The organism is Enterobacter sp. WPR_3_1, assembly GCF_003635055.1.
Taxonomy (GTDB): Bacteria; Pseudomonadota; Gammaproteobacteria; order Enterobacterales; family Enterobacteriaceae; genus Enterobacter; species Enterobacter ludwigii.
Genome location: NZ_RBXU01000013.1, coordinates 115343 through 171863, shown reverse-complemented (window position 1 = coordinate 171863; position 56521 = coordinate 115343). Strand labels below are relative to the sequence as shown.

The window sequence follows — 56521 nt, the reverse complement described above, 5'->3', positions numbered from 1 at the left end:
AAGGGCGCATCATTTGATGTGCCTTTTTTGTTTGTCCAGGCCTGATTTGTGCGAGTTTATGCGAGTTGTGGGCTGACAATCGCACCGTTTTCTTGTCACAATACGCCTTTACGCGCGACGGGCAGGATTTTCCGTTAGCGTCAGGTAACCAGTCACCTACAGCGGAGTGTTGTTACACCATGATGGACAGCTTACGCACGGCTGCTAACAGTCTCGTGCTCAAGATTATTTTCGGTATCATTATCGTGTCGTTCATATTGACCGGCGTGAGCAGTTACCTTATCGGCGGTGGCGCGAACTATGCCGCAAAAGTGAATGGCCAGGAGATCAGCCGTGGTCAGTTCGAGAATGCTTTTGCCGGTGAACGTAACCGTATGCAGCAACAGCTGGGCGACCAATTCTCTGAACTCGCGGCAAACGAAGGGTATATGAAATCCCTGCGCCAACAGACCCTGAACCGTCTGATCGACGAAGCGCTGCTGGATCAATACGCGAAAAAACTGGGCCTGGGCATCAGCGATGAGCAGGTTAAAAAAGCCATCTTATCGACTCAGGCATTCCAGTCTAACGGCAAATTCGACAATGCGCGTTACAACGGCATCATTAATCAGATGGGCATGACTGCCGATCAATACGCTCAGGCTCTGCGTAATCAACTGACAACCCAACAGCTCATCAATGCCGTCGTTGGCACTGATTTCATGCTCAAAGGTGAGACGGAAGAGCTGGCAGCCCTGGTTGCACAGCAGCGCGTGGTACGTGAAGCGACCATCGATGTGAATGCTCTGGCGGCGAAGCAGCAGGTTAGCGACGCGGACATTAACGCCTATTACGAGCAGAACAAGAGTAACTTCGTTGCTCCAGAACAGTTCCGTGTGAGCTACATCAAGCTGGATGCTGCCGCGCTGCAGGAAACAGCCTCTGACGCGGAAATTCAGTCTTATTACGATCAGCATCAGGATCAGTTCACTCAGCCGCAGCGTAACCGCTACAGCGTGATCCAGACCAAAACTGAGGCAGACGCCAAAGCCGTGCTGGATGAGCTGAATAAGGGCGCTGATTTCGCCTCCCTCGCGAAAGCAAAATCCACCGATATTATCTCTGCTAAAAACGGCGGTGATATGGGCTGGCTGGAAGAGAGCACCACGCCTGACGAACTGAAAAATGCCGGTCTGAAAGATAAAGGCCAGCTTTCGGGTGTCATTAAATCTTCCGTTGGTTTCCTGGTGGCGCGTCTGGATGACATCGAGGCCGCGAAAACCAAGCCGCTGGCTGACGTTCGCGATGATATCGCAGCGAAAGTGAAGCAGGAAAAAGCGCTGGATGCATACTACGCGCTGCAACAGAAAGTCAGTGATGCTGCCAGCAACGACAACGAATCTCTGGCGGGTGCTGAGCAGGCTGCAGGGGTGAAAGCGGTTGAGACCGGCTGGTTCGGTCGTAACAACCTGCCGGAAGAGCTGAATTTCAAACCGGTTGCTGATGCCATCTTCAACGGTGGTCTGGTTGGCGAGAATGGCACGCCGGGCAGCAACTCTGACATCATTACCGTAGACGGCGATCGTGCGTTTGTTCTTCGCGTCAGCGAGCACAAACCAGAAGCGATTAAACCGCTGGCAGAAGTGAAAGATCAGGTGGTTGCTCAGGTTAAGCACAACAAAGCGGAACAGCAGGCAAAACTGGATGCTGAGAAGATTCTGGTTGACCTGAAAGCGGGTAAACAGGATGCACTGAAAGCGGCAGGTCTGAGCTTCGGTGAGCCAAAAACGCTGAGCCGTACCGGTCAGGATCCTGTCAGTCAGGCAGCGTTCGGTCTGAGCCTGCCTGCGAAGGACAAACCAAGCTTCGGTACCACTACCGATATGCAGGGTAACGTCGTTCTGCTCGCGCTGGACGATGTGAAAGCAGGCACGATGCCTGAAGAGCAGAAGAAAGCGATGGTGCAGGGTATTACCCAGAACAATGCCCAGATTGCTTTCGAAGCGATGATGAGCAACCTGCGCACAGAAGCCAAAATCAAGCTCGGTGACGTGATGACTCAGCAGCAATAATTACGTATTTGCTCGCATATTTTCGTAACGCTCTGCAATAACTAAAGGCCGCTTTCGCGGCCTTTTCCATTTCTGCAATCTGCCGTTTGTGCCGGGTTATAACGCTGGATATTGTGGCCTGGCTGTCAACAAACAAGGAGATAACAGCATGAAATGTGGAATCAAGGCTCTGTTCATTACTCTGGCGATTGCCACCACCGGGATGAGCGCAGGTGCGCTGGCGACGACACCTGCGGCGAAAACACCGGCGGTGCAAACCAGGTCTGACGCAGCGGCACCCGCAGCTGGCCAGACGAAAGCCACGGATGCCGGAAAAAGCGCGGATGATGACGGTACGCGAGTCAGTATCAATTCGGCATCGGCAGAGGATCTCGCCCGGGTGATGAATGGCGTAGGGCTAAAAAAAGCGCAGGCGATAGTCAGCTATCGCGAAGAGTACGGTCCTTTCAAAACGGTTGACGATCTTAAGCAAGTGCCCGGTATGGGCGGGGCGCTGGTTGAGCGCAACCTCTCACACCTGACGTTGTAATCACATAATTACTTGCACGGCGGCAAAATTTTGCCAGGATAAAGAGGTCATACCAGTCATGACCTCTTATCCTATAACAACAGTAAAGGCTATTGCGCTATGCAGACAAAAATCAAAGTACGCGGCTACCACATCGATGTTTACCAGCACGTCAACAACGCCCGTTATCTTGAGTTTCTTGAAGAAGCGCGCTGGGACGGTCTGGAAAGCAGCGAAAGCTTTCAGTGGATGACCGCGCACAACATCGCGTTCGTGGTCGTCAACATCAATATCAACTACCGTCGTCCGGCCGTGCTGGGAGATGTGCTGACCATCACCAGCCAGCTTCAACAGTTAAACGGCAAGAGCGGCGTGTTAACCCAGGCGGTGACGCTGGATCCTGAAGGCCAGGCCGTTGCCGACGCGCTGATCACCTTTGTCTGTATTGATCTGAAAACCCAGAAAGCGTTGCCGCTGGAAGGGGAGTTGCGGGAAAAACTGCAGTTGATGATCGTCTAGACGCGTTGTGTTCATGACCCGTGCTGTCGATATTCTGTTCGCCAGCACGGTCAAAGAGGCTTATTTGAGCCCGGTTTTTTTCTTCATCGCCGACATCACGCCCGCTTTGTCGGCCAGATAGTGATTCAGCCCGTTTGCGCGCAGATTACAGGCCGCACACTGGCCACAACCATCACCTTTAATGCCGTTGTAGCAGGTAAGGGTTTCGCTGCGAACCATGTCCAGTTTGCCCCAGTAGTCTGCCAGCGCCCAGGTTTCCGCTTTATCAAGCCACATCAGTGGCGTTTCAAAGCGCGTCTCTTTTGCCATCCCCAGATTCACGGCGTGGTTGAGAGCCTTCACGAACTCGTCACGGCAGTCAGGGTACCCGGAGAAGTCGGTTTCACACACGCCCGTGATCACCGCTTCGGCTTTCACCTGGTAGGCGTAGATCGCCGTCAGCGTCAGGAAGAGAATGTTGCGGCCTGGCACAAAGGTGTTCGGAATGCCGCTGGCATCAGGTTCATAGTCAGGAACGGGAATACTGTCGCGGGTGAGGCTACTGACGGCCAGTTCATTTAACAGCGTAACGTCCAGCACCTTATGCGCGCGCGCGCCCAGTTTCAGCGCCAGTTCACGGGCGACGTCGATTTCAGCGCGATGTCGCTGACCATAATCGAAAGTGACACAGTGAACTTCATCGTACTGATGAAGCGCCTGAACCAGGCAGGTAGTGGAATCTTGTCCTCCGCTGAACACGACGACGGCACGTTTCATAAATCATCTCGACAGTTACGGTAAAAACATCATGTTACCGTCTGACTACGGCGACGACCAGCTTCTTCACGATTTGGGGGCCGGGAGCCAGGCTTCGGTGAAATCGAACCAGCCGCGGGTGTTAAGCCGTATGCCATTGACTCCCGGGGGCGCGCTGATTTGGTACTGGTAGTTAAACAACGGTGTCAGCACCGCGCTCTCCATGAGTTGGGTGAAAATAGCTTTCAGCCCGCGATGCCGGGCATGCTCGTCAGCCTGGGTCTGAACGGCATCCAGTGTCGCCTGCAGATGGGCATATTGCGGTGCGCTCAGCAGGTGCGGCCATAGCGCATCGCAGCGAAGCCACTGCTCAAGGGTGTATTCCGGTGCTTCGCCAATCAGCCTGTCTCCCATCATGAGGTCCGCGTCGGCAAGATGCTGACATCCGTCCCACGTTTTGGCATCGTGAAAGATGACCGTTAACGCGCAGCCCTGGCGGGAAAGATACGCTTTTAGCTGACTCGCCATGGTATGTAACTCAACGGGCAGATGGTAAATCAGGGTCAGCGTCTCAGGCAAAGGGACATCCGTGAGATCCGGCCACTCAGGAATACGCCAGCCCGGCAGCAACTCCTGCGTTGGGGTGATAAGCCCCTCATCCAGAGGAAGAGTATGCAGAAGCGTTGAGAGGTGAATGATGTTGATAAGGCGTCTTGCCTGCATTTCGCTAAGACGCGGGCTGCGCTTCAGCGTGAGGTAGCAAAACCCCAGGCTGATGCTGTTACTCACCAGCCGCAAACGGGTCAGTTCGTCAGGCTCCCCGATGGCGATTTGTACCGGATGCCGGCAGCTGGTTCCAAGCCCCTGATCAAATAGCTGAGGGGTGATCCAGAACTCGATGGCCTTCAGTAGCGGGTGGCTAAGGTGATACTGCTCATGGCTTTCCAGACGAACCAGGTCCGGCTTATACGCGGTGAGCCTGAAAGGTCCGCTGCCTGTCATCGGTTGTGCCGGGTGCGCCACACGGCTGCAATAGGTTGCTAGCCGATGCGCCAGCCAGTAGTCGGGCTTGTGTAAAATAAACGTCAGACACTGCGGATGGGTAACTTCAATGCGCAGCACGCTCTGAAAAAGCCTGTGCATGGCCGGGAGCGTCAACATCGCATTCAGACTCTCCTGTAACTGGGCCGTTTCGACTTTATCACCGTTATGCCAGTGAAGCGTGGAGCGAATATAAAAATGCCAGCGCAGCCCGTCCTCCGACACGTCCCAGTGATGGGCAAGATCGCCTGTCGGTTCGCTGCTGTTACCGTGAAAACGCGTCAGCCCGGAAAAAACCTGTCCTGCCAGATGCTGTTCCGCCCGACCGGGCAAAAAGCCGGGATGCAGTGGATCCAGCGAGCGGTAATAGGGAATGCGCAGCGTCGGCGTATCGTTTTGCCACTGGCCGCCTAAAAACGGATGAAGCAGTGACCGCAGCTCCTCCGGTGCCAGCTGGGCCAGCTCAAGCGCGTTATGCTGCTGCCCACTCTTCAGTGCCTCTTCCATCATCGCATTGCGCAGTGACTCCGGGGTGACGTGGAAAGTCAGCTCCCCACGCTTACCGCGGCCAGACTGCGCTCGCCAGCTAAGCCAGCCCGCCTCCTGCGCCTGACGGAGTAATGTACGGACATGCCGTTCGCTGCAAAAGCAGCGGGCGGCCAGCTCGCTGATGGTGGCCTGCTGCGTCGCGCCAGCGGAAGGCTGCCACAAACGGTGGTACTGGTTGAGTCGGTTAAGCTGGCGCATGAGAAACCCTGAACAATAATTATCATCTATTCACTATTACTTCCGTATATCTCACGCAATACTGATGCACAAGTTAACCGCATCACATTTCAGGAGTAATCATGGCTCGTCTCGCTGCGTTTGATATGGACGGTACGTTGTTAATGCCGGATCACCGTCTGGGTGAGAAAACCCTGAGTACCCTGAAGCGCCTGCACGAACGTGATGTCACCCTGACGTTTGCCACCGGCCGTCATGTGCTGGAGATGCGCCATTTAATGGGGGCATTTTCCCTGGATGCTTTTCTTATTACCGGCAACGGGACACGCATTCACTCTGTCGAAGGCGATGTTCTCCACCGTCAGGATCTCAACCCGGAAGTGGCAGATATCGTATTGCACAGCACCTGGGACACCCGGGCCAGCGTTCATGTCTTTAACGATAACGGCTGGTTTACCGGGCATGACATTCCGGCATTGCTGCACGCCCATGTCTACAGTGGTTTCCGCTATCAGCTTATCGATCTGCGCCGTATTCCGGCTCACGCGGTGACGAAGATCTGTTTCTGCGGCGATCATGACGATCTTTGTCGCTTACGCATTCAGCTGAATGACGCGTTAGGCGACCGGGCGCACCTGACCTTTTCAGCGGTGGACTGTCTCGAGGTTTTGCCGGTTGGGTGTAATAAAGGATCGGCGCTGGCGGTACTGAGCGATCACCTGGGCTTAACGATGCAGGAATGTATGGCGTTTGGCGACGCCATGAACGACCGCGAAATGCTGGGCAGCGTTGGTCGCGGTCTGATCATGGGAAATGCGATGCCGCAGTTGAAGGCAGAGCTTCCCCATCTACCGGTTATCGGGCACTGCGGTAACGAAGCAGTGTCTCATTTTTTGACGCATTGGCTGGACAACAACAACCTCCCATATTCCCCCGAATAGTGAGACCCTTCCAGCAAGCCAGACCCCGGTCTGGCTTTTTTTTATTTCACCAGTTGCATAATCTGCGCTTTCCACGGCTCAATATCGCCGATGTTTGCCTGAACCCACTGCGCATTGTAATAGGTCTCAAGATAGCGCTCGCCGCTGTCGCAGAGCAGGGTGACGATAGAGCCGGTGCGCCCCTCTTCACGCATGCGAGCCGCAAGCTGCAGGGCTCCCCACATGTTGGTGCCGGTAGATGCACCGACTTTACGACCAATTTGTGTCTCCAGCCAGTGCGCGGTTGCCACGCTGGCGGCATCCGGCACGCGGAGCATTTCATCCACCACGTCCGGAATGAATGAAGGCTCCACGCGCGGGCGGCCAATTCCTTCAATCTTACTGCCCACCGGGCTGCGCAGATCGGCATTGCGGCTTTGCCAGTAGTCCAGGAACACCGAGTTCTGCGGATCCACCACCATCAGCTGCGTATCATAGCCCTGACAGCGGATGTAACGTCCCAGAGTGGCTGAGGTGCCGCCAGTACCGGCGCTCATCACGATGTACGACGGAACAGGGTGAGGTTCGTGGGTCATCTGGCGGAAAATACTGTCGGCAATGTTGTTATTGCCGCGCCAGTCTGTGGCTCGCTCCGCAAAGGTGAACTGGTCCATATAGTGGCCATTCAGCTCACGGGCCAGCATTTCAGACGCGGCGTAAATTTCGCAGGCGCTTTCCACAAAGTGGCAGCGTCCACCGTAAAATTCAATCTGCTCAATTTTTCGTTTCGCGGTGCAGGAGGGCATCACGGCGATAAACGGCAGGCCCAGCAGGCGGGCAAAGTAGGCTTCGGATACAGCGGTTGAACCGGAGGAGGATTCAATAATCGTGGTTCCCTCCTTAATCCAGCCGTTACACAAACCGTATAAAAAGAGCGAACGCGCCAGGCGATGCTTCAGGCTACCGGTGGGATGGGTGCTTTCATCTTTCAGGTACAGCTGGATGCCAGCAAAGCCCGGCAGAGCCAGGCGAATGAGATGGGTGTCCGCCGAGCGCTGATAGTCGGCATTGATTTCGCTGATGGCATGTTTAACCCAGGCGCTATTCATCGTATTTATCCGTTTGTCATTTTGTGCCCAGCATAGCGAAAAGCACAGAAAAAATTGTTGCTATATGGCCTTTAAAATAGAATGAAGGGAGAAAATTTTTCTCTGTGAGGTGGGTATGCTAGATAAAATAGACCGTAAGCTGCTTTCTTTACTGCAAAGTGATTGTACCCTCTCTTTGCAGGCACTGGCAGATGCCGTTAATCTGACCACCACGCCGTGCTGGAAGCGTCTCAAGAAGCTTGAAGATGACGGCATCCTTCTGGGGCGAGTCGCGCTTTTAGATCCCGAAAAACTGGGGCTTGGGTTGACGGCATTTGTCCTGATAAAAACCCAACATCACAGCAGCGAGTGGTATAGCCGCTTCGTAACACAGGTCTCCGAGATGCCGGAGGTGCTCGGTTTCTGGCGCATGGCGGGAGAGTATGACTATCTGATGCGCGTCCAGGTGGCAGACATGAAGCGTTATGATGATTTTTACAAGCGGCTGGTGAACAGCGTACCGGGCTTGTCGGACGTCACCTCGAGCTTCGCCATGGAACAGATTAAATACACCACAGCACTACCCATTGATTAATTGAATAACTTCCCGGCGTAGCCGGATCCATACCTTCAGGAACAAACCGCGTGCGATTATTTGCCCAATTAAGCTGGTACTTTCGTCGGGAGTGGCAACGCTACCTCGGCGCTGTGGCCCTGCTTATTATCATTGCCATCCTGCAGTTAATTCCACCGAAAGTGGTGGGATACGTTGTGGATGGCGTTACAGAACAGCATTACACCACCGCACGGGTGTTGATGTGGGTCGGCACGCTGGTGCTGACGGCCATCATTGTCTATCTGCTGCGCTACGTCTGGCGGGTACTGCTGTTTGGCGCGTCCTATCAGCTGGCCGTCGAACTGCGTGAAGATTTTTATCGTCAGCTGAGCCGCCAGCATCCCGAGTTCTACCTGCGCCATCGCACCGGGGATCTTATCGCTCGCGCCACCAATGACGTTGACCGCGTCGTGTTTGCCGCCGGGGAAGGGGTGTTAACGCTGGTGGACTCTCTGGTGATGGGCTGTGCGGTTCTGATTGTGATGTCCACCCAGATAAGCTGGCAGCTCACGCTGCTGGCGTTGCTACCTATGCCGCTGATGGCGCTGGCGATCAACCGCTATGGCGAACAGCTTCATGAGCGCTTCAAGCTGGCGCAGGCGGCGTTTTCCTCGCTGAATGACCGTACGCAGGAGAGCATGACCAGCATCCGCATGATCAAAGCGTTTGGCCTGGAAGATCGACAATCCGCGCTGTTTGCAGCCGATGCCGCCGACACGGGGGCGAAGAACATGCGCGTTGCGCGTATCGATGCGCGGTTTGACCCGACAATCTATGTCGCGATTGGCATGGCAAACCTACTGGCCATTGGTGGCGGGAGCTGGATGGTGGTGCAGGGCTCGCTAACCCTCGGGCAATTGACCAGCTTTGCCATGTACCTGGGGCTGATGATATGGCCGATGCTGGCACTGGCCTGGATGTTTAACATCGTAGAGCGCGGCAGCGCCGCCTACAGCCGTATTCGCGCGATGCTTGCCGAAGCGCCAGTGGTGAATGACGGTAGCGAATTGGTACCGGAAGGGCGCGGCGTGATGAATGTCGACGTCCGTAAGTTTGTGTATCCGCAAACGGAACATACGGTACTGGAGAACGTCAGCTTTACGCTCAAACCGGGTCAGATGCTCGGTATCTGCGGTCCGACAGGCGCCGGGAAAAGTACCGTACTCTCCCTGATTCAACGTCACTTTGACGTCACGCAGGGCGATATTCGCTTCCATGATATTCCGTTGACGAACCTGCTGCTCGATGACTGGCGCGGTCGTCTGGCGGTGGTCAGCCAGACGCCGTTTCTCTTTTCTGACACCGTGGCGAATAATATTGCCCTCGGACGCCCGGCGGCGACTCAGGAAGAGATTGAGCACGTCGCGCGCCTGGCCAGCGTCCATGACGATATTCTGCGTCTGCCACAGGGCTATGAAACGGAAGTGGGTGAGCGTGGCGTTATGCTTTCCGGCGGGCAAAAACAGCGTCTCTCGATTGCCCGCGCGCTGCTGCTGAATGCCGAAATCCTGATCCTTGATGATGCGCTCTCCGCCGTCGATGGCCGCACCGAGCACCAGATCCTGCATAACCTGCGACAGTGGGGGGATGGAAGGACGGTGATCATCAGTGCACACCGGTTGTCGGCGCTGACGGAAGCCAATGAAATTCTGGTATTACAGCACGGGCACATTGCCCAGCGCGGACAGCATGAACAGCTTGCGGAGCAACCGGGCTGGTATCGCGATATGTATCGTTATCAGCAGCTTGAAGCGGCGCTGGACGACGCCCCGGAACAGGATGAGGAGAACGCTAATGCGTAAGACCGTGACGCAGTGGCCGACGCTAAAACGCCTGCTGGCCTATGGTTCTCCGTGGCGAAAACCGCTTTCGCTTGCCGTACTGTTGCTGTGGATTGCCGCGATTGCAGAAGTGAGCGGTCCGCTGCTCATCAGCTACTTTATCGACAATATGGTGGCGAAAAGCTATTTGCCGCTGGGGCTCGTCGCGGGGTTAGGTGTGGCCTACGTTGGGCTACAGCTGACTGCGGCGTCACTGCATTACGCCCAGTCTCTGCTCTTTAACCGGGCGGCCGTGGGCGTGGTGCAGAAGTTACGTACGGATGTGATGGATGCGGCACTGCGCCAGCCGTTGAGCGAGTTTGATACCCAGCCGGTTGGGCAGGTGATATCCCGGGTGACCAACGATACCGAGGTGATCCGCGATCTGTATGTCACCGTCGTGGCAACCGTGCTGCGCAGCGCGGCGCTGATTGGCGCCATGCTGGTGGCGATGTTCAGCCTCAACTGGCGTATGGCTCTGGTGGCGATCACCATCTTCCCGGCCGTATTGATTGTAATGGTCATCTATCAACGCTACAGCACGCCGATTGTGCGTCGGGTGCGCGCCTATCTGGCCGATATCAACGATGGCTTCAACGAAGTGATCAACGGCATGAGCGTCATTCAGCAGTTCCGCCAGCAGGCTCGCTTTGGTGAACGCATGGGGGAAGCCAGCCGGTCGCACTATATGGCGCGTATGCAGACGCTGCGACTGGACGGTTTCCTGCTACGTCCGCTGCTGAGCCTCTTCTCGGCGCTGGTTCTCTGTGGCCTGCTGATGCTTTTCGGGATGAGCGCGAACGGAACAATTGAAGTTGGGGTTCTGTACGCTTTTATCAGCTATCTGGGACGCCTTAATGAACCGTTGATAGAACTCACCACCCAGCAGTCTATGTTGCAACAGGCCGTGGTGGCGGGGGAGCGCGTGTTCGAACTGATGGACCGGCCACGTCAGACCTACGGCGATGATGAGCGTCCTTTGCAAAGCGGAGAGATTACGTTTGATAAGGTCTCGTTTGCTTACCGTGAAGACCGTCTGGTGTTGCAGGACATCTCTCTTGATGTGCCGTCGCGCGGCTTTGTGGCGCTGGTGGGGCACACCGGCAGCGGCAAAAGTACCCTCGCCAGCCTGTTGATGGGCTATTACCCGGTCAGTCAGGGTGAAATCCGCATTGATGGTCGTCCGCTCGCATCACTGAGCCACAATGTGTTGCGCAAAGGCGTTGCAATGGTGCAGCAAGACCCGGTAGTCATGGCCGATACCTTTTACGCCAACGTCACCCTGGGGCGGGATTATACCCAGCAACAGGTGTGGGATGTGCTGGAAACCGTGCAGCTGGCAGAGCTGGCGCGCGGTTTTAGCGATGGGATCAATACCCGGCTCGGTGAGCAGGGGAATAACCTCTCGGTAGGACAAAAGCAGCTTCTGGCCCTGGCGCGGGTGCTGATTGAAACGCCGCAGGTGCTGATACTCGACGAAGCGACCGCCAGCATTGACTCTGGTACTGAGCAGGCTATCCAGCTGGCGCTGGCCGCGGTGCGTGATCACACGACGCTGGTGGTTATCGCACACCGTCTTTCAACGATTGTCGACGCAGACACCATCCTGGTGCTGCATCGCGGTCAGGCCGTCGAACGCGGTACGCACCGGGAGCTGCTCGAAGCAAAAGGGCGCTACTGGCAGATGTATCAGCTGCAGCTGGCCGGTGAAGAGCTGGCCGCCAGCGTGCGTGAGGACGAATCCCTCAGCGCCTGATGCACCAAAACAAGGCAGCGCGCTAACAGTCATTACTGTTGGTGCAAAACTGAAACGCACCGTGCACTGTCATGGTGCGTTTTTTTTCACCGGTTCGTTAAACATGCTCGTGTAATGCTCATTGCAGCGCGTTTCCCTCAGGTTTTCATTTCTGGCACACCCCTTGCAATGTCTTCTGCGTATTAGCGGCGGCCATTACCGAATTCTGACTGGAGGGGATCTATGAAGCTGGTTACGGTTGTAATCAAACCATTCAAACTCGAAGACGTGCGTGAAGCATTGTCTTCCATGGGTATTCAGGGACTGACTGTCACCGAAGTGAAAGGCTTTGGTCGTCAGAAGGGTCATGCCGAGCTTTACCGCGGGGCAGAATACAGCGTTAACTTCCTGCCAAAAGTAAAAATTGATGTCGCGATTGCTGATGACCAGCTTGATGAAGTTATTGATGTCATTAGCAAAGCGGCCTACACCGGCAAAATTGGCGACGGCAAAATTTTCGTTGCCGAATTGCAGCGCGTCATTCGCATCCGTACCGGCGAATCTGACGAAGCGGCACTGTAAGTAACTCCTGGCACACAGTGATAGGGATCGAGAAAATGAAGATAGCAACAATCAAAACGGGTCTGGGTTCGCTGGCACTGCTGCCGGGCCTGGCACTGGCTGCCCCTGCGGTGGCAGACAAAGCCGATAACGCCTTTATGATGATCAGCACCGCGCTGGTGCTGTTCATGTCCATTCCGGGCATTGCGCTGTTCTACGGAGGCCTGATCCGTGGCAAAAACGTTCTCTCCATGCTGACGCAGGTTGCCGTCACGTTCGCGCTGGTTTGCGTGTTGTGGGTGGTCTACGGTTACTCTCTGGCCTTCGGCACGGGCAATGCGTTCTTCGGAAACTTTGACTGGGTCATGCTGAAAAACATCGAACTGACCGCGCTGATGGGCAGTTTCTATCAATATATTCACGTTGCCTTCCAGGGCTCGTTCGCCTGTATCACCGTCGGGCTGATCGTCGGTGCGCTGGCTGAGCGTATTCGCTTCTCCGCCGTACTGATCTTCGTGGTGGTCTGGCTGACGCTCTCCTATGTGCCGATTGCACACATGGTCTGGGGTGGCGGTCTGCTGGCGAGCCATGGCGCGCTGGACTTCGCAGGCGGTACCGTTGTACACATCAACGCCGCGGTGGCGGGCCTGGTAGGGGCATACCTGATTGGCAAACGCGTGGGCTTCGGTAAAGAAGCGTTCAAACCGCACAACCTGCCGATGGTCTTTACCGGTACAGCGATCCTTTACTTTGGCTGGTTCGGCTTCAACGCCGGTTCAGCAAGCGCAGCAAACGAAATCGCCGCGCTGGCCTTCGTGAACACGGTTGTGGCAACGGCGGGTGCGATCCTCTCATGGGTGTTTGGTGAGTGGGCGGTACGCGGTAAGCCTTCACTGCTGGGTGCCTGTTCAGGTGCAATTGCCGGTCTGGTTGGTATCACGCCAGCTTGTGGCTACGTCGGTGTTGGCGGCGCGCTGCTTGTCGGGCTGGTCGCCGGTCTGGCGGGTCTGTGGGGTGTGACGGCGCTGAAACGTGTTCTGCGCGTCGATGACCCGTGCGATGTCTTCGGTGTACACGGCGTCTGCGGCATCGTCGGTTGTATCATGACCGGTATCTTCGCGGCGAAATCGCTGGGTGGCGTGGGGTACGCAGAAGGCGTCACGATGGTTCACCAGGTGCTGGTGCAGTTGGAAAGTATTGCCATCACCGTCGTGTGGTCTGCCGTTGTGGCCTTCATCGGCTATAAGCTGGCGGATATGACCGTCGGTCTGCGTGTTCCGGAAGAGCAGGAACGCGAAGGTCTGGACGTCAACAGCCACGGCGAGAATGCGTACAACGCCTGATAAGCAAAACGGCAACCCAGGGTTGCCGTTTTCGTTTTGTTCCCTCTCCCGTCGGGAGAGGGCCGCAGTACAGCATCACCCGCGGTTACGCATTACCCCTTCCTGCACCGTCGACGCGACCAGCACGCCATCCTGAGTGTAAAACTCACCGCGCACAAAGCCGCGCGCGCTTGACGCCGAGGTACTCTCCACGCTGTAGAGCAGCCACTCGTTCATGTCGAACGGACGATGGAACCACATGGAGTGATCGATGGTGGCCACCTGCATCCCTTTTTCAAGGAAGCCCACGCCGTGCGGCTGCAGCGCCACCGGCAGGAAGTTGAAATCTGAGGCATAACCCAGCAGATACTGATGAACGCGGAAATCCGCGGGTACGGTACCGTTAGCGCGGATCCAGACCTGGCGCTTCGGCTCGGCCGTGTGGCCTTTCATCGGGTTATGGAATTCGACAGGGCGGATCTCAAGTGGTTTATCGCAGAGAAACTTCTCCTTTACCTGCGGTGGAAGCAGATGCGCCAGCGCACGGGCGATATCGGTCTCGGATTTGAGATCGTCTGGCGACGGCGCGGGTGGCATCGTTTTCTGATGCTCATAACCCGGTTCCGGCGCCTGGAACGAGGCGGTCATGTAAAAGATAGGCTTGCCATTCTGAACCGCCGCGACACGACGCGCGCTAAAGCTGTTGCCATCCCGCAATACCTCAACGTCATACACGATGGGTTTTGCGCTATCACCAGGGCGTAAGAAGTAGCTGTGAAATGAGTGCACCAGACGGTCTGCAGGGACGGTCTCCTTTGCTGCGTAGAGCGCTTGTCCTACGACTTGCCCGCCGAAGACCTGGCGTAAGCCGAGATCTTCGCTCTGTCCGCGAAAGAGTCCTTCCTCAATTTTTTCCAGATTCAGTAATGTCAGCAGATTGTTCAGTGCCTGACTCATAGTTGTCCTCAATAAACGCCGTAGCGAAAGATAGGCAGAGTATAACGCAGAAATGAAAGTGGTCCGATGGGTAGAATAATCTGAATATCTGGACGATTTTAGGCATAAATCAGTGATCTGTGCCAAACTTACCTGTGTTATGTGATTGAAACGACATCGGATGGGATCGATCCCGCTGGTGCATTGATGATAAGGAGACTTCAATGAAACTCGTGCCCATGCTAAGTGGTGTAGCAATTGCGGTGGCGTTGTCCGCCTGTGCAGGAAAGAGCGCCCAGGTGCCGGTGCCAGCAGCAGATCCAAACGGGATTAATACACTCTCACAGCAGTCCATTCAGCAGCCTAACGTTTCCGGTACTATCTGGATTAAACAGAAAGTCGCGTTACCACCAGATGCGGTATTAACGGTAACCCTGTCTGATGCTTCCCTGGCAGACGCGCCGTCTAAAGTATTGGCCCAGCGTGCCGTGCGTACGGAAGGTAAGCAGGCACCGTTTAGCTTCGTGTTGCCGTATAACCCATCAGACGTGCAGCCTAATGCCCGTATCCTCCTGAGCGCAGCAGTAACGATCAACGATAAACTGGTGTTTATCACCGATACGGTGCAGGAAGCGATTAACCACGGCGGGACAAAAGTTGACCTGAACCTGGTTCCGGTACAGCAAACCGAAGTGCCGGTTGCGCCACAGACTAACCAACCGTCTCTGCCAACCCCTCCGACCCAGATGTAACGCTTTAAACCCTCTCCTTCGGGAGAGGGTTTAATACACCCAGCGGTACTTTTGCAAATCAATCTGTCCTGACCCCGACACCTGCACCCCTTCTGACAGTAACGCCTGACGCTGGCGCTGCAGATCCGGCCCGGTCAACGAGATCGCCCCATGACGATTTACCACCCGATGCCAGGGCAGGGTGCTTCCTTCGGGCAACCTTTTCAGTACGCCACCGACCTGCCGCGCCGCACGCGGAGAACCGGCCAGACGCGCTACGTCGCCATAGGTGGTAACATAACCTTCCGGCACAGAGGCCACAATTTGCCATACGCGTTGTGGAAAGGAGTCATGGTCGTCCATACGTCTACCTGTGGGGAATGTCTGGACAGTCATGTTAAACGAAGATAAACCCAATTGCTGCGCCAGTTTGCGCAAGAAACCAGCATCCAGTTGCGGGTCGCTTGCAATTGGCGGTAAGCACAGGGATAATGCGCCAGCGCGTTGGTTATCAACGCTCTCAATGGGGGCTCTGTTGGTTCTCCCGCAACGCTACTCTGTTCACCAGGTCAGGTCCGGAAGGAAGCAGCCAGGGCAGACGACGTGTGTGCCGGGATGTAGCTGGCAGGGCCCCCACCCATTTCTGCTCTCACCAGCACTCTCCCTGTTTCTCTTCGCTTCGAATAGCCTTTAATCCACAGCGTTATTAGGACTTTACTGACGCATGTAATATATATTTCATTGCATTGAAATATTACTGTCATAAACCTGTAATAATAGACTGTCATTTTAATATCGGATGTCTTTTTTCTGTCATAACTTAAAAATATATATCTGGATAACATTGGTAAGTTCGTGTATTAAATAAAGTACTTATTCCGAAGGGAAGTGACAAACATGGCTACTGCGGTGTTAAACGTTAAGATTGATCAAGCGCTAAAAGAAAGACTTCGCCACTATGCTGAAGTTAATAACGAGAATTTAAGCGTGACGACAGAGAAACTGCTGCTGCTGGCATTCGAAGCGGTAGAAGAGGCGGGAGTATCGGAAGAGGATATTGATAACCAGCATACGGAAGAAGAGAGTGTTTCTCCATTTACTCCTAAAGAAATCAAGGCTCTACGTAAAATTCTTAAGAAGAGAAAATGAAACAACAACTGTCAACTGCCAGTGACTACAACGAGGCCTGCGATCTGTTGCGTTCAGGCTACGTGAAGCATGTACGTCTTGGCTGGAATGTAGGAAGTGATGAGTTCTTTCGTATTGCGTCTGACTGGTGTGATACCGGCGCAAAAATAAAGAAAGACGGTGAAAATTTCGTTATTTCACTGAAAGGTTTTCCTATTCCTCCTCAGCACTAAATCTTGAATGGTGAAAACTGCTGACTGTATCTGTGACAGTCAGCAGTTTTTATTTTATGATCCACTTCAAATTTTTTATATCAAACCAGACTTCTTTTTATTGATGGCACGTTTTTATTCAGGGCGAGCCACAAGGGTTTAATTCTCAGTAATGCCTGTTCAAGCTCAGCCGGATCGAGTGAAAAGGGCATACGTAAATACCGATCAAACGCACCCGATAAACCAAACCGCGTGCCGGTCCCCAGGTTGATTCCCAGTATCTCTGCGCGTGCAGCAAGCTGTGTTGCCAGCATCCCCGGCAGTTCAATCCAGTAGGAAAGCCCGCCTTCCGCTTCATGGAATGTCCATTCAGGGAAGTGCTCGCGCAACAGCGCGCCGCATTGGTCTCGTCGTTCCGCCAGCATCTTCCGGCGAGCAGGCAAAAACGTTTCGCTGTTATTGATAAGCCACAGCGTCGCCAGCTGTTCGAGCATGGGCGATCCTAAATCCAGGGTATCCCGCGTCTGGGCAAGCGTAGCGATGGTGCGCGAGGAGGCACGGATCCAGCCAAGACGAAGGCCGCCCCAGAAACTTTTTCCGGCAGAGCCTAACGTTATCACGGTGGCCTGAGGGTTAAATGACGCCAGCGGCGGCGGTGGGGGCGAGTCAAACCACAGATCCACCATCGTTTCATCTACTACCAGCGTCGTGCGGGTTTGCGCGGCAATCTCGGTGATTGCCTGACGGGTGGGAATATCCATGCATCGCCCGGTCGGGTTATGAAAATCGGGCATCAGGTAGGCCAGGCGCGGCGCTGTCTGGGCAAGCGTTGCGGCAAACCCATGGGTATCCCAGCCCGTTTCCGGCAGCGACACACCCACTGGACGGCACTGCGCTCCCTGAATGGCGGCGATCGCCAGCGGGTAAGTGGGATGATCGACCACGACGCGATCCCCCGGACCGGTCATCATCCGCAGGACCAGCGCAAAACCGCTGACCGCGCCATTGACCACCATCACCTCGTCTGTCCGGGTCGGAAGCCCCCGCGCAGTATAGCGTGCGGCGATGGCTTCCCGCAGCGCCGGCAACCCAAGCTGATCGTAACCCGTAAGCGAGAGATGTTGCGTAATGGCCGTTAGCGCATGGGTATAGGCCTGGTGGATCTCAGGCCCGGCATTGAGCGCCGCGGTGGAGAGATCCAGCGCGGCACTGGCTGCTGAAAGGGTTGGCACGGCGCGTGTGTCGGGCAGGATCACGCGTGAACCGCTGCCGTGACGGCTTTCAAGATAACCTTCCTCACGCAGATGGGCGAGTGCGCTGCTGATGGTGGTCCGGCTCACATCCAGCGCAGTGGCCAGCTCCCGCTCGCCGGGTAGACGGGTGTTAAGCGCCAGTCGGCCATCAAGAATTAACAGGCGTAACGCATCCGCCAGCTGACGCCAGAGCGGGGTCCGGGACGAGGTTTGTTGCCAATGGCCTAACAGGCGTACCAATGACTGGCTTCCGAAGCGGCGAGATGACATGTGCAGTCCACTATTTGAAAACTGGACATTAATCATAATGCCATTTTCGCTCAAGATGAAAGCCTGGTTCACTGGAGAAGATAAAAAAATGGTACGTCGTCTGCTACAACTGTATGTCGGTTTAGGGCTGTATGGGCTTTCAACCACGATGTTTATTCGATCGGATCTGGGGCTCGATCCGTGGGACGTCTTCCACCTGGGCGTGGCGATCCAGCTGGGGTTGAGCATTGGGATGGTGATTATTTTAACCGGTGCGGCGGTACTGCTGCTGTGGATCCCGCTGCGTCAGATGCCTGGTCTGGGAACCCTCAGTAACGTGATTATTATTGGCCTGGCGGCTGATGCCTCCATGGCCCTGATCCCCGAGGTGACCTCGCTGCCCCTGCGTATCGCGCTGCTGGTGGCCGGAATTGTCGTGAACGCGATAGCCACCGGTATGTATATCGGTGCCGGTTTCGGGGCGGGCCCGCGCGACGGTCTCATGACCGGGATCCATGCCCGTATGGGATGGTCCATCCGCAGTGTACGTACCTCGATTGAAGTGTCCGTGCTGCTGATTGGGTGCATGCTGGGCGGAACGTTCGGGATAGGCACCGTCGCGTATGCGCTGACCATTGGCCCGCTTATCCAGATCTGCTTGCCTCTGTTCCGTTATAAGCCGCGCGTTGAGAAGGCCCCCCAGCCGGAGCGGGTTGTTTAATTCTGCGAAGCGCTCACATGTTTTCATGGCGTCGCTGTGTCAGAATGGTGGCCTTCGAATAACGCGATGCCAGAATGCATGAAAGCAATCACTCTTTATGATGTTGCCCTCCTTGCGGGGGTTTCTTATCAGACCGTTTCCCGTGTGATTAACGACGCGGAGCATGTCTCTGCCCGCACGCGGGAAAAGGTGCAGCAGGCGATGGCGGAACTGCACTACGTCCCCAATCTCAGGGCACAACAGCTGGCGGGTAAACGTACCCGTACGCTTGGCCTTATTACTACCGATCTGGCGCTGCACGCCCCTTCGCAAATTGTTTCGGCGGTAAAATCCCGGGCGGTTGAGCAGGGGGCGAGCGTGCTTATCTCAATGGTGGAACATCCACAGCAGTGCCACTCTGCCCTTCAGGCGTTGCTGGCGCAGCGTGTGGAAGCTCTGCTGGTGAATGTGCCGCTGGAGGATCCTCATGCTGAAGCGCTAAAAGCCCTCGCATCGCCCATTCCTGTGCTGTTTCTGGATGTCTCGCCCTCGGCTCAGGTAAACAGTCTTGTGTTTAATGCAGAGCAGGGTGCTCGTCTCGGGATTGAGCATCTGCTTTCGCTGGGGCATGAGCGTATAGCGCTGCTGAGCGGACCGGAGAGCTCTGTCTCCGCCCGGGCACGTCTCGCAGGCTGGAACACCACGCTGGCACAGGCCGGGCTTGAGGCTGTCGCGGTGGCGCACGGCGACTGGAGTGCGGCAAGCGGCTATGAGAAAGGACATTTGCTGTTATCTGCCGCGCAACTCCCGGATGCGATAGTGGTCGCGAACGACCAAATGGCGCTGGGGGTGATGCGCGCCTGTGCGGAAAAAGGGACCGCGATCCCGGGCCAGATGTCGGTTGTCGGGTTCGACGATACGGCAGACAGCGCCTGGTTTTCTCCCCCCCTGACCACCATTCGCCAGGCTTTTCGCGAGGCCGGCGAGCGAAGCGTGGAGTGGCTGCTGGCGCCAGTTGAGGGTGACGCATGCTGGCAGGTTCAGCTTCCGGTGACGCTGGTGACCCGCCATTCTACCGCTCGCCACGATCCGCAGCAGATCGAACGCGAGGATCTGGCACAGCAGCTCAGGAGCCTGGCGTTAGCGGCTGAGCAACTTGCTCGCCGGTAAGACTTTTGTGATCTGACTCGCTACCCCGCGATCCGACGCTTTACCGCACCCGGTAGCCAGGGCATGTTAGCTAAAATTGTGAGCGCTTCGCAAAGAGGTTAATATGTCCAACACTCCATCGCTGACCCTCAGCGCACTTCTGGCTCGTCGGGATTGGGAAAATCCCGGAGTCACCCAGTGGAACCGCCTGGCAGCACATGCTCCCTTGCACAGCTGGCGTGACGAACACTCTGCCAGAGAAGACGGGGGAACCGTCAGCCGACGCCTCCTTAACGGGGAGTGGCGTTTTAGCTTCTTTCCTGCGCCAGAGCAGGTTCCTTCGGTATGGGTCAGTGAAGATTGCGCCGATGCCGTGCTGATGCCCGTGCCCTCTAACTGGCAGATGCAGGGGTTCGACATGCCCATCTACACCAACGTGACCTATCCGATCCCCGTAAACCCACCGTTTGTGCCGCAAGAAAACCCAACCGGTTGTTACTCGCTCACATTTGAGATGGATGATGCCTGGCTACTGAACGGCCAAACCCGCATTATCTTCGATGGCGTGAACTCGGCGTTTCATCTGTGGTGTAACGGTCAGTGGATCGGTTATTCACAGGACAGCCGACTGCCCGCCGAATTCGATCTCTCAGCGGTGCTGCGCCCTGGCCAGAACCGCATTGCGGTCATGGTGTTGCGCTGGTGCGACGGGAGCTATCTGGAAGATCAGGACATGTGGCGCATGAGCGGGATTTTCCGCGATGTGTCGCTGCTGCATAAGCCAGAGACGCACATTGCCGATTATCAGGTTGTGACTGACCTGAATGCGGAGCGGGATCGCGCGGTGCTGAAGGTGGATCTCGCGCTCGCAGGCGCACAGTATGCGGAGTGTGAGGTGGCGTTTACCCTGTGGCGCAACGGCGAAAAATGCGCCAGTGCCACCGGGCGGCCTGGCACAGCTGTTGTCGATGAGCGCGGCGGCTGGGCCGAGCGGCTAACGGTGACGCTCCCCGTTGAGGCGCCCGCCTTGTGGAGTGCGGAAACGCCGGAACTTTATCGCCTGACGATGACCCTTCTGAACGCGCAGGGTGAGGTGCTGGAAACGGAGGCCTGCGATGTGGGGTTCCGCCGCATAGAGATCAGCAATGGCCTGCTGAAGCTCAACGGTAAACCCCTGCTGATCCGTGGCGTTAACCGGCATGAGCATCACCCGGAAAACGGCCAGGTGATGGATGAAGCGACGATGCGCCGCGATATCGAACTCATGAAGCAGCATAACTTTAACGCCGTGCGCTGCTCGCACTATCCGAACCATCCGCTGTGGTACACGCTTTGCGACCGCTACGGTTTGTATGTCGTCGACGAAGCCAATATTGAAACCCATGGCATGGTGCCGATGAGTCGCCTTGCTGACGATCCGCGCTGGCTGCCTGCCATGAGCGAACGCGTCACCCGCATGGTGCAGCGCGACCGCAATCATCCTTCGATTATCATCTGGTCGCTGGGGAATGAGTCCGGCCATGGCGCGAACCATGACGCACTGTATCGCTGGCTGAAAACCACCGATCCGACGCGTCCGGTGCAGTACGAAGGCGGTGGGGCGAATACGGCAGCGACCGATATCGTGTGCCCGATGTATGCCCGGGTCGATCAGGATCAGCCCTTCCCGGCGGTACCGAAATGGTCTGTTAAAAAATGGATCGGCATGCCGGATGAAACGCGTCCGCTTATTCTCTGTGAATACGCCCACGCGATGGGGAACAGCTTCGGTGGTTTTGCCAAATACTGGCAGGCGTTTCGCCGCCATCCTCGTCTGCAGGGGGGATTTGTCTGGGACTGGGTTGACCAGGCGCTGACCAGAAAAGACGACAATGGCACACCGTTCTGGGCCTACGGGGGAGACTTTGGCGACACGCCCAATGACCGCCAGTTCTGCCTTAACGGGCTGGTTTTTCCCGATCGCACACCGCATCCGGCGCTGTATGAAGCCCAGCGCGCTCAGCAGTTTTTCACCTTTACGCGGATAAGTACGTCTCCGCTGGTGCTTGAAGTCCACAGCGATTACCTGTTCCGTCATACCGATAACGAGGTGCTGCGCTGGACCCTTGTCCGCGACGGCAACGTGCTGGCCAGAGGGGACGTGACGCTCTCCATTGCTCCCCAGGGCACACAGCGTCTGGACATCGACCTGCCAGCGCTGGCGCCTGAAGCGGGTGACGTCTGGCTGAACGTTGAAGTGCACCAGCCGCGGGCGACGCCGTGGTCACCGGCAAACCATCGCTGCGCGTGGGAGCAGTGGCCGGTTCCGACTCCCCTGTATATCGCCCCGCCAGCACCAGAAGGTGTACCGCCGGTGTTAACGCAAACTGGCGACGTGCTTGAGCTGGTGCATCAGCAGCAACGCTGGCAGTTCAACCGCGCGTCAGGACACCTGACGCAATGGTGGCGCAACGGCGTTGAAACGCTGCTCTCACCGCTGACGGATAACGTTAGCCGCGCACCGCTGGACAATGATATTGGCGTGAGCGAGGCCACGCGAATCGATCCGAATGCGTGGGTGGAGCGCTGGAAAGCGGCAGGCATGTACGAGCTCACCCCGCGATTACTGCACTGTGAAGGAGAGCAGCATGCAGCCGAGGCGGTGGTGAAAACCCTGCATGTCTGGGAGTATCGCGGTAAAGCGCTCTTCCTGAGCCGTAAAGTCTGGCGGGTGGACGATCGGGGCGTTCTGCATGGCGATATTCAGGTCGATATTGCGTCTGATATCCCGGAACTGGCACGCGTAGGCCTGAGTGTTCACCTTGCCGCAACGCCGGAAACGGTTCAATGGCTGGGGCTTGGGCCACATGAAAATTACCCGGACAGAACGCTGGCGGCTCAGCAGGGGCGCTGGACATTACCGCTGGAAGCCATGCACACGCCTTACATCTTCCCGACAGAAAATGGTCTGCGCTGTGATACCCGTGAACTGCTGCTGGGCGCGCATCGGCTGAATGGCCTGTTCCATTTCTCCGTCAGCCGCTATAGCCAGCAGCAGTTGCATGAGACAACTCACCATCATCTGTTGCGCGAGGAGCCGGGGTGTTGGCTTAACCTGGACGCGTTCCATATGGGCGTGGGCGGTGATGACTCGTGGAGCCCCAGCGTCTCGCCGGAATTTATTCTGCAGAAACGCCAGCTTCGCTATACCTTCAGCTGGCAGCAGAACCCTGACTGAGCAAAGAGGCGGCCACAGCATTGGCCGCCTCGCTTACGCCAGGATACCGCTCAGGCCGTGCAGGCTCATGTAAATCCCGACCACAGTAATCAGGGCAGCGGAGATCCACGGTGCTTTTCGTGAAAACTCGCTGAAACCCGGCCAGCGTTTTGTCGCATGCTTAAGGCTCAGGGCGGCAATTGCACCGGAAGCGACCAGCGTTAACGCCAGACCAATACTGAAGCTGAATACCAGCGTTGCGCCGAGGGCAAAATGCTTCAGCTGCAGGCAGATGAGCAGGACCGTGATTGAGGCCGGGCAGGGGATAAGCCCTCCGGTCAGGCCAAACAGTGCAATTTGTCCGGTGGTAACGTTCTGGCCGTTGAAGCGACGGTTAATATCCTGCGCATGCGCGCGCTGGTGGGCATCCTGCCACTCTTCTTCAACCAGTGGATGCCCATGGTCGTGATGATCATGATGGTGGTCATGGTCATGGTCATGGTCATGGTCGTGATGATCATGATGATGGTCATGGTGATCGTGATGATGATGGTGATCGTGTGGCCGACTCTCCTTCCAGGTTCGCCAGGCCATCCACAGGGCGATCAGCACGATCAGTATCCCCGAGACCAGCTGGAACCAGGGCTCAGACGTATGTGCATCCCAGCCCCGGCCAAACCATAATCCTGCCATGGCAATGATCCAGACCACCGCCGTATGGGAAAGCGTTGCCGCCAGACCAAGCAACACCGCCTGTTTCAGCGTACCGCGAATAGCCACAATAAACGCGGCCATCATCGTTTTGGAGTGGCCCGGCTCCAGGCCATGCAGCGCGCCGAGGAGGATAGCGCTGGGTACAAACAGCCAGGCATTGCCCTGCTGAAGGAGTGAAGCAAAATCGTTCATGGAAAATTCCGGAGTGGAAAGCGTGTTCAGATACTACTCCCCCCCAGTAGTCCAATACTACCCCCCAGTAGAAAAATACTCAGGGGGAGTAGAGCATGATATGCTTTAAAAGCCATACGATAAGGGAGACAGAGATGTCACACACGGTTCGCGACAAGAAGATGTTATTGACTCGCCTGAAGAAAATTCAGGGGCAAAGCGCTGCCCTGGAAAAAATGCTCAATAGCGACCACGAATGCGCCGACGTGTTACAACAGCTGGCGGCAATCCGCGGCGCGGTAAACGGCATGATGATGCAGGTGATCGAAGGTCATCTTACCGATCATGTGGTGAAAGAGCCTGAAGAAGCTCAGCGCGAAGCCGATCTTGGCGTCGTGTTACAGGTGATCAAATCCTATCTTAAGTAGGATGTGTTTTGAGGTTATCTTCCGCCCAAAGAATAAAGTCCGCTTTCGGCAACGCCTTGCTGTAGTACCAACCCTGCCCATACTGCACGCCGTGACGACGTAGCCAGGCGAGTTGCCCTTCGGTCTCCACGCCTTCCGCCACCATCGCCAGCTTCAGCGATTTTGCCATTTCAATAATGTGTGGTGTCACGTTTTTATATTCCAGTGCATCCACAAACGCTTTATCAATTTTTAGCGTGTCGACATCCAAATCCTGCAGGTAGCTCAGGCTGGAATAGCCCGTACCGAAATCATCAATATAGATTGCGTGGCCTGAATGACGAAAGGCGGCGATGGCCGGAGCGCTGATTTTAGGATCGGCAAAGCCGCGCTCGGTTAACTCAAGGGCGATCTGTTGCGGATGGACTTTCCACTTATTCATTAAGTGGCTCAACAGTGGCGGGAGTTTTCCCGAGGTCAAATCGGCCGGCGCGAGGTTAATGGAAATATGCTGCCCGGCGTGAAGGTGCAGCCAGTAGCCCATATCCTCAAACACCTTTTCAATGACCAAATGCGTCAGCTGCGAGATGAGCCCCGTTTGCTCAGCAAGCGGCACAAAAATATCCGGTGAAAGGCTGCTGCCGTCAGGCTGGGGCCAGCGGGTTAGCGCCTCTGCGCCCACAATCTTCCCGCTAGAGAGTTCAATAATGGGCTGGTAATGAACCACAAATTCCCGGTTATTGATGGCGTCAAGCAGCCGGTTGCGTGGCGACTGGATACGACGCAGCAGTCGCAAAACAAAGAGTGCGGCAAGCAGGCTTATCAATATGCCGAACGGCAGCCAGATAAGAAGTTGCTGGTGCCAGGTTTCAGCCAGCGGTTTTAACGCCGCCCAGGCGACCACCGTAAACCCCAGTTCAGGAACAGGCTTCATGATGTATATCGAGCCGTTGTACTGAATACGGGTGACGCCCTGGTCCTTAACCAGATTGCGGATATGCGGATCGAGCTTGCTGCTGCTGGCAAAAATGAGATGTGATTTGCTGCCCACCAGGGCGGCATCTGTGGCGATCTCACCGAAAGGGATCACATCGACAAGCGAGGCTGGATCCACCAGCACCAGATAGTGGCCCCGACCCAGGACCGCCATGTAGCGGCTAAAACCGAGATCGTTTTGCGTGGTGAGCCATACGCCATAACCATCTTTCGTGATTCGCATGGGCGGCGGGAAAGGGGCCGACTGACTGGTTTGTTCCAGGGACGAGCAAAGGGGTTCAAGATTGTTGATATAAATAACTTCCTGAACATAACGCCATGAAAAAGCGACCCGCCGCATCTCCCTTAAATGCATAACGCTACAGGGGATCCCTTTAAAGGTCTGCAGGTTATTGAGCGCTTCCTTAGCATCATCCACCACCCTGGCGGTACGTATCAGCACGCGTGAGGCATAGCTATCCAGCGCATCGACAAACTTATCTTCCGCCTGGCGATGTGCCAGCCAGATGCTCAGGCTAATCGGAACCAGCACCGCAATGATAAGTACGCCGGTCACCAGACTGACCAGATGTCGGGTTTTCATGGTGCTGTTTCCTTCCTCTTATGCCCGCTCCTGGGCGCTGAAAAACCTGCCAGAGGAGAAAGATTTTACCGCTAAATGATAAAGTTATAGCACGCGCAGGTCATGATTTACGGCACAACAGAAAATATCGTCGGGGCAGAGGGGTTGTTTTTTCAGCAGGGGTTAGATATCATTTTGTTATGTTATAACAAAACATAAAGAGTTTACGATGAAACCAGATATCCACCCAGCCTATCGCACCGTGGTGTTCCACGACACCAGTGCTAATGAATACTTTAAAGTCGGCTCAACCATTAAGACCGACCGCGAAATTGAACTCGACGGTGAAACGTATCCGTATATCACCATCGAGGTCTCTTCAAAATCGCACCCGTTCTACACCGGCAAGCAGAAAACGTTCTCGACGGATGGCAGTGCGGCGCGCTTCCGTAAGCGTTTCGGCGGCTTTCTTAATGCGAAGCGGGGATAACCATGCAGGTACTTAACTCATTGCGCAGTGCAAAACAGCGTCACCCGGATTGCCAGATAGTCAAACGCAAGGGACGCTTATACGTGATTTGCAAATCCAATCCGCGCTTTAAGGCGGTTCAGGGACGTAAGAAAAGACGCTAGACGCGTGCTTCGCGCCAGCTTTCCAGGGATCTTTTTTGGTTGCCATCGGCAGTAAAATTGTCGGTGGCAAGCCAGCCTTCAAAGGCACTCGCCAGCGCCGGCCACTCTTTGTCGAGAATCGAAAACCAGTCGGTATCCCGGTTATGACCTTTCGTGACCAGTGCCTGACGAAAACGCCCCTCAAACTGAAAGCCAAGACGCAGTGCCGCCTTGCGCGAAGGCGCATTCAGGCTGTTGCACTTCCACTCGTATCGACGATACCCAAGGGTGTCGAACACGTATCGCATCAGCAGATATTGCGCTTCCGTCGACATCGGCGTGCGGCTGAGCAGCGGGGAGAAATGAACATGTCCCACCTCCACAACGCCGTTGGTTGGATCGATCCGCATCAGAGCCAGCGTGCCGACCGGAGACTGGGTCTGGTTGTCGATAACGCTAAAGTGAATCGGATCGGATAAGTCACGCACGCTCTCTACCCACCCTGCAAACGCCTCTGCGCTGGCATCCGGCTCACGCAACAGCCACGTCCAGCTGCGGGTATCTTCGGCCAGAGAATACGCGCTGAACAACGCCTCAGCGTGCTCCACCCGCAGCGGCTCAAGGCGACAATAGTGGCCCTGAAGCACCACACGTGAAGGGTGCTGGCGGGGTTGCCAGTCGATAAGTGCTTCGCCTACTGGCTGTCCAAACTCATTGAATGTTTTCATTTTACTGTCCGTGACGTTGATAAGAACGCCAGACTAGTGAATTACTGGTTCCTTAAAAAGTGCCACTCAGCTATGTTTTGGTGGTACCACGGGAGGCGAGATGAACATACCGGGCGATGAATTTTATACTTTGCTGAATGCCGCGTTGAAAGCGCGGGGGGAAGAGACGCTACAGCGCGCGCTGTATCATGCATTGCGTGAGGCGATACTGTGCGGCCGGCTACACGCCGGGAGCCGGCTTCCCGGTTCGCGAATGCTGGCTCAGCAGCTCTCGCTTTCACGGAATACCGTCAATGCGGCGCTGGAACAGCTGACGCTCGAAGGGTATCTGCTGCGTAACCGCCAGGGGACGCGGGTGGCGCAGCTGGCGCAGCGTACGCTCGTTCAGGCATTGCCGGACTCTGCCGTCGCGCTCGGCAGCCGGGTCGCCTCGCTGCCTGCGCCGGTGCCGCGTGATACCCCGGTTCCGGCATTTACGCCGGGAACACCGGCCATCAACTACTTTCCCCTGCCGCTGTGGCGGCGCTTGTACGACCGGGTTCTGCGCGAAGAGGGCAGCGCGCTGTTAGGGTATGGTGATCCTGCCGGGGAGCCGTCGCTGCGGGCGGCCATTGCCCGCCACCTTGCCCTTTCGCGCGGCATTGACTGCGATGCCAGTCAGATAGTGATGACCGAAGGCGCGCTTGAGGGGGTAAACCTTTGCACGTTGCTGCTGAGCGAACCCGGCAGCGTCGCGTGGGTGGAAGATCCTGGCTATGGCGGGGCTAAAAGCGCCTTTGCCAAAGCGGGCTTAGTCATGACGGGGATGCCGGTTGATGACGAAGGCATGTTCTGGGAAGGGCTGGATACGCCGTCCCCTGCGCTTATTTTCACCTCACCTTCGCACCAGTTTCCGTACGGAAGCGTGCTCAGCGCGCGGCGACGCCTGGCGCTGCTGGATCTGGCCCGGCAGCATAACGCCTGGATTATTGAAGATGATTACGACAGCGAGTTTCGTTATTCCGGTGAGCCCGTGCCTGCAATGCTGGGAATGGTCAACAATGCGCCGGTTGTCTATCTTGGTACCTTCAGCAAAACCCTCTTTCCGTCGCTGAGAATGGGGTTCATGGTGTTACCCCCGGCGCTGGCAAAAGCGGCCCGTCCGGCCATTGGCGCGCTGCTGCGTGGCGGGCATCGCGCCGAACAGCGAACCCTGGCGCTGTTTATTGAGGAAGGACATTATGCCCGCCACCTTGCCGCCATGCGCCGGCTCTACCGTAAGCGCTACCGACAGCTGCGTGAGGCGCTGAGTGCTGAGCTTCATACCCCGCATCGCATTCTGGCGGGTGAAGGGGGGATGCATCTGACGCTGGCAATAGACGGCATCGACGACCAAAAAGTGGTCGAGCAGGCGAGGGCGTTTCAGCTGGCACCCGCTGCACTGAGCGGGTATTACCTGGAGCCGAAGCAGGGGCAAACCGGTCTGGTGTTAGGTTACGGCAATACCTCTGCTTCTCAGTTTGTGTCGGGTATCCGACGCATACAGGCTTTAATCACACAGCAGCAGGACGGGAAAGGGTAAAGACATCATAAAAAGAGAGCTGACCTTTGGTGGATACCATCTTCTGCAGCTTCTCTTTTTGCACCGTTTCAACCGCGGGGGAGTGCATGATGCTTTCGATCAGCTCCGGCGGCACGTAACGCGTGTTGTACCATTCACCGTTATAGCAAACCCGGAAATCAAGGACGTCGATATCTTCGTAGCGGTAGCGGGGATTAACGTCAAAAAAGAAAAAGGCGTTAAACACCACAAACAGAATGACAAGCAGCCAGACGGAGTCCACCAGAGTTTCGGACTTCAGCATCACAATCAGTGTCGCCAGCCAGGCGGCATACATTGCGACAAACAGTCCAGGATGTTTGCGAATAAAGCTGATGCTAAAGCGTGGGCGATTGTCGCGCTTTTCGCGGTGATTAAGATCGTCGATGGTGGCAGTAAGCAGGCGCTGTATCTCGGTCATTTTTTGCCTTTATGAGAATTGACAATACAGGATGTCTGCCAATTTTAGGGGAGCCATTTGGCTGAAAAAAGTAACAGTCAGGCGCTAAAAGACCATAACAGTTGACTCCCCGTCACTTTACAGCCGTTTAATGATTGTTGCCGGATTGCCGCCGACGACGACATTCGCCGGGACGTCTTTCGTTACGATAGCGCCGGAGGCCACCACCACATTATCACCCAACGTAACGCCCGGGTTAATAACCGCACGTCCGCCAATCCAGACGTTGTTGCCGATGGTCACCGGCTTACCAAACTCCACGCCGCTATTACGCGCGTCGGCGTCCAGCGGATGGGTTGCCGTGTAAATATGCACCCCTGGCGCGAGCATGCAGTTGTCGCCAATATGTATCGGGCAGACATCCAGCATCACGCAATCGAAATTGGCGTAAAATTCTTTGCCCAGATAAATGTTATATCCATAGTCACAGCGGAAGCTCGGCTCAATATAGGCCCCTTCGCTTTGCCCGAGGAGTTCCGCCAGAATGTTCTGGCGTTCGAGTTTCTCATCAGGTGCAGTGTGGTTATAACGGTGAACCAGGTGTCGGGCGCGTAATCGGTCTGCCCGTAATGTTTCATCACCAGGGCGGTAATGTTCACCTGCAATCATCTTCTGCTTTTCTATGCTCATTGGGAACCTCACTGGTCGTCTTTACCGTAGGGTAATCGGAACAGGATAGCAGGGGAACGTTCCCGGAAAATCACTGTGACTATTATCACAATAATATTGCGGATGAGCACGTTTTACACGGAGACCTGCACTGGGGCAGGAGGGTATAGCCAGAAAGTTGAATACAGCTGAGAAAGTGGCGTAGAACCTCTACAGACACACTTCAAAGATTAACGGACAAATCTCCACACGGACGTTGGGATTTTGTCATACAGCTTATTCATAGTCAGTTCTGCAAGACGGTGGTCAGCCGCTGAATAAAATACCGCCAGTTCATTATCAGAAAGCTCGTATTTATTCTTTTCAATTACACGTTCAAGCGTGTCTATTGACTGACAGCGTCGCAAACGCATCAAATAATCGATTTTTGTGAGTGGTTTTTCAGACATAAATTTACCTTACTAATTGTAATAATTTTAACAGGAAAGACTAACGGGGTTAGCTCTGCTCACGTTGATGAAGCAACGAAATAGTCGGTTGCCCGATTTACGCCATTTCTGCAAATCTTGCGCATTAATGCCGTAGCTGCTGAACAACATAAAGGTGTCATCCAGGTATTCATCAATTTGCTCAATCAGCTTATTATCTTCATTGTACTTAATTTTATAATTAAGTGCGAAGGTTGCAATATGCTCGATCAACTCGTTTAACTGTAAATTGATGGCAGACGTTGGGTCGTTTACCCAGCCATGGTTACTTTCATCAAGATTGGCAAGGCAGTCATGGTACAAGGATTCGCAGAGAAATTTCAACTGCGCGATATCATGCCTTTTTGGCGAGTACTCGTCCATAGCGCATCCCCTTCTGAGTGATTTCTTACTCACCGAACATCATGTCGGGATGGATACAACATACTTAGCCGCACGGGTGCTGTGTTCCTGATAACTCTAACTATAATCCACTCTGATCAAGATTTCACCGCGCTATTACGAAAAATTACAAATAAAAGCACTGACTGCGAGCCTTTACGCAAATGTGCCTTCAGCGCTAAACATTTTTATCCAGATTAACGCGGAACTTTTTTCGCTCCCTTACGTTTCATTGGCTTAGCGTAAACAATCCTAAGATGTCCAAATCCGGAGTTCTCTTTGTCTGAAGATATGGTTAGGAATATTCCTAATCACTTAAGCAGGGAAATGAAATTAAAAAAATCCTGAATTCAGCGATTACGTTATCAGTTAATTATGATATGTCATTGTAGGCGGCAGGAAATAAATAGAAGCACAATAAGCCTATTTTATGATTTTTTTCCGAAAAAGAAAAAGGCCGCTAATGCGGCCTTTTTATCATGTGAAACCGGTATCAGTGCGGTTCTACCGAATGACTGTGCTCAATATCTTCATTCTTGCGGCTAAAGCGGCGGCGAACCACCACGAAGAATACCGGAACGAAGAAGATAGCAAGTACGGTTGCGGTAACCATACCCCCCATAACGCCTGTACCGACGGCGTTCTGTGCACCGGAACCCGCACCGGTACTGATAACCAGCGGCATTACCCCGAGGATAAATGCCAGTGATGTCATCAGGATTGGGCGCAGACGCATACGCACCGCGTCAAGCGTCGCCTCAATCAGGCCTTTACCTTCTTTCTCCATCAGATCTTTGGCGAATTCAACGATAAGTATCGCGTTCTTCGCCGACAAGCCAATGGTTGTCAGCAGGCCCACCTGGAAGTACACGTCGTTGGTTAATCCACGGAACGTTGCCGCAAGCAGCGCACCGATAACCCCCAGTGGCACCACCAGCATAACGGAGAACGGAATCGACCAGCTCTCATACAGTGCCGCCAGACACAGGAAGACCACAATCAGTGAAATGGCGTACAGGGCAGGGGCCTGGTTACCGGACAGACGTTCCTGGTAGGACATACCGGTCCAGTCATAGCCGATACCCGCAGGCAGTTTACCTGCCAGCTCTTCCATCAGGTTCATGGCTTCACCGGTGCTTCGGCCTGGTGCGGCCTGACCCAGGATCTCCATGGATGGCAGCCCGTTATAACGTTCCAGACGCGGCGAACCGTATTCCCAGTGCGACGTAGAGAAGGATGAGAACGGCACCATCTGACCGTTGTTGCCGCGAACGTACCAGTTGTTGATATCGTTCGGTAACATACGGTATTGCGCTTCTGACATCACGTACACTTTCTTCACACGACCACGGTCGATGAAGTCGTTGACGTAGCTACCGCCCCAGGCCGCGCCCAGCGTGGTATTGATGTCACTGATGGAAACGCCCAGTGCCTGTGCTTTCTCCTGATCGATGTCGATTTTGTACTGAGGCGTATCTTCCAGACCGTTAGGACGCACGCCGACCAGAAGGTCAGGGTGTTTCGCCACTTCACCGAACAACTGGTTACGTGCCTGCGTCAGTTTTTCATGACCCAGACCGCCCTGGTCAATCAGCTGGAAGTCGAAACCTGTCGCTGTCCCCAGTTCAACAATCGCTGGCAGGTTAAAGGCGAAGACCATCGCATCTTTAATCTGTGAGAACGTGCCCATTGCACGGCCAGTAATCGCCTCAACTTTGTTCTCTTCGCCCGGACGTTCTGACCAGTCTTTCAGAGAAACGAAGGCAATACCGGTGTTCTGACCACGACCCGCAAAGCCAAAGCCGTTAACCGCAAACACGGATTCAACGTTAGCTTTCTCTTTGGTGAGGTAGTAATCCGTCACTTCATCCAGCACCTTCTGGGTACGTTCTTGCGAGGCACCCGCCGGCAGCTGTGCCATCGTCAGGAACACGCCCTGGTCTTCATCTGGCAGGAACGAGCTTGGCAGACGAACGAACAGATAGGCCATACCCACCACGATGATGATATAGAGCAGCAGGTAACGACCGGTGCTGCGCAGGATGTTACCCACGCTGTCGGTGTAGTGATGCGTGCTCTTATCAAACATGCGGTTAAACCAGCCGAAGAACCCTTTATGCTCGCCGTGACCGCCTTTCTGAACAGGTTTCAGCATGGTGGCACACAGTGCAGGCGTCAGGATCAATGCAACCAGTACCGACAGCGCCATCGCTGAGACAATGGTGATGGAGAACTGACGATAAATTGCACCGGTTGAGCCGCCGAAGAAGGCCATCGGGATAAATACCGCTGACAGTACCATCGCGATACCGACCAGCGCGCCCTGGATCTGGCCCATGGATTTACGGGTTGCTTCCTTCGGCGGTAGACCTTCTTCCGCCATGACACGCTCGACGTTTTCTACCACCACGATGGCGTCATCCACAAGCAAGCCGATGGCCAGCACCATCCCGAACATCGTCAGGGTGTTTATCGAGTAGCCAAAGATGGCCAGTATGGCGAAGGTCCCGAGCAATACGACCGGTACGGCGATGGTTGGGATCAGCGTCGCGCGGAAGTTTTGCAGGAACAGATACATGACCAGGAATACCAGGATGATCGCTTCTGCCAGGGTTTTAACCACTTCGTGAATCGAGATTTTGACGAACGGCGTGGTGTCATACGGATAAACGATCTTCAGGCCTGACGGGAAGAACGGTTCCATCTTCTTCAGTTCCGCACGGATAGCCGTTGCGGTGTCCAGGGCGTTAGCACCTGTCGCCAGTTTGATCCCGAGACCGGAAGCCGGCTTGCCGTTAAACTTCGCAATGATGTCGTAGTTTTCGCCACCCAGTTCCACTTTCGCCACGTCGCGCAGACGAACCTGTGAACCGTCCTGATTCACCTTCAGCAGAATTTTGCTGAACTCATCGGCGGAGGTCAGACGGGTCTGTGCGATGATCGAGGCGTTAAGCTGCTGGCCTTTCACCGGCGGGGTACCGCCTAACTGACCGGCGGCAACCTGGGCGTTCTGCGCTTTGATAGCGTTGATCACGTCCACCGGCGTCAGCTGGAAGTTGTTCAGTTTGTTCGGATCCATCCAGATACGCATCGCGTACTGAGAACCGAACAGCTGAACGTCACCCACACCAGACGTACGGCTGATGGCGTCCTTCATGTTGGCGCCCACGTAGTCGGAAATATCCTCCTGCGTCATGGTGCCGTTGGTGTTGATAACGCCAACAACCATCAGGAAGCTACTGGACGATTTCTCGACGCTCACACCCTGCTGTTGTACTTCTTGTGGCAGCAACGGCATGGCGAGCTGCAGTTTGTTCTGGACCTGAACCTGCGCGATGTCAGCATCAGTACCTGACTGGAAGGTCAGGGTGATCTGTACCGTACCGGTTGAGTCACTGTTTGAGGACATGTACATCAGGTTATCGATACCGTTCATGTTCTGTTCGATAACCTGTGTCACGGTGTCCTGCACCGTTTTTGCATCAGCCCCGGGGTAGGTTGCGGAAATTGTTACCGCCGGTGGCGCAATCGTTGGATATTGCGCGACAGGCAGCTTCAGGATCGCAAGTCCCCCAGCCAGCATGATGATTATGGCGATCACCCATGCAAATATGGGGCGATCGATAAAGAAATTAGGCATGTCTTAACGGCTCCTGTTTAAGTTAAGACTTGGTTTGTTCTGACTGGCCAGCGGCCGAAGCTTGTTGTTTATCGTCAGATTTCACTTCCTGTGCTTTGACCTGCGCGCCAGGACGAACTTTTTGCAAACCAGTAATAATCACGCGATCGCCATCTTTCAGACCTTCCGTCACCAGCCATTTATCGCCAATCGCCTGCGTGGCAGTGATGTTGCGCGTTTCGACTTTGTCATCAGCCCCGACAACCAGTGCACTCGCGTCGCCACGTGGCGTACGGGTGACACCCTGCTGAGGCACCAGAAGTGCGGTTGGGTTGGTGCCTTCTTCCAGACGCGCGCGAACGAACATACCAGGTAAGAGTGTCTTATCCGGGTTCGGGAAAATCGCACGTAAGGTGATGGAACCGGTGGTTTGGTCGACCGTCACATCGGAGAATTCCAGTGTGCCTGCCTGCGGGAACTTGATACCGTCATTGGTCACGAGCTCCACTTTGGCTTTACCGTTTTCCTGCTTCAGCGTGCCGTTTGCCAGCTCTTGTTTCAGGCGCAGGAAATCGTTGCTGGACTGGGTCACGTCAACGTAAATCGGATCAAGCTGCTGCACGGTAGCCAACGCGTTGGTCTGACCGTTCTGCACCAGCGCCCCTTCCGTGACGGAAGATTTACCAATGCGACCGCTGATTGGGGAGGTCACTTTGGTATAGGCGAGGTTGATACGCGCTGTTTCCACTGCAGCTTTCGCGGCAATCACGGCGGCGTTGGTCTGCTGTGCATCAGACAGGGCAGTGTCATAATCCTGTTGACTGATGTACTTGGTACCGAGCAGTTTTTTGTAACGGTTCAGCGTCAGTTGGGAGATTTTGGCTGCAGCTTCTGCTTTCGCCAGATCGCCTTTCGCGCTCTCATAGGAGGCCTGGTAGGTTGCCGGATCAATCTGATACAGAGACTCGCCAGCTTTCACTTCACCACCCTCGGTGAAGTTACGTTTCAGGATGATACCACTCACCTGAGGACGCACTTCTGCGATGCGGTATGCGCTGGTACGGCCCGGTAATTCTGTCGTTATCTGGAGAGGTTCGGACTTGAGCGTCACCACGCCAACTTCTGGCACCTGCTGAGCTCCTTGTTGAGCCTGTTTGTCGTCACATCCTGTTAGCGCTAAGCTGCCTGAGAGCATCAGAACGACCGCCAGAGGCGTTAACCCTCTGTTTTTGTTCATATGTAAACCTCGAGTGTCCGATTTCAAATTGATCAATGGTCCTGAGTCCAAAAACCCATTGCTGCGTTTATATTATCGTCATGCTATGGTACATACATTCACAAATGTATGTAAATCTGACTCCTGTAAATTCACTAACGTATGGCACGAAAAACCAAACAACAAGCGCTTGAAACCCGACAACACATTCTGGATGTGGCTATGCGTTTGTTTTCTCAGCAGGGTGTTTCGTCAACCTCGCTGGCGCAGATTGCTCAGGCCGCGGGCGTCACGCGGGGAGCGATTTACTGGCATTTTAAAGACAAGACAGATCTGTTCAGTGAAATCTGGCAACTCTCAGAGTCCAGCATTAGCGATCTTGAGACTGAGTATCGGGCAAAATTCCCCGAGGATCCACTCTCAGTATTAAGAGAAATATTAGTATATATCCTTGAAGCAACGGTAGTTGAAGAACGTCGCAGGTTAATGATGGAAATCATCTACCATAAATGCGAGTTGGTCGGAGAGATGGCGGTCGTCCAGCAGGCGCAGCGCAGCCTGTGTCTGGAAAGCTACGATCGCATTGAACAGGTCCTCACCCAGTGCATGCAGGCGAACCAGCTGCCGGCGACGTTAATGACCCGACGGGCGGCAGTCCTGATGCGCAGTTATATTTCCGGCCTGATGGAAAACTGGCTTTTCGCCCCGGACTCCTTTGACCTGAAGAACGAAGCCCGCAGCTATGTGGCTATTTTCCTGGAGATGTGCCAGCTCTCCCCGACGCTGCATGGCAAGTCAGGCTCGCTAACAGCCTGACGCGATTCCAGGATTTCTCTTAGAGGCTCACGTTCGCGCTATTCTGCTTCAGGCGAGCGTGATATCCTGCACGCCGGACTATTTTCGGTCATCTTCTGACATCATTCACAACTATGCTGCACACCAATCGCTCGCAACATCCTGTTCTTGTATTTTTATTGGCGACGCTGTTTTTCTTCGCAACGGCACCGCTTTCCTGGGCCCGCGCCGATAACAACAATGACATCCCTTCACGCAGTGATGTTCAGTCGCAACTCGACACCCTGAATAAACAAAAAGATCTCTCTGCTCTGGATAAGCTCGTTCAGCAGGATCTGACGGAGACGCTGGAAACGCTTGATAAAATTGAGCGTGTTAAAGCGGAAACCACACAGCTTCGGCAGAAAGTGGCGCAGGCGCCTGAAAACATGCGTAAGGCCACGGAATCGCTGAATGCCCTGAGCGATGTGGATAATGACGACGAAACCCGTAAAACGCTCGCGACCCTGTCATTGCGTCAGCTGGAATCGCGCGTCGCACAGCTGCTCGACGATCTGCAAACGGCACAGTCCGATCTCGGTACGTACAACAGCCAGCTTGTCTCCCTGCAAACCCAGCCCGAGCGCGTGCAAAATGCGATGTACGCCGCCTCTCAGCAGCTGCAGCAGATCCGCAACCGTCTGAACGGTACGTCGGTTGGCGAAGGCACCCTGCGCCCAACGCAGCAAACGCTGCTGCTGGTGCAGCAGGCCTTACTGAATGCGCAAATCGAACAGCAGCGTAAAAGCCTGGAAGGGAATACGGTGCTGCAGGATACGCTCCAGAAGCAGCGCGACTACGTAACGGCGAACATTAATCGTCTGGAACATCAGCTTCAGCTGTTGCAGGAGGCGGTTAACAGTAAGCGCCTTACGCTGACGGAGAAAACGGCTCAGGAAGCCGTCTCACCGGACGAAACTGCCCGCATTCAGGCGAACCCGCTGGTGAAACAGGAGCTCGAGGCTAACCATCAGCTGAGCCAGCGCCTGATACTGGCAACAGAAAGCGGTAACTCGCTGGTTCAGCAAAATATCAGAGTGAAAAACTGGCTGGACCGCGCGCTGCAGGCTGAACGCAACATTAAAGAGCAGATTGCGGTTCTGAAAGGCAGCCTGCTGCTGTCGCGTATTCTCTACCAGCAACAGCAGACGCTGCCGTCCGCCGATGAGCTCGAGGACATGACCAATCGCATTGCGGATTTGCGTCTGGAACAATTCGATGTGAACCAGCAGCGCGACGCCCTTTTCCAGAGCGATACATTTGTCGCCAAATTGGAAGAGGGCCATTCCAGTGAAGTGAACCCGGAAGTTCACGACGCCCTGCTGCAGGTTGTGGATATGCGCCGCGAGCTGCTCGACCAGCTCAACAAACAGCTCGGCAACCAGCTGATGATGGCGATTAACCTGCAGATCAACCAGCAACAGCTGGTGAGCGTGTCGAAAAGTCTGCAGGAGATCCTGACCCAGCAGATTTTCTGGGTTAACAGCAACAAGCCGATGGACTGGGACTGGATCAAATCCTTCCCTGAAACGCTGAAGGCGCAGATTAAGAGCATGAAAATCACCGTAAACTGGGAGAAAGCCTGGCCTGCGGTGATGATTGCCTTCCTGGCGGGGCTCCCGCTGCTGCTGATTGCCGGCCTGATCCGCTGGCGTCTGGGCTGGCTGAAGAAATACCAGGATAAGCTGGCGTCTGAAGTGGGGCAACTGCGTAACGACAGTCAGCTGCACACGCCAAAAGCGATTCTGATCGATCTGATCCGCGCGCTGCCGGTCTGCCTGATTATTCTGGCGGTGGGGCTTATCCTGCTGACGATGCAGCTCAACATCAGCGACCTGCTGTGGGCGTTCAGTAAAAAACTGGCCCTGTTCTGGCTGGTGTTTGGTGTGTGCTGGAAAGTGCTGGAAAAAGACGGCGTTGCGGTGCGTCATTTCAACATGCCTGCGCAACTGACCAGCCACTGGCGTCGTCAGATTGTACGCGTCAGCCTGGCGCTGTTGCCGCTGCACTTCTGGTCCGTTGTCGCTGAGCTGTCTCCGCTGCACCTGATGGACGATGTCATGGGCCAGCTGGTTATTTTGCTGAACCTGCTGCTCATTGCCATCCTGATGTGGCCGATGTGCCGCGACAGCTGGCGGGATAAAGAGTCTCACAACATTCGTCTGGCCACCGTGACGGTACTGGCGATTATTCCACTGGCACTGATGGTGCTCACGGCGACGGGGTACTTCTATACCACGTTGCGCCTGTCCGGACGCTGGATTGAAACCGTCTATCTGGTGATCGTCTGGAACCTGCTCTATCAGACCGTACTGCGCGGCCTGAGCGTGGCGGCTCGCCGCATAGCTTATCGTCGTGCCATCGCGCGTCGCCAGCATCAGGTGAAGGAGGGGGCCGAAGGCGCGGAGCCACAGGAAGAGCCCACCATCGCGCTGGAGCAGGTTAACCAGCAGACACTGCGTATCACCATGCTGGTAATGATCGCGCTGTTTGCGGTGATGTTCTGGGCGATCTGGTCTGATTTAATCACCGTCTTCGCCTACCTCGACAGTATCACCCTCTGGCAATACAACGGCACCGAAGCGGGCGCCGCGGTAATGAAAAGCGTGACCATGGGCAGCCTGCTCTTTGCCCTGGTGTCGTCAGTGGTTGCCTGGGCGTTGATTCGAAACCTGCCAGGCCTGCTTGAAGTGCTGGTGCTGTCGCGTCTGAACCTGCGTCAGGGGGCGTCGTATGCCATCACCACCATCCTCAACTACGTCATTATTATTGTCGGGGCGATGACGGTCTTTGGCTCGCTTGGCGTGTCGTGGGATAAACTGCAGTGGCTGGCGGCCGCGCTCTCTGTCGGTCTTGGTTTTGGCTTGCAGGAGATCTTCGGTAACTTTGTTTCCGGCCTGATCATCCTGTTCGAACGTCCGGTACGTATCGGTGATACCGTCACCATCGGCACCTTCTCGGGAACGGTCAGCAAGATCCGTATTCGTGCCACCACCATCACCGACTTCGATCGCAAAGAGGTGATCATCCCGAACAAAGCGTTCGTCACCGAGCGACTGATCAACTGGTCGCTCTCTGACACTACAACGCGCGTCGTCATTCGACTGGGTGTGGCCTACGGCTCCGATCTGGATAAAGTGAAAGAGGTGTTGTTAAAAGCCGCGAAATCGCATCCTAAGGTGATGCACGAGCCCGCCCCAGATGTGTTCTTCACCACCTTTGGGCCGAGCACGCTGGATCACGAGCTGCGGTTATACGTGCGTGAGCTGCGCGATCGCAGCTACACCGTGGATGAGCTGAACCGCACTATCGATCGTCTGTGCCGTGAAAACAACATTAATATCGCCTTCAACCAGCTTGAAGTTCACCTGCGTAACGAGAAAGGTGATGAGCATACGGAAGTGAAGCGCGAGATTCAGGGTGACGATCCTACTCCGGCGTAATTCAGGTTCCCTCTCCCGGTGGGAGAGGGGCAGGGTGAAGGCGACTGGCCTTCACCTTGCCTTCAAAATCCGTCTTCACTATCTCAAGTGCTTTCAGCACCGTCTGGGCGGGGATGTCATGATTCTCCAGCAGCATAATCAAATCGACGGCCAGCTTGACCTCATCCGGTGCATTTTCCAGTGACATTTACGGCTCCTGTTAACGGGTCAGACGTTCAATGACGCGTTCAATTTCATCCAGTGCCTGACGGCAACGAACGATGCGGCCCTCCAGGGCGCTAATCTCTCGCATTAATAACTGCTGCTCTTCCAGCGTCTCGCTTGCGTTCAGGCGCGTTTCCCGCTCCTGCTTCATCTCAAACAGACGGCGTGCAAATTCCTGGTTCTCCAGCCGCTTGCGCTGCCATTTACCGAGACCCGGCGACGCGCTGTCCCAGACGCGTAGCGGCCAGGCGGTCATTTCACGGTGCAGGGCGGTGATCTGCTCGGTGAGATGTTCCGCAAGCCAGGCGACCTGTTGCTGTTGATTGTTCTCAACCGCGTGGCGCAACTCATCAAGATTCGTCTGCGCCTCAGCAACATAATCCTGGATGCGCGTGCTGCGGGTACGAAAAAGCTGCCGGTCAAAGCGCGGCTTCAGCGTAGCATGCCCCATTAACGGCGTAGCCTGCGCGCGCAGGGTGGACAGCTGATTTTGCAGCGTCTCCAGAAGCAGGGCTGTTTTCAATACGCTCTCCAGTGGTAAAGTAGCCGTTCAGTTTGATAACGATTCGCATTATGCAGCGTACTATTTTAATCATCATTGGCTGGCTCGCGGTAGTGTTAGGCACGCTGGGCGTGGTTTTGCCCTTATTGCCCACCACGCCTTTTATCCTGCTGGCAGCCTGGTGCTTCGCCCGTTCATCGCCGCGCTTTCACCACTGGCTGCTGTACCGCTCCTGGTTTGGCGGCTATTTGCGCCACTGGCAAAAACATCGGGCAATGCCGCCCGGTGCGAAGCCGCGTGCGATCGCGGTGATCCTGATTACCTTTGCCATTTCATTATGGCTGGTGAAAATGATGTGGGTGCGCATTCTGTTGCTGACGATCCTCGCCTGTCTGCTTTTCTTTATGTGGCGGATCCCCGTGGTTGATGAAAAGCAACAAAAGCACTGAAGCCTTATAATGGCTGTTGCAATTATTGCGCGCAGCCAGTAAATTCGACCGTTTTCGAGCACAGCTGCGCCTGGTCAAAGGTTAAACAATTGTTACCCTGGCCGACTCGTTGCGCGCTGTGAGTAACACTGTTTCATTTAGGCACAAACCGATGACCGCAACTGCACAGCAGCTTGAATATCTGAAAAACAGCATCAAAAGTATCCAGGACTATCCAAAGCCTGGCATTCTTTTCCGTGATGTCACCAGCTTGCTGGAAGACCCGAAAGCGTACGCGCTCAGCATTGAACTGCTGGTCGAGCGTTATAAAAACGCCGGGATCACCAAAGTAGTGGGTACCGAAGCCCGTGGATTCCTGTTTGGCGCGCCGGTCGCGCTGGCAATGGGTGTTGGCTTTGTGCCGGTGCGTAAACCGCGCAAACTGCCGCGTGAAACCATCGCAGAGAGCTACGAACTGGAGTACGGCACCGATCAGCTGGAAATCCACGTTGATGCGATCAAGCCTGGCGATAAAGTGCTGGTGGTTGACGATCTGCTGGCGACCGGCGGCACGATTGAAGCGACCGTGAAGCTGATCCGTCGTCTGGGTGGTGAAGTGACCGACGCGGCATTCATCATTAACCTGTTTGACCTGGGTGGCGAACAGCGCCTGGAAAAACAGGGCATTACCAGCTACAGCCTGGTGCCTTTCCCGGGTCATTAATCCCGGTTTTCACAACCTCGCTCAATGGGTGAGGTTGTGATAGCATTCCCCTCCATAAATTCACCTTCCAGCGTTGCAGAGCCTGCCCATGAGTTATCAGGTGTTAGCCCGTAAATGGCGACCACAAACCTTTGCTGACGTTGTCGGTCAGGAGCATGTGCTGACGGCCCTGGCGAACGGCTTGTCGCTAGGTCGCATCCATCACGCTTATCTTTTCTCCGGCACCCGCGGCGTCGGTAAGACCTCTATTGCCCGTTTGCTGGCAAAAGGTCTGAACTGCGAAACCGGGATCACCGCCACGCCGTGCGGCGTGTGTGACAACTGCCGTGAAATTGAGCAGGGGCGCTTTGTCGATCTGATTGAGATCGACGCCGCCTCGCGCACGAAAGTGGAAGATACCCGCGATCTGCTCGACAACGTGCAGTACGCGCCGGCGCGTGGCCGCTTCAAGGTCTACCTGATCGATGAAGTGCACATGCTGTCACGCCACAGTTTCAACGCCCTGCTGAAAACGCTGGAAGAGCCGCCCGCGCATGTGAAATTCCTGCTGGCGACCACCGATCCGCAAAAGCTGCCGGTCACTATTTTGTCGCGCTGCCTGCAGTTCCATCTGAAGGCGCTGGACGTCGAGCAGATCCGCGCTCAGCTTGAACATATTCTTGATGAAGAGAAGATTGTCCACGAACCGCGCGCCCTGCAGCTGCTGGCCCGCGCGGCAGACGGCAGCCTTCGTGATGCCTTAAGTCTCACCGACCAGGCGATTGCCAGCGGTGACGGTAAACTCTCGACCGACGCGGTCAGCACCATGCTCGGCACGCTGGATGACGATCAGGCGCTTTCTCTCATCGAAGCGATGATTTCCGCCAACGGTGAACGCGTCATGTCGCTGGTGAACGCCGCGGCTGCCCGGGGCATTGAATGGGAAGCGCTGTTGGTTGAGATGCTGAGTCTGCTGCACCGCGTGGCGATGCTGCAGCTTTCTCCGTCCGCCATCGGTGCCGATATGGCGGTTATTGAACACCGGATGCGTGAACTTGCGCGCACCGTCCCACCGGCTGACGTGCAGCTTTATTACCAGACGCTGCTGATTGGCCGCAAAGAGCTGCCGTTTGCGCCGGATCCCCGGATGGGCGTTGAAATGACCCTGCTGCGTGCGCTGGCGTTCCATCCGCGCATGCCTCTGCCGGAGCCGGAAGTGCCCCGACAGTCTTTTGCTCCGGTCGCCCCCACTGCGGTGATGTCGCCTCAGCAGGTGCCACCGCAGCCGACGGCTCCCCCGCAGCAGAACGTACCGCTGCCGGAGGCCACCAGTTCGGTGCTTGCCGCACGAAGCCAGTTGCAACGTGCTCAGGGAGCAACCAAACCAAAAAAGAGTGAACCGGCAGCGCCAGGAAGAGCGCGGCCGGTGAACAACGCCGCGCTTGAACGACTGGCTTCGGTTACGGAGCGCGTTCAGTCGCGCCCTGCACCGTCCGCGCTCGAGCAAAAAGCCCCGGTGAAAGAAGAGGCTTACCGCTGGAAGGCAACGACCCTCGTTGAAGAAGTGAAAGAAGAAGTTGCCACACCGAAAGCGCTAAAAAAGGCGCTGGAGCATGAAAAAACACCTGAGCTTTCCGCGAAACTTGCCGAAGAGTCTATTGAGCGTGACGCGTGGGCCGCAGAGGTCAGTAAACTGCAGTTGCCGAAGCTGGTTGAGCAGGTCGCGCTGAATGCCTGGAAAGAGCAGGACGGTCATCAGGTACGTTTACACCTGCGACCGGGTCAGCGGCACCTGAATTCCCCTGGCGCGCAAAAAGCGCTGGCCGAGGCGCTCACCGCATTACACGGTGCACCGGTTGAATTGACTATCATTGAAGATGATAATCCGGCGGTGCGAACGCCACTGGAATGGCGTCAGGCGATTTATGAAGAGAAGCTCGCGCAAGCGCGCGAGTCGATTATCGCGGATAACAATATCCAGACTCTGCGCCGGTTCTTCGACGCCGATCTGGATGAAGAGAGTATTCGCCCCATTTGATCGTGAGTCTGACTTACGGTTGTAATCCTTAAACGTGAAAGAAGAGAGAAGCCTATGTTTGGTGGAAAAGGCGGTCTGGGTGGCCTGATGAAGCAGGCTCAGCAGATGCAGGAAAAAATGCAGAAGATGCAGGAAGAGATCGCTCAGCTGGAAGTCACGGGTGAATCCGGTGCCGGTCTGGTCAAGGTGACCATCAACGGTGCGCATAACTGCCGTCGCGTTGAAATCGACCCAAGCCTGCTCGAAGACGACAAAGACATGCTGGAAGATCTGGTTGCAGCCGCGTTTAACGATGCTGCGCGCCGTATCGATGAAACTCAGAAAGAGAAAATGGCCTCTGTTTCCAGCGGTATGCAACTGCCGCCTGGCTTCAAGATGCCATTCTGATGCAAACCAGTCCGCTGCTCACGCAGTTAATGGAAGCACTGCGCTGTCTGCCGGGTGTCGGCCCGAAGTCGGCGCAGCGCATGGCGTTTACGCTATTGCAGCGCGACCGCAGCGGCGGGATGCGCCTGGCGCAGGCTTTGACCCGTGCCATGTCAGAAATTGGTCACTGTGCGGATTGCCGTACCTTTACCGAGCAGGACGTGTGTAACATCTGCACTAATCCGCGTCGTCAGGAAAACGGTCAGATTTGCGTGGTGGAGAGTCCGGCGGACATCTATGCCATCGAACAGACCGGGCAGTTTTCTGGCCGCTATTTTGTGCTGATGGGGCATCTCTCCCCGCTGGACGGTATTGGCCCGGACGATATCGGTCTCGATCGCCTTGAACAGCGTCTTGAGTCCGAAACGATCAAAGAGGTGATCCTCGCCACCAACCCAACGGTGGAAGGGGAAGCTACGGCCAACTACATCGCCGAATTGTGCGCACAGTATGGCGTTGACGCCAGCCGCATCGCTCACGGCGTGCCAGTGGGCGGTGAGCTGGAGATGGTGGACGGCACCACGCTGTCCCACTCTCTGGCTGGACGTCACAAGATTATTTTCTGACCAAACGGAGGCTGCAATCGCGGCCTCCGCTTGAAATTCTCCCCTCGTATCCCCATCTCTCCCTCAACGTTTTAAAACCCCATTAAATGGCATTGTTGAGGTCGACATAGATGAAAGGACAAGAAACCCGTGGTTTCCAGTCAGAAGTAAAACAGCTTCTGCACCTGATGATCCATTCCCTGTATTCCAACAAAGAAATCTTCCTGCGTGAGCTGATTTCCAACGCCTCCGATGCGGCGGACAAGCTGCGCTTCCGCGCCCTGTCTAACCCGGATCTGTACGAAGGCGACGGAGAGCTGCGCGTGCGCGTCTCTTTCGATAAAGAGAACCGTACCCTGACTATCGCCGATAACGGCATTGGTATGAACCGCGACGAGGTCATCGACCATCTCGGGACCATTGCTAAATCCGGTACCAAAGCGTTCCTCGAATCAATGGGCTCCGATCAGGCGAAAGACAGCCAGCTGATCGGCCAGTTCGGTGTGGGCTTCTACTCGGCGTTCATCGTTGCGGACAAAGTCACCGTACGTACCCGCGCAGCAGGCGACAGTGCGGATCACGGCGTCTTCTGGGAATCTAAAGGCGAAGGCGAATACACCGTTGATGACATCACCAAAGCGGACCGCGGTACCGAAATCACCCTTCACCTGCGTGAAGGCGAAGATGATTTCCTGAATGACTGGCGCGTGCGCTCCATCATCAGCAAATACTCCGACCATATTGCCCTGCCGGTTGAGATTGAAAAACAGGAAGAGAAAGACGGTGAAACCGTGGTGTCCTGGGAGAAAATCAACAAGGCGCAGGCGCTGTGGACGCGCAATAAGTCTGAAATTAAAGACGACGAATACAACGAATTCTACAAACACATCGCCCACGACTTTACCGATCCGCTCACCTGGAGCCACAACCGTGTGGAAGGTAAGCAGGAGTACACCAGCCTGCTGTATATCCCGTCTCAGGCGCCGTGGGATATGTGGAACCGCGATCACAAGCACGGTCTGAAGCTGTACGTCCAGCGCGTGTTTATCATGGATGACGCCGAGCAGTTCATGCCGAACTACCTGCGCTTTGTGCGTGGCCTGATTGACTCCAACGATCTGCCGCTGAACGTCTCCCGTGAAATTCTGCAGGACAGCACCGTCACCCGCAACCTGCGTAATGCACTGACCAAACGTGCGCTGCAGATGCTGGAAAAACTGGCGAAAGACGATGCAGAAAAATACCAGACCTTCTGGAAACAGTTCGGTCTGGTGCTGAAAGAGGGCCCTGCGGAAGATACATCCAACGTAGAAACCATTGCTAAGCTGCTGCGTTTCGCTTCCACTCACACCGACTCCTCTGCGCAGACCGTGTCGCTGGAAGAGTACGTCTCCCGCATGAAAGAAGGGCAGGAGAAGATCTACTACATCACCGCCGACAGCTACGCCGCGGCGAAGAGCAGCCCACACCTCGAGCTGCTGCGTAAGAAAGGCATCGAAGTACTGCTGCTGTCTGACCGCATCGACGAGTGGATGATGAACTACCTGACCGAGTTCGACGGTAAGGCGTTCCAGTCCGTCGCCAAAGCCGATGAGTCGATCGATAAGCTGGCCGATGAAGTGGACGAAAGCGCGAAAGAAGCGGAGAAGGCGCTGGAGCCTTTCGTTGAGCGCGTGAAAACGCTGCTGGGCGATCGCGTGAAAGAGGTGCGTTTCACTCACCGTCTGACTGATACCCCGGCCATTGTCACCACGGATGCGGATGAAATGAGCACCCAGATGGCGAAACTGTTCGCCGCGGCGGGCCAGGCGATGCCAGAAGTGAAGTATATCTTCGAGCTGAACCCGGATCACCCGCTGGTGAAACGCGCGGCGGATACGCAGGACGAAGCACGCTTCGCCGAGTGGGTTGAGCTTCTGCTGGATCAGTCTCTGCTGGCCGAGCGCGGCACGCTGGAAGATCCTAACCTGTTCATTAAACGTGTGAATGCGCTGCTGCTGGCGTAATTGACCCGCCTCCCCCTGGTCTTCTCCCTCTCCTGTGGGAGAGGACCGGGGGAGGGCACCAGACCGCTCCTTCCCGTTAATCTCCCTTCATTAACCGTTTCAGCCCGCCTGCCTTCCTTGAGCCATATCCGTTCTGGTGGTATTGTTTAGCGCTTTTGAAAAATTGAATCGACTTTTGAGGGGATTTTCGCAATGCGTATTATTCTGCTTGGCGCTCCGGGCGCGGGTAAAGGAACTCAGGCTCAGTTCATCATGGAGAAATACGGTATTCCGCAAATCTCCACCGGTGATATGCTGCGCGCCGCTGTTAAATCTGGCTCCGAGCTGGGTAAACAAGCGAAAGACATCATGGACGCAGGCAAGCTGGTGACCGACGAGCTGGTTATCGCTCTGGTCAAAGAGCGCATTGCTCAGGAAGACTGCCGTAACGGTTTCCTGCTGGACGGCTTCCCACGCACCATTCCTCAGGCTGATGCCATGAAAGAAGCGGGCATCAACGTGGACTACGTGCTCGAGTTCGACGTGCCGGACGAGCTGATCGTTGACCGTATTGTTGGTCGTCGCGTACACGCTGCCTCTGGCCGCGTTTACCACATCAAATTCAACCCACCTAAGGTTGAAGGTAAAGATGACGTTACCGGTGAAGAGCTGACCACCCGTAAAGACGATCAGGAAGAGACCGTACGTAAACGTCTGGTGGAATACCATCAGATGACCGCTCCGCTGATCGGTTATTACACCAAAGAAGCGCAGGCGGGTAACACCAAATACGCGAAAGTTGACGGCACCAAAGCCGTTGCTGACGTTCGTGCAGAGCTGGAAAAAATCCTCGGCTAATTGCACCTCTCTCACCCGGGCTCTCCGGGTGAGAAAAATTCTCATCTTACCTATTGCAGCAATGGGTTTCGTTTAAACGCTTTTCCGCTACAATTGAAAACCATTCAAATGGTTAAGAGGCGTGAATGAGTCAGGCGAAAACCGGCATCCTGCTTGCCAATCTGGGTACACCAGATGCACCGACATCAGAAGCGGTAAAACGCTACCTGCGACAATTTTTAAGCGACACGCGCGTCGTGGATACCCCAAGACTGTTGTGGTGGCCGCTGCTGCGTGGCGTCATTCTGCCGATTCGTGCCCCACGTGTAGCAAAGCTTTATCAGTCCGTCTGGATGGAAGAGGGCTCACCGCTGATGGTGTATAGCCGTCGGCAGGAAAAAGCGCTGGCCGCCCGCCTGCCGGATATGCCTGTCGCGCTGGGCATGAGCTACGGTAAACCGTCACTGGAAAGCGCGGTCGACTCGCTGCTGGCGCAGGGCGTCGACCACATTGTGGTACTCGCCCTTTATCCGCAGTACTCCTGCTCGACGGTTGCCGCCGTCTGGGATGAGCTGGCACGTATTCTGGCGACCCGCCGCCGTATTCCTGGCGTGACCTTTATTCGCGATTACGCCGATAACGAACGCTATATTAAAGCGCTTGCCAGTAGCGCGCGCGCGTCGTTTGAAAAACATGGCGAGCCGGATCTGCTGTTGCTCTCCTATCACGGGATCCCGCAGCGCTTCGCCAATGAAGGGGATGATTACCCGCAGCGCTGCCGCGATACTACCCGTGAGCTGGTCTCAGCCCTCGGCCTGCCGCCAGAGAAAGTGATGATGACCTTCCAGTCGCGTTTTGGTCGCGAGCCGTGGTTAACGCCTTACACCGACGAAACCCTCAAAATGCTCGGTGAGAAGGGCGTGAAACATATTCAGGTGATGTCACCCGGTTTCTCCGCCGACTGTCTGGAAACGCTGGAAGAGATTGCCGTGCAGAACAGAGAGTTCTTCCTCGAGGCGGGCGGGACGAAATACGAATACATTCCGGCCCTTAACGACTCGCCTGAGCATATCGAGATGATGGTGTCGCTGGTGACAAACAGCCGCTGATCGCACTATGGGCCGGGTTTGTGCTACCATTCCCGGCCCATAATCCTTGCACAGTTCAGACCCATGAAATTTCCCGGTAAACGCAAATCTAAACACTACTTTCCCGTTGATGCCCGCGATCCGCTCCTGCAGCAAATCCAGCCGGAAAATGAAACCAGCGCCGCATGGGTCGTCGGTATCGATCAGACGCTGGTGGACATTGAAGCTAAAGTGGATGATGCGTTTGTCGCTCGTTACGGTCTGAGCGCCGGTCACTCGCTGGTGATTGAGGACGATGTTGCCGAAGCCCTGTATCAGGAGCTGACGCGCGAAAACCTGATCACCCATCAGTTTGCCGGTGGCACTATCGGCAACACCATGCACAACTACTCGGTGCTTGCCGACGACCGCTCTGTGTTATTGGGCGTCATGTGCAGCAACATCGAAATTGGTGGCTACGCCTACCGTTACCTGTGCAATACCTCCAGCCGCACCGATCTGAACTACCTTCAGGGCGTTGACGGGCCGATTGGCCGCTGCTTCACGCTGATCAGCGATTCCGGCGAACGTACCTTTGCCATCAGCCCCGGCCACATGAATAAGCTGCGTGCAGAGAGCATTCCGGAAGCGGTGATAGCGGGCGCGTCTGCACTGGTGCTGACGTCGTATCTGGTGCGCTGTAAACCCGGCGAGCCGATGCCGGAAGCCACCATGAAAGCGATTGAGTACGCGAAGAAATACAATGTGCCGGTCGTTCTGACGCTGGGCACCAAATTCGTGATAGCCGACAACCCCGAGTGGTGGCAGGCCTTCCTGAAGGAACACGTCTCGATTCTGGCGATGAACGAAGAAGAGGCTGAAGCGTTGACCGGCGAGAGCGATCCGCTGCTGGCCTCCGATAAAGCGCTCGACTGGGTCGATCTGGTGCTCTGCACTGCCGGACCGGTAGGGCTATATATGGCAGGCTTCACGGAAGAAGAGAGCAAACGCAAAACGCAGCATCCACTGCTGCCAGGCGCCATTGCCGAGTTTAACCAGTACGAGTTCAGCCGCGCGATTCGCCATAAAGATTGCGAAAACCCGCTGCGTATTTACTCCCACATCGCGCCGTATATGGGCGGGCCAGAAAAGATCATGAACACCAATGGCGCGGGAGATGGCGCACTGGCGGCGCTGCTGCATGACATCACTGCGAATGCCTACCATAAAACCAACGTCCCGAATTCCAGCAAGCACAAATTCAACTGGCTGACCTATTCGTCGCTGGCGCAGGTGTGTAAGTACGCGAACCGCGTGAGTTATCAGGTGCTGAACCAGCACTCGCCGCGCTTAACCCGCGGTCTGCCGGAAAGGGAAGATAGCCTCGAAGAAGCCTACTGGGACCGATAAAGGCAAAACGGCAACCTAGCGGTTGCCGTATTCGTGTTTGTCCCCCCTCCCGGTGGGAGAGGGTCAGTCAGGGGCTGCAGGAGGCACGCTTACCCCGTCACCACCTCGTCAACCGGCGGTTTCGTTAACAGCGTCAGCATCGCTTTTGCAATTTCACGTTCACCCATCACCACCTGATCCGCACCACGTTCGGTAATGTACTCCACCTCATCGTCATAATGGGCGCGGGCAATGATCTCAATATTCGGGCACTTCTCACGTGCGGACGCCACAATTTCACCCGCTTCATAGCCGTTTGGAATGGTCAGCAGCAGCCAGCGCGCGCAGTCCAGATGCGCGAGATTCATGATCTCTTCGTTTGCCGCATTGCCCAACACTGCGCGAACGCCGCGCTCGCGCAGCTCGTCGACGCGGGTACGTGATGTTTCAATCACCACCAGCGGGATACCCTGCGCCATCAGCTTCTCACCGAGCAGGCTTCCTACGCGGCCAAAGCCGACCAGCAGGGCATGATTGCAAATATCCACCGGGATCTGCTTCTCTTCTTCGATAGCTTCTTCCAGCGTCTGCTCTTCCAGCGTTTCGGTTTTATCGAGGTATTTTTCCAGCAACGCAAACAGGACCGGGTTAAGCATGATGGAGAGGATCGCTCCGGCGAGGACCAGGTTTTGCCCGGCCTGCGGCAGCAGATTCAGCGCCATACCCAGGCCCGCCAGAATAAAGGCGAACTCACCAATCTGCGCCAGACTGGCGGCGATGGTCAGAGCGGTACGCGGCGAGTGGCCAAACATCCGTACCAGGAAGAAGGCGGCAACCGACTTACCAAAGATAATAATCGCCAGGGTGCCCAACACGGCCAGCGGCTGCTGAACCAGAACCATCGGATCAAACAGCATCCCGACGGAGACAAAGAACAGGACGGCGAAGGCGTCGCGCAGCGGCAGCGTATCGTGCGCCGCACGGTGGCTCAGCTCGGATTCGTTCAGCACCATCCCGGCGAAGAACGCGCCCAGTGCAAAGGAGACGTCGAACAGTTCAACGGCACCAAAGGCAATCCCCAGCGCCAGGGCAAGGACAGAAAGGGTAAACAACTCACGGGAGCCGGTGGCCGCGCTGCGGGACAGGATCCACGGCACCAGACGGCGGCCCACCAGCATCATAATGGTGATAAACGCCACCACTTTCCCGATGGTGATGCTCATGTCCAGCGCCAGCGTCGCAAAGCCGACGCTCTCTTTTTCCATCATACCGGCGACGGCAGGCAGCAACACCAGCGTCAGCACCATCACCAGGTCTTCCACAATCAGCCAGCCTATCGCGATTTGTCCGCGCTGGCTGTCGATAAGCTGCCTCTCCTCAAGCGCGCGCAGCAGTACGACGGTACTGGCGGTTGAAAGACACAGCCCAAAAACGATACCGGTCATCAGCGACCAGCCAAGCACTGTCGAAAGCGCCATTCCCAGCAGCGTCGCTACGGCTATCTGTGCGATCGCTCCCGGTATGGCGATCGACTTTACCGCCATCAGATCCTTCAGTGAGAAATGCAGACCTACGCCAAACATCAGCAGAATCACGCCTAATTCCGCCAGTTCGGGCGCCAGTTTGGTATCCGCCACGAAACCTGGCGTAAAGGGACCCGCCAGCACACCCGCTAACAAATAGCCCACCAGAGGTGAAATACGCAGTTTATTGGCAATCATGCCGAGGATAAAAGCGAGCACAAGTCCACCAACAATGGTGGTGATAAGCGGTGTGGCGTGATGCATTCCGTCTCCTTTCGTTGTGGGTGTTCCATTTGGTTAAAAAACCAAAAACCGAGTAATAGTTTATGACAATTTTTGCCGTTATGTTTATGAATAATTGTTGAAGTTTGAATAAAACAGCAATATGCGTGTAAAAAAGCGCATTTTGATAAATTAGGCGGGGGGATGCAGAAGAAACCCTTATGGCATCAGGGGGGCAGGTCGCCAAAGTAAAACTTTAGCGACCGTTATATTACGCTTTATGGCGGTTATCAGGCAGGAATATGGTCAACATCCCCAGAAGCGGCAGGAAAGCACAGATTTTATAGACCAGGAAGATACTGGTGTGGTCGGCAATCATGCCCAGCACTGCCGCACCAAGGCCGCCCATGCCGAAAGCAAAACCGAAAAAGAGCCCGGAAACCATACCGATACGGCCTGGCAGCAGCTCCTGAGCGTAAACAAGGATGGCGGAAAACGCCGAGGCGAGGATAAACCCAATAATCACGGTCAAAATCCCCGTCCACTCCAGGCTTGCATACGGCAAAATAAGGGTAAACGGGGCCACGCCGAGGATAGAGCCCCAAATGACGTATTTGCGTCCAATTTTATCGCCCACAGGCCCGCCGATTACCGTCCCTGCAGCCACCGCAAACAGGAAGGCAAACAGATGAAGCTGGGCGTTTTGGACCGATAATCCGAATTTTTGCATCAGGTAAAAGGTGTAATAGCTGCTGATGCTCGCCATATAGAAGTATTTCGAGAAAATCAGCACCAGAAGCACAGAGACGGCCAGAATGACCTTATCGCGAGGAAGGGGATTGATAACCTTCGCTTTAGGCTTACCTTTGTTCACGCGATGCTGCGCGGCATACCAGCGGCTGATCTGAATCAGTACGATAATCGCCAGCAAGGCTGCCAGCACAAACCACGCCACGTTACCCTTGCCGTACGGAGCGATGATCACCGCTGCCAGCAGTGGGCCGAGGGAGCTGCCAAAGTTACCGCCTACCTGAAACAGCGATTGCGCCAGCCCGTGACGGCCCCCGGAGGCCATGCGCGCCACGCGTGAGGACTCCGGGTGAAAGACCGACGACCCCGTGCCCACCAGCGCGGCGGCAATCAGCACAGCTTCAAAGCTGCCTGCCATTGCCAGCAGCACCAGCCCGCTCAAGGTAAAACACATGCCAATCGGTAGCGACCACGGCATGGGATATTTATCCGTCCAGTAGCCCACGACCGGTTGCAGAAGTGAGGAGGCCAGCTGGAAGGTCAGGGTGATCATCCCGATCTGCACGAACGTTAACGAAAACTCGGACTGCAGCAGCGGGTAGATCGCGAGAATCAACGACTGGATCATGTCGTTGAGCAGATGTGAAAGACTGATTGCGCCTAACACTTTAAACGAGGTGCGCGACGCCGGAGCGCCAGACACGGGCTGGGTTGATTCACTGATTGCCATAGAGATGAATACCACGTCTTTTGTTATTAGAAATGCAGGGTGTAATTATTATCCAACTAACATACCCGGCAGTGACATTTGAATAAAGTCGCAATTCTGAAAACTTATTTGTCTATTCTTATTAGTCACTGTAATTTTTGCCTTTGTCTATTGGTCAGGGAGAGAGAAGATGAAGTTAATGAAGCGGAGCGTCGCGCTGGCGCTGATCGCCGCCTGGGGTCTGGTTAGCCTGCCCGTGCAGGCCTATGAAAAAGATAAAACCTATAAAATCACCATTCTGCATACCAACGATCACCACGGCCATTTCTGGCGCAGTGAATACGGCGAATACGGTCTGTCGGCACAAAAAACGCTGGTGGATGGCATTCGTAAAGAGGTGGCAGCCCAGGGAGGCAGTGTACTGCTGCTGTCGGGAGGCGATATCAATACCGGTGTGCCGGAATCTGATTTACAGGATGCAGAGCCTGATTTCCGCGGCATGAATCTTATTGGCTACGATGCGATGGCCGTCGGTAACCATGAATTCGATAACCCGCTGACGGTGCTGCGTCAGCAGGAAAAATGGGCCAAATTTCCGTTCCTCTCTGCCAACATCTACCAGAAAAGCACCGGCGAGCGACTGTTCAAACCCTGGGCGCTGTTTAAGCGTCAGGATCTGAAAATTGCGGTCATCGGGTTAACCACTGACGATACGGCGAAAATCGGCAACCCTGAGTTCTTTACCGATATCGAATTCCGTAAACCTGCAGACGAAGCGAAGCTGGTCATTCAGGAATTGCAGCAGAACGAAAAGCCGGATGTCATTATTGCCACCACCCATATGGGCCACTACGACAACGGTGAGCACGGCTCGAATGCGCCGGGTGACGTGGAGATGGCTCGCAGCCTGCCTGCGGGCTCGCTGGCGATGATTGTGGGCGGTCATTCACAAGACCCGGTCTGCATGGCGTCAGAGAATAAAAAGCAGGTCGACTACGTGCCAGGCACGCCGTGTGCTCCGGACCGTCAGAACGGTATCTGGATTGTGCAGGCGCATGAATGGGGTAAATACGTGGGGCGTGCGGACTTTGAGTTCCGTAACGGCGAGATGAAGCTGGTGCACTATCAGCTCATTCCGGTCAACCTGAAGAAGAAAGTGACTTACCCTGACGGGAAAAGTGAACGCGTACTCTACACCCCGGAAATTGCCGAGAACGCGCAGATGCTCTCCCTGCTGACGCCCTTCCAGAATAAAGGCAAGGCGCAACTGGACGTGAAGATTGGTACGCTGAATGGTCGTCTGGAAGGGGACCGCAGCAAAGTTCGCTTTGTGCAGACCAATATGGGGCATCTGGTGCTGGCGGCACAAATGGCGCGCACAAATGCCGATTTTGGCGTGATGAGCGGCGGCGGCATCCGTGACTCCATCGAAGGCGGAAACATCACCTATAAAGATGTGCTGAAAGTTCAGCCGTTCGGTAACATCGTGGTGTATGTCGACATGAGCGGTAAAGAGGTGATTGACTATCTCACCGCCGTGGCGCAGATGAAGCCGGACTCCGGCGCTTATCCGCAGTTTGCCAACGTCAGCTTTGTGGCGAAGGACGGCAAGCTCAACGACCTCAAAATCAAAGGCGAGCCGATCGATCCTGCTAAAACCTACCGCATGGCAACATTAAGCTTTAACGCCACCGGTGGTGACGGTTATCCGCATATCGACAATAAACCGGGCTATGTGAATACCGGGTTTATTGATGCGGAAGTGCTGAAGCAGTTTATCGAGCAGAATTCACCGATCGACGTGAATACCTATGAGCCGAAAGGCGAGGTGAGCTGGCAGTAGTGCGGTTTTGTGCCGGGGGCGGCTACGCCTGACCCGGCCTGTATGAGAATCGTCGGCCCGGTAAGCACAGTGCCTCCGGGCCACTTCCACAATCCCGTCGCGCAATATCCGCAAATGTCGCGTCCAGTATTTTCGCCAGATCGCCTGCGGACAGTTCAATATCCAGCCCGCGTTTGCCGCCGGAAATATAAATAGTGTCGAAGGTCTGCGAAGGGGCATCAATCAGCGTCGGCAGGCGTTTTTTCTGCCCGAGCGGGCTGATACCGCCAACAAGGTAGCCGGTAGTGCGTTGCGCAACCATCGGATCGGCCATATCCACCTTCTTTGCCCCCAGCGCTTTGGCCACTTTCTTGAGATCCAGCTGCCCGGCAACAGGCGTTACCGCGACGGCGAGGTGTTTCATATCACCGTTCACCGCCACCAGCAGCGTCTTATAAACCCGATCGGCGTTCAGCCCCAGTTTGCGCACCACTTCATCACCAAAATTCGTTTCGCTGGGATCGTGATCGTAGGTGTGGATCCGAAAGGGAATGTTGTTTTTTTCGAGTAATTTAACGGCGGGAGTCATAGCTATCCTTCTTACGACAGACAATTCATGCTGACAGCATACGCCTGACGTTTGTCTAAAAAATAGCACCATCTTGCGCAATAGTATTGGCAGTGATGGTCACTTTGAGCGACAATCGGCTCAACCGAAGGTCTCCTTCGGCATAATAAAAACGATGAAATTCCTCTTTGACGGGCCAATAGAAATATTGGCCATTTTTTTATTTCAGCAGTGACGGCAAATTCCCTTCTCCGTACAAATGTAACGCCCCGACAGCGACCACGTAACGCCCCGCAGGCAACGCATGTAACGTCTGCTGCCAGGCTTTGTTGCGTTCGTTCATCAGCACATCATACAACGATTCACTGAACGTCGACGGCAGCGCCAGTTTACCGTCCGTGGGCGGCGCATTCAGCCACCAGCCGATCATCGTTTGCAACAGACGCGCGTTGGTGTGCCAGTGGGTCAGGGTATCATCCAGCAGCATCAGCCCATCATCAGGAAGCTGGCGCAGCAGGGCTATCTGGCTGTCCGTGCCTTCGAGCTCAATGACTGACAAATGGCGTGCTCTCGCGGCATTCAACAGCTGGTAATCAATACCGTAATCCCCGCGTAGCCCCAGACGCTGCGCCTGGGTCGCCTGCAGGACCATCGCGATTTGCCACAGCGGCAGTGTGTCCAGCATGGAGAGCGACACCCCCGTCTCATCTGCGACGCGCGTCAGTTCAGCGAACTGCGTGTCGTTCAGACGTTCAGCCAGGGGGAGATCGTTTTCGAGGCCGGCAAAC

At 55.3% G+C, this 56521-nt stretch carries 51 protein-coding genes, 1 other RNA gene, 1 pseudogene and 1 other annotated feature (1 of these 54 only partly in view); of the genes and pseudogenes, 32 read left to right on the top strand and 21 right to left on the bottom strand.

The annotated features are described in order from the left end of the window. Positions 1 to 179: 179 nt before the first annotated feature. The 3 genes from ppiD (at position 180) to BJ887_RS18915 (ending at position 3078) form a co-directional block, all read left to right on the top strand. Positions 180 to 2051, top strand: coding sequence for a peptidylprolyl isomerase (ppiD, locus tag BJ887_RS18925; protein ID WP_020885208.1), 1872 nt, complete (start codon positions 180 to 182; stop codon positions 2049 to 2051). Positions 2052 to 2199: 148 nt separating this feature from the next. Next, positions 2200 to 2580, top strand: coding sequence for a helix-hairpin-helix domain-containing protein (locus tag BJ887_RS18920; RefSeq protein WP_040016787.1), 381 nt, complete (start codon positions 2200 to 2202; stop codon positions 2578 to 2580). Between the two features lie 99 nt (positions 2581 to 2679). Next, positions 2680 to 3078, top strand: a complete 399-nt coding sequence (locus BJ887_RS18915; RefSeq protein ID WP_014168875.1) for a YbgC/FadM family acyl-CoA thioesterase — start codon at positions 2680 to 2682, stop codon at positions 3076 to 3078. Positions 3079 to 3138: 60 nt separating this feature from the next. On the opposite strand, the gene queC is transcribed toward BJ887_RS18915, so the two are convergent. Next, complete coding sequence (queC, locus tag BJ887_RS18910) at positions 3139 to 3834, bottom strand: 7-cyano-7-deazaguanine synthase QueC (protein ID WP_014168876.1); 696 nt, start codon at positions 3832 to 3834, stop codon at positions 3139 to 3141. 66 nt (positions 3835 to 3900) lie between these two features. Beyond that, entirely contained in the window at positions 3901 to 5601 is a 1701-nt protein-coding gene (locus BJ887_RS18905) for an SgrR family transcriptional regulator (protein WP_059306738.1), read from the bottom strand. Positions 5602 to 5702: 101 nt separating this feature from the next. Here BJ887_RS18905 and cof point away from each other — a divergent pair, with 101 nt between their 5' ends. After that, positions 5703 to 6521: an HMP-PP phosphatase gene (gene cof, locus BJ887_RS18900; RefSeq protein WP_047355643.1), complete on the top strand. Its 819-nt coding sequence runs from the start codon at positions 5703 to 5705 to the stop codon at positions 6519 to 6521. A gap of 41 nt (positions 6522 to 6562) precedes the next feature. Here the strand turns inward: cof and BJ887_RS18895 are convergent, their stop codons facing one another. Beyond that, entirely contained in the window at positions 6563 to 7609 is a 1047-nt protein-coding gene (locus BJ887_RS18895) for a PLP-dependent cysteine synthase family protein (protein WP_032677522.1), read from the bottom strand. 115 nt (positions 7610 to 7724) lie between these two features. Between BJ887_RS18895 and BJ887_RS18890 the strand changes: the two genes are divergently transcribed. From BJ887_RS18890 to amtB, 5 genes are all read left to right on the top strand, one after another. Beyond that, entirely contained in the window at positions 7725 to 8183 is a 459-nt protein-coding gene (locus BJ887_RS18890; protein ID WP_020885204.1) for an Lrp/AsnC family transcriptional regulator, read from the top strand. A gap of 50 nt (positions 8184 to 8233) precedes the next feature. After that, positions 8234 to 10006: a SmdA family multidrug ABC transporter permease/ATP-binding protein gene (locus tag BJ887_RS18885; protein ID WP_121340283.1), complete on the top strand. Its 1773-nt coding sequence runs from the start codon at positions 8234 to 8236 to the stop codon at positions 10004 to 10006. Next, positions 9999 to 11780, top strand: a complete 1782-nt coding sequence (locus tag BJ887_RS18880) for a SmdB family multidrug efflux ABC transporter permease/ATP-binding protein (protein WP_020885202.1) — start codon at positions 9999 to 10001, stop codon at positions 11778 to 11780. The genes BJ887_RS18885 and BJ887_RS18880 overlap by 8 nt, the downstream gene beginning before the upstream one ends. 222 nt (positions 11781 to 12002) lie before the next feature. Then, the gene (gene glnK, locus BJ887_RS18875) at positions 12003 to 12341 is read left to right on the top strand and encodes a P-II family nitrogen regulator (RefSeq protein ID WP_008503304.1); all 339 of its coding nucleotides are present in this window, start codon (positions 12003 to 12005) and stop codon (positions 12339 to 12341) included. Positions 12342 to 12376: 35 nt separating this feature from the next. After that, positions 12377 to 13663: an ammonium transporter AmtB gene (amtB, locus tag BJ887_RS18870; protein ID WP_020885201.1), complete on the top strand. Its 1287-nt coding sequence runs from the start codon at positions 12377 to 12379 to the stop codon at positions 13661 to 13663. A 75-nt stretch (positions 13664 to 13738) separates the two neighbouring features. Here the strand turns inward: amtB and tesB are convergent, their stop codons facing one another. After that, complete coding sequence (tesB, locus tag BJ887_RS18865; protein ID WP_020885200.1) at positions 13739 to 14599, bottom strand: acyl-CoA thioesterase II; 861 nt, start codon at positions 14597 to 14599, stop codon at positions 13739 to 13741. A 203-nt stretch (positions 14600 to 14802) separates the two neighbouring features. Here tesB and BJ887_RS18860 point away from each other — a divergent pair, with 203 nt between their 5' ends. Further along, complete coding sequence (locus tag BJ887_RS18860) at positions 14803 to 15330, top strand: YbaY family lipoprotein (protein ID WP_014168885.1); 528 nt, start codon at positions 14803 to 14805, stop codon at positions 15328 to 15330. Positions 15331 to 15360: 30 nt separating this feature from the next. On the opposite strand, the gene BJ887_RS18855 is transcribed toward BJ887_RS18860, so the two are convergent. Then, positions 15361 to 15705, bottom strand: a complete 345-nt coding sequence (locus BJ887_RS18855) for an MGMT family protein (protein ID WP_229216856.1) — start codon at positions 15703 to 15705, stop codon at positions 15361 to 15363. A gap of 137 nt (positions 15706 to 15842) precedes the next feature. Between BJ887_RS18855 and ffs the strand changes: the two genes are divergently transcribed. The 3 genes from ffs (at position 15843) to BJ887_RS18840 (ending at position 16670) form a co-directional block, all read left to right on the top strand. Next, positions 15843 to 15939: signal recognition particle sRNA small type (ffs, locus tag BJ887_RS18850), an RNA gene on the top strand. Between the two features lie 267 nt (positions 15940 to 16206). After that, positions 16207 to 16458: a hypothetical protein gene (locus BJ887_RS18845; protein WP_020885198.1), complete on the top strand. Its 252-nt coding sequence runs from the start codon at positions 16207 to 16209 to the stop codon at positions 16456 to 16458. Beyond that, on the top strand, positions 16455 to 16670 hold the full coding sequence (locus BJ887_RS18840; protein ID WP_014168888.1) for a hypothetical protein: 216 nt from the start codon (positions 16455 to 16457) through the stop codon (positions 16668 to 16670). Before BJ887_RS18845 ends, BJ887_RS18840 begins: the two co-directional genes overlap by 4 nt. 80 nt (positions 16671 to 16750) lie before the next feature. On the opposite strand, the gene BJ887_RS18835 is transcribed toward BJ887_RS18840, so the two are convergent. Continuing rightward, positions 16751 to 18172: a PLP-dependent aminotransferase family protein gene (locus tag BJ887_RS18835; protein ID WP_025204848.1), complete on the bottom strand. Its 1422-nt coding sequence runs from the start codon at positions 18170 to 18172 to the stop codon at positions 16751 to 16753. Positions 18173 to 18260: 88 nt separating this feature from the next. Here BJ887_RS18835 and BJ887_RS18830 point away from each other — a divergent pair, with 88 nt between their 5' ends. The 3 genes from BJ887_RS18830 to BJ887_RS18820 all read left to right on the top strand — a co-directional run bounded on the left by BJ887_RS18830 (position 18261) and on the right by BJ887_RS18820 (position 23217). Then, positions 18261 to 18872, top strand: coding sequence for a YitT family protein (locus BJ887_RS18830; RefSeq protein ID WP_014168890.1), 612 nt, complete (start codon positions 18261 to 18263; stop codon positions 18870 to 18872). A 78-nt stretch (positions 18873 to 18950) separates the two neighbouring features. Next, positions 18951 to 20021, top strand: a complete 1071-nt coding sequence (locus tag BJ887_RS18825; RefSeq protein ID WP_121340281.1) for a LacI family DNA-binding transcriptional regulator — start codon at positions 18951 to 18953, stop codon at positions 20019 to 20021. A 103-nt stretch (positions 20022 to 20124) separates the two neighbouring features. Beyond that, a complete protein-coding gene (locus BJ887_RS18820; protein WP_121340280.1) occupies positions 20125 to 23217 on the top strand; it encodes a beta-galactosidase in 3093 nt (1030 codons plus the stop codon). Between the two features lie 33 nt (positions 23218 to 23250). On the opposite strand, the gene BJ887_RS18815 is transcribed toward BJ887_RS18820, so the two are convergent. Next, positions 23251 to 24102, bottom strand: a complete 852-nt coding sequence (locus BJ887_RS18815) for a nickel/cobalt efflux protein RcnA (RefSeq protein ID WP_121340279.1) — start codon at positions 24100 to 24102, stop codon at positions 23251 to 23253. 134 nt (positions 24103 to 24236) lie between these two features. On the opposite strand from BJ887_RS18815, the gene BJ887_RS18810 reads away from it, so the two are divergent. After that, positions 24237 to 24509: a metal/formaldehyde-sensitive transcriptional repressor gene (locus tag BJ887_RS18810; RefSeq protein WP_020885193.1), complete on the top strand. Its 273-nt coding sequence runs from the start codon at positions 24237 to 24239 to the stop codon at positions 24507 to 24509. On the opposite strand, the gene BJ887_RS18805 is transcribed toward BJ887_RS18810, so the two are convergent. Beyond that, positions 24502 to 26067 carry an EAL domain-containing protein gene (locus BJ887_RS18805; protein ID WP_121340278.1) on the bottom strand — a complete coding sequence of 522 codons (1566 nt, stop codon included), beginning with the start codon at positions 26065 to 26067 and terminating at the stop codon, positions 24502 to 24504. The genes BJ887_RS18810 and BJ887_RS18805 overlap by 8 nt on opposite strands. A 208-nt stretch (positions 26068 to 26275) precedes the next feature. Here BJ887_RS18805 and BJ887_RS18800 point away from each other — a divergent pair, with 208 nt between their 5' ends. Beyond that, positions 26276 to 26536 carry a type B 50S ribosomal protein L31 gene (locus BJ887_RS18800; protein WP_010428154.1) on the top strand — a complete coding sequence of 87 codons (261 nt, stop codon included), beginning with the start codon at positions 26276 to 26278 and terminating at the stop codon, positions 26534 to 26536. 2 nt (positions 26537 to 26538) lie between these two features. Next, complete coding sequence (gene ykgO / locus BJ887_RS18795; RefSeq protein ID WP_003859006.1) at positions 26539 to 26679, top strand: type B 50S ribosomal protein L36; 141 nt, start codon at positions 26539 to 26541, stop codon at positions 26677 to 26679. Here the strand turns inward: ykgO and BJ887_RS18790 are convergent. Beyond that, positions 26676 to 27386: a GNAT family N-acetyltransferase gene (locus tag BJ887_RS18790; protein WP_014168897.1), complete on the bottom strand. Its 711-nt coding sequence runs from the start codon at positions 27384 to 27386 to the stop codon at positions 26676 to 26678. The genes ykgO and BJ887_RS18790 overlap by 4 nt on opposite strands. A 100-nt stretch (positions 27387 to 27486) precedes the next feature. Here BJ887_RS18790 and BJ887_RS18785 point away from each other — a divergent pair, with 100 nt between their 5' ends. Continuing rightward, on the top strand, positions 27487 to 28947 hold the full coding sequence (locus BJ887_RS18785; RefSeq protein ID WP_121340277.1) for a PLP-dependent aminotransferase family protein: 1461 nt from the start codon (positions 27487 to 27489) through the stop codon (positions 28945 to 28947). Here the strand turns inward: BJ887_RS18785 and BJ887_RS18780 are convergent. From BJ887_RS18780 to acrA, 6 genes are all read right to left on the bottom strand, one after another. After that, a complete protein-coding gene (locus BJ887_RS18780) occupies positions 28919 to 29386 on the bottom strand; it encodes a YlaC family protein (RefSeq protein WP_020885189.1) in 468 nt (155 codons plus the stop codon). The genes BJ887_RS18785 and BJ887_RS18780 overlap by 29 nt on opposite strands. A 117-nt stretch (positions 29387 to 29503) precedes the next feature. Next, complete coding sequence (gene maa / locus BJ887_RS18775; protein ID WP_020885188.1) at positions 29504 to 30055, bottom strand: maltose O-acetyltransferase; 552 nt, start codon at positions 30053 to 30055, stop codon at positions 29504 to 29506. A 209-nt stretch (positions 30056 to 30264) separates the two neighbouring features. Then, entirely contained in the window at positions 30265 to 30483 is a 219-nt protein-coding gene (locus tag BJ887_RS18770) for an HHA domain-containing protein (RefSeq protein WP_014168902.1), read from the bottom strand. A gap of 27 nt (positions 30484 to 30510) precedes the next feature. Beyond that, positions 30511 to 30885, bottom strand: coding sequence for an Hha toxicity modulator TomB (gene tomB, locus BJ887_RS18765; protein WP_020885187.1), 375 nt, complete (start codon positions 30883 to 30885; stop codon positions 30511 to 30513). Positions 30886 to 31396: 511 nt separating this feature from the next. Next, on the bottom strand, positions 31397 to 34543 hold the full coding sequence (gene acrB, locus BJ887_RS18760) for a multidrug efflux RND transporter permease subunit AcrB (RefSeq protein WP_014168904.1): 3147 nt from the start codon (positions 34541 to 34543) through the stop codon (positions 31397 to 31399). Between the two features lie 22 nt (positions 34544 to 34565). Next, positions 34566 to 35759: a multidrug efflux RND transporter periplasmic adaptor subunit AcrA gene (acrA, locus tag BJ887_RS18755; RefSeq protein WP_020885186.1), complete on the bottom strand. Its 1194-nt coding sequence runs from the start codon at positions 35757 to 35759 to the stop codon at positions 34566 to 34568. 141 nt (positions 35760 to 35900) lie between these two features. Between acrA and acrR the strand changes: the two genes are divergently transcribed. Further along, the gene (gene acrR, locus BJ887_RS18750) at positions 35901 to 36554 is read left to right on the top strand and encodes a multidrug efflux transporter transcriptional repressor AcrR (protein ID WP_014168906.1); all 654 of its coding nucleotides are present in this window, start codon (positions 35901 to 35903) and stop codon (positions 36552 to 36554) included. Positions 36555 to 36667: 113 nt separating this feature from the next. After that, entirely contained in the window at positions 36668 to 40015 is a 3348-nt protein-coding gene (gene mscK / locus BJ887_RS18745) for a mechanosensitive channel MscK (protein WP_014168907.1), read from the top strand. A 1-nt stretch (position 40016) separates the two neighbouring features. On the opposite strand, the gene rsmS is transcribed toward mscK, so the two are convergent. Further along, complete coding sequence (rsmS, locus tag BJ887_RS18740; RefSeq protein ID WP_020885184.1) at positions 40017 to 40202, bottom strand: pleiotropic regulatory protein RsmS; 186 nt, start codon at positions 40200 to 40202, stop codon at positions 40017 to 40019. Positions 40203 to 40214: 12 nt separating this feature from the next. Beyond that, positions 40215 to 40742, bottom strand: a complete 528-nt coding sequence (priC, locus tag BJ887_RS18735; protein ID WP_032677540.1) for a primosomal replication protein N'' — start codon at positions 40740 to 40742, stop codon at positions 40215 to 40217. A gap of 50 nt (positions 40743 to 40792) precedes the next feature. Between priC and BJ887_RS18730 the strand changes: the two genes are divergently transcribed. The 9 genes from BJ887_RS18730 (at position 40793) to BJ887_RS18690 (ending at position 50160) form a co-directional block, all read left to right on the top strand. Continuing rightward, positions 40793 to 41170, top strand: a complete 378-nt coding sequence (locus tag BJ887_RS18730) for a DUF454 family protein (RefSeq protein ID WP_020885182.1) — start codon at positions 40793 to 40795, stop codon at positions 41168 to 41170. A gap of 151 nt (positions 41171 to 41321) precedes the next feature. Then, positions 41322 to 41873 (top strand): adenine phosphoribosyltransferase, encoded by a 552-nt coding sequence (apt, locus tag BJ887_RS18725; RefSeq protein WP_000127359.1) that lies wholly within the window; start codon positions 41322 to 41324, stop codon positions 41871 to 41873. Between the two features lie 88 nt (positions 41874 to 41961). After that, the gene (dnaX, locus tag BJ887_RS18720; protein WP_047744116.1) at positions 41962 to 43890 is read left to right on the top strand and encodes a DNA polymerase III subunit gamma/tau; all 1929 of its coding nucleotides are present in this window, start codon (positions 41962 to 41964) and stop codon (positions 43888 to 43890) included. Beyond that, positions 43220 to 43284: a sequence feature (DnaX frameshifting element), on the top strand. It overlaps the preceding gene by 65 nt. Before the next feature lie 54 nt (positions 43891 to 43944). Next, complete coding sequence (locus BJ887_RS18715) at positions 43945 to 44277, top strand: YbaB/EbfC family nucleoid-associated protein (RefSeq protein WP_010428194.1); 333 nt, start codon at positions 43945 to 43947, stop codon at positions 44275 to 44277. Continuing rightward, the gene (recR, locus tag BJ887_RS18710) at positions 44277 to 44882 is read left to right on the top strand and encodes a recombination mediator RecR (RefSeq protein ID WP_006809843.1); all 606 of its coding nucleotides are present in this window, start codon (positions 44277 to 44279) and stop codon (positions 44880 to 44882) included. The genes BJ887_RS18715 and recR overlap by 1 nt, the downstream gene beginning before the upstream one ends. A gap of 110 nt (positions 44883 to 44992) precedes the next feature. Then, complete coding sequence (gene htpG / locus BJ887_RS18705) at positions 44993 to 46867, top strand: molecular chaperone HtpG (protein ID WP_020885180.1); 1875 nt, start codon at positions 44993 to 44995, stop codon at positions 46865 to 46867. Between the two features lie 192 nt (positions 46868 to 47059). After that, positions 47060 to 47704: an adenylate kinase gene (adk, locus tag BJ887_RS18700; RefSeq protein WP_006809841.1), complete on the top strand. Its 645-nt coding sequence runs from the start codon at positions 47060 to 47062 to the stop codon at positions 47702 to 47704. A 125-nt stretch (positions 47705 to 47829) separates the two neighbouring features. Continuing rightward, a complete protein-coding gene (hemH, locus tag BJ887_RS18695) occupies positions 47830 to 48792 on the top strand; it encodes a ferrochelatase (RefSeq protein ID WP_025204839.1) in 963 nt (320 codons plus the stop codon). Between the two features lie 63 nt (positions 48793 to 48855). Beyond that, complete coding sequence (locus BJ887_RS18690) at positions 48856 to 50160, top strand: inosine/guanosine kinase (RefSeq protein ID WP_020885178.1); 1305 nt, start codon at positions 48856 to 48858, stop codon at positions 50158 to 50160. An 89-nt stretch (positions 50161 to 50249) separates the two neighbouring features. Here the strand turns inward: BJ887_RS18690 and ybaL are convergent, their stop codons facing one another. Both ybaL and BJ887_RS18680 read right to left on the bottom strand, forming a co-directional pair. Continuing rightward, positions 50250 to 51926: a YbaL family putative K(+) efflux transporter gene (ybaL, locus tag BJ887_RS18685; protein ID WP_047744113.1), complete on the bottom strand. Its 1677-nt coding sequence runs from the start codon at positions 51924 to 51926 to the stop codon at positions 50250 to 50252. A gap of 229 nt (positions 51927 to 52155) precedes the next feature. Continuing rightward, on the bottom strand, positions 52156 to 53364 hold the full coding sequence (locus BJ887_RS18680; RefSeq protein WP_032677549.1) for an MFS transporter: 1209 nt from the start codon (positions 53362 to 53364) through the stop codon (positions 52156 to 52158). A 169-nt stretch (positions 53365 to 53533) separates the two neighbouring features. On the opposite strand from BJ887_RS18680, the gene ushA reads away from it, so the two are divergent. Further along, positions 53534 to 55186 (top strand): bifunctional UDP-sugar hydrolase/5'-nucleotidase UshA, encoded by a 1653-nt coding sequence (gene ushA / locus BJ887_RS18675; protein WP_121340276.1) that lies wholly within the window; start codon positions 53534 to 53536, stop codon positions 55184 to 55186. A gap of 91 nt (positions 55187 to 55277) precedes the next feature. Here ushA and ybaK read toward each other — a convergent pair. After that, positions 55278 to 55754: pseudogene (gene ybaK, locus BJ887_RS18670) on the bottom strand (Cys-tRNA(Pro)/Cys-tRNA(Cys) deacylase YbaK); the annotation flags it as partial. 199 nt (positions 55755 to 55953) lie between these two features. Then, positions 55954 to 56521 carry the 3' portion of a TraB/GumN family protein gene (locus tag BJ887_RS18665; protein ID WP_044858267.1) on the bottom strand. 227 nt of this gene lie beyond the right edge of the window, so only the last 568 of its 795 coding nucleotides appear in the window; the start codon falls outside the window, past its right edge; the stop codon is at positions 55954 to 55956.

What these genes read in the sequence shown, in the direction of transcription:
- ppiD (WP_020885208.1), top strand. Translation starts at nt 180, where the DNA reads ATGATGGACAGCTTACGCACGGCTGCTAACAGTCTCGTGCTCAAGATT.
- BJ887_RS18920 (WP_040016787.1), top strand. Translation starts at nt 2,200, where the DNA reads ATGAAATGTGGAATCAAGGCTCTGTTCATTACTCTGGCGATTGCCACC.
- BJ887_RS18915 (WP_014168875.1), top strand. Translation starts at nt 2,680, where the DNA reads ATGCAGACAAAAATCAAAGTACGCGGCTACCACATCGATGTTTACCAG.
- queC (WP_014168876.1), bottom strand. Translation starts at nt 3,834, where the DNA reads ATGAAACGTGCCGTCGTCGTGTTCAGCGGAGGACAAGATTCCACTACC.
- BJ887_RS18905 (WP_059306738.1), bottom strand. Translation starts at nt 5,601, where the DNA reads ATGCGCCAGCTTAACCGACTCAACCAGTACCACCGTTTGTGGCAGCCT.
- cof (WP_047355643.1), top strand. Translation starts at nt 5,703, where the DNA reads ATGGCTCGTCTCGCTGCGTTTGATATGGACGGTACGTTGTTAATGCCG.
- BJ887_RS18895 (WP_032677522.1), bottom strand. Translation starts at nt 7,609, where the DNA reads ATGAATAGCGCCTGGGTTAAACATGCCATCAGCGAAATCAATGCCGAC.
- BJ887_RS18890 (WP_020885204.1), top strand. Translation starts at nt 7,725, where the DNA reads ATGCTAGATAAAATAGACCGTAAGCTGCTTTCTTTACTGCAAAGTGAT.
- BJ887_RS18880 (WP_020885202.1), top strand. Translation starts at nt 9,999, where the DNA reads ATGCGTAAGACCGTGACGCAGTGGCCGACGCTAAAACGCCTGCTGGCC.
- glnK (WP_008503304.1), top strand. Translation starts at nt 12,003, where the DNA reads ATGAAGCTGGTTACGGTTGTAATCAAACCATTCAAACTCGAAGACGTG.
- amtB (WP_020885201.1), top strand. Translation starts at nt 12,377, where the DNA reads ATGAAGATAGCAACAATCAAAACGGGTCTGGGTTCGCTGGCACTGCTG.
- tesB (WP_020885200.1), bottom strand. Translation starts at nt 14,599, where the DNA reads ATGAGTCAGGCACTGAACAATCTGCTGACATTACTGAATCTGGAAAAA.
- BJ887_RS18860 (WP_014168885.1), top strand. Translation starts at nt 14,803, where the DNA reads ATGAAACTCGTGCCCATGCTAAGTGGTGTAGCAATTGCGGTGGCGTTG.
- BJ887_RS18855 (WP_229216856.1), bottom strand. Translation starts at nt 15,705, where the DNA reads ATGACTGTCCAGACATTCCCCACAGGTAGACGTATGGACGACCATGAC.
- BJ887_RS18845 (WP_020885198.1), top strand. Translation starts at nt 16,207, where the DNA reads ATGGCTACTGCGGTGTTAAACGTTAAGATTGATCAAGCGCTAAAAGAA.
- BJ887_RS18840 (WP_014168888.1), top strand. Translation starts at nt 16,455, where the DNA reads ATGAAACAACAACTGTCAACTGCCAGTGACTACAACGAGGCCTGCGAT.
- BJ887_RS18835 (WP_025204848.1), bottom strand. Translation starts at nt 18,172, where the DNA reads ATGTCATCTCGCCGCTTCGGAAGCCAGTCATTGGTACGCCTGTTAGGC.
- BJ887_RS18830 (WP_014168890.1), top strand. Translation starts at nt 18,261, where the DNA reads ATGGTACGTCGTCTGCTACAACTGTATGTCGGTTTAGGGCTGTATGGG.
- BJ887_RS18825 (WP_121340281.1), top strand. Translation starts at nt 18,951, where the DNA reads ATGAAAGCAATCACTCTTTATGATGTTGCCCTCCTTGCGGGGGTTTCT.
- BJ887_RS18820 (WP_121340280.1), top strand. Translation starts at nt 20,125, where the DNA reads ATGTCCAACACTCCATCGCTGACCCTCAGCGCACTTCTGGCTCGTCGG.
- BJ887_RS18815 (WP_121340279.1), bottom strand. Translation starts at nt 24,102, where the DNA reads ATGAACGATTTTGCTTCACTCCTTCAGCAGGGCAATGCCTGGCTGTTT.
- BJ887_RS18810 (WP_020885193.1), top strand. Translation starts at nt 24,237, where the DNA reads ATGTCACACACGGTTCGCGACAAGAAGATGTTATTGACTCGCCTGAAG.
- BJ887_RS18805 (WP_121340278.1), bottom strand. Translation starts at nt 26,067, where the DNA reads ATGAAAACCCGACATCTGGTCAGTCTGGTGACCGGCGTACTTATCATT.
- BJ887_RS18800 (WP_010428154.1), top strand. Translation starts at nt 26,276, where the DNA reads ATGAAACCAGATATCCACCCAGCCTATCGCACCGTGGTGTTCCACGAC.
- ykgO (WP_003859006.1), top strand. Translation starts at nt 26,539, where the DNA reads ATGCAGGTACTTAACTCATTGCGCAGTGCAAAACAGCGTCACCCGGAT.
- BJ887_RS18790 (WP_014168897.1), bottom strand. Translation starts at nt 27,386, where the DNA reads ATGAAAACATTCAATGAGTTTGGACAGCCAGTAGGCGAAGCACTTATC.
- BJ887_RS18785 (WP_121340277.1), top strand. Translation starts at nt 27,487, where the DNA reads ATGAACATACCGGGCGATGAATTTTATACTTTGCTGAATGCCGCGTTG.
- BJ887_RS18780 (WP_020885189.1), bottom strand. Translation starts at nt 29,386, where the DNA reads ATGACCGAGATACAGCGCCTGCTTACTGCCACCATCGACGATCTTAAT.
- maa (WP_020885188.1), bottom strand. Translation starts at nt 30,055, where the DNA reads ATGAGCATAGAAAAGCAGAAGATGATTGCAGGTGAACATTACCGCCCT.
- BJ887_RS18770 (WP_014168902.1), bottom strand. Translation starts at nt 30,483, where the DNA reads ATGTCTGAAAAACCACTCACAAAAATCGATTATTTGATGCGTTTGCGA.
- tomB (WP_020885187.1), bottom strand. Translation starts at nt 30,885, where the DNA reads ATGGACGAGTACTCGCCAAAAAGGCATGATATCGCGCAGTTGAAATTT.
- acrB (WP_014168904.1), bottom strand. Translation starts at nt 34,543, where the DNA reads ATGCCTAATTTCTTTATCGATCGCCCCATATTTGCATGGGTGATCGCC.
- acrA (WP_020885186.1), bottom strand. Translation starts at nt 35,759, where the DNA reads ATGAACAAAAACAGAGGGTTAACGCCTCTGGCGGTCGTTCTGATGCTC.
- acrR (WP_014168906.1), top strand. Translation starts at nt 35,901, where the DNA reads ATGGCACGAAAAACCAAACAACAAGCGCTTGAAACCCGACAACACATT.
- mscK (WP_014168907.1), top strand. Translation starts at nt 36,668, where the DNA reads ATGCTGCACACCAATCGCTCGCAACATCCTGTTCTTGTATTTTTATTG.
- rsmS (WP_020885184.1), bottom strand. Translation starts at nt 40,202, where the DNA reads ATGTCACTGGAAAATGCACCGGATGAGGTCAAGCTGGCCGTCGATTTG.
- BJ887_RS18730 (WP_020885182.1), top strand. Translation starts at nt 40,793, where the DNA reads ATGCAGCGTACTATTTTAATCATCATTGGCTGGCTCGCGGTAGTGTTA.
- apt (WP_000127359.1), top strand. Translation starts at nt 41,322, where the DNA reads ATGACCGCAACTGCACAGCAGCTTGAATATCTGAAAAACAGCATCAAA.
- dnaX (WP_047744116.1), top strand. Translation starts at nt 41,962, where the DNA reads ATGAGTTATCAGGTGTTAGCCCGTAAATGGCGACCACAAACCTTTGCT.
- BJ887_RS18715 (WP_010428194.1), top strand. Translation starts at nt 43,945, where the DNA reads ATGTTTGGTGGAAAAGGCGGTCTGGGTGGCCTGATGAAGCAGGCTCAG.
- recR (WP_006809843.1), top strand. Translation starts at nt 44,277, where the DNA reads ATGCAAACCAGTCCGCTGCTCACGCAGTTAATGGAAGCACTGCGCTGT.
- htpG (WP_020885180.1), top strand. Translation starts at nt 44,993, where the DNA reads ATGAAAGGACAAGAAACCCGTGGTTTCCAGTCAGAAGTAAAACAGCTT.
- adk (WP_006809841.1), top strand. Translation starts at nt 47,060, where the DNA reads ATGCGTATTATTCTGCTTGGCGCTCCGGGCGCGGGTAAAGGAACTCAG.
- hemH (WP_025204839.1), top strand. Translation starts at nt 47,830, where the DNA reads ATGAGTCAGGCGAAAACCGGCATCCTGCTTGCCAATCTGGGTACACCA.
- BJ887_RS18690 (WP_020885178.1), top strand. Translation starts at nt 48,856, where the DNA reads ATGAAATTTCCCGGTAAACGCAAATCTAAACACTACTTTCCCGTTGAT.
- ybaL (WP_047744113.1), bottom strand. Translation starts at nt 51,926, where the DNA reads ATGCATCACGCCACACCGCTTATCACCACCATTGTTGGTGGACTTGTG.
- BJ887_RS18680 (WP_032677549.1), bottom strand. Translation starts at nt 53,364, where the DNA reads ATGGCAATCAGTGAATCAACCCAGCCCGTGTCTGGCGCTCCGGCGTCG.
- ushA (WP_121340276.1), top strand. Translation starts at nt 53,534, where the DNA reads ATGAAGTTAATGAAGCGGAGCGTCGCGCTGGCGCTGATCGCCGCCTGG.